Annotated in this window: 44 protein-coding genes and 8 pseudogenes; 20 read left to right on the top strand and 32 right to left on the bottom strand. The window is 33.7% G+C overall.

The annotated features are described in order from the left end of the window. Positions 1-205 precede the first annotated feature (205 nt). Positions 206-1,114 (bottom strand): hypothetical protein, encoded by a 909-nt coding sequence (locus tag EUC40_RS26590; protein WP_062922880.1) that lies wholly within the window; start codon positions 1,112-1,114, stop codon positions 206-208. Positions 1,115-2,766: 1,652 nt separating this feature from the next. Between EUC40_RS26590 and EUC40_RS26595 the strand changes: the two genes are divergently transcribed. From EUC40_RS26595 to EUC40_RS26605, 3 genes are all read left to right on the top strand, one after another. Further along, positions 2,767-3,588 (top strand): ParA family protein, encoded by an 822-nt coding sequence (locus EUC40_RS26595; protein ID WP_062922879.1) that lies wholly within the window; start codon positions 2,767-2,769, stop codon positions 3,586-3,588. A 1-nt stretch (position 3,589) separates the two neighbouring features. Further along, positions 3,590-3,964 carry a DUF5388 domain-containing protein gene (locus EUC40_RS26600; RefSeq protein ID WP_062922878.1) on the top strand — a complete coding sequence of 125 codons (375 nt, stop codon included), beginning with the start codon at positions 3,590-3,592 and terminating at the stop codon, positions 3,962-3,964. Between the two features lie 319 nt (positions 3,965-4,283). Further along, positions 4,284-4,763: a hypothetical protein gene (locus EUC40_RS26605; RefSeq protein ID WP_062922877.1), complete on the top strand. Its 480-nt coding sequence runs from the start codon at positions 4,284-4,286 to the stop codon at positions 4,761-4,763. A gap of 157 nt (positions 4,764-4,920) precedes the next feature. On the opposite strand, the gene EUC40_RS26610 is transcribed toward EUC40_RS26605, so the two are convergent. From EUC40_RS26610 to EUC40_RS26630, 5 genes are all read right to left on the bottom strand, one after another. Next, positions 4,921-6,309, bottom strand: a complete 1,389-nt coding sequence (locus EUC40_RS26610; RefSeq protein ID WP_062922876.1) for a hypothetical protein — start codon at positions 6,307-6,309, stop codon at positions 4,921-4,923. Between the two features lie 713 nt (positions 6,310-7,022). Further along, complete coding sequence (ltrA, locus tag EUC40_RS26615; RefSeq protein ID WP_001097732.1) at positions 7,023-8,669, bottom strand: group II intron reverse transcriptase/maturase; 1,647 nt, start codon at positions 8,667-8,669, stop codon at positions 7,023-7,025. Between the two features lie 807 nt (positions 8,670-9,476). Further along, positions 9,477-9,965 carry a hypothetical protein gene (locus EUC40_RS26620; protein WP_062922875.1) on the bottom strand — a complete coding sequence of 163 codons (489 nt, stop codon included), beginning with the start codon at positions 9,963-9,965 and terminating at the stop codon, positions 9,477-9,479. A 19-nt stretch (positions 9,966-9,984) separates the two neighbouring features. Then, positions 9,985-10,530 (bottom strand): replication-relaxation family protein, encoded by a 546-nt coding sequence (locus EUC40_RS26625; protein WP_326519962.1) that lies wholly within the window; start codon positions 10,528-10,530, stop codon positions 9,985-9,987. After that, positions 10,502-11,797 carry an FtsK/SpoIIIE domain-containing protein gene (locus EUC40_RS26630; RefSeq protein ID WP_062922874.1) on the bottom strand — a complete coding sequence of 432 codons (1,296 nt, stop codon included), beginning with the start codon at positions 11,795-11,797 and terminating at the stop codon, positions 10,502-10,504. The genes EUC40_RS26625 and EUC40_RS26630 overlap by 29 nt, the downstream gene beginning before the upstream one ends. A gap of 281 nt (positions 11,798-12,078) precedes the next feature. Here EUC40_RS26630 and EUC40_RS26635 point away from each other — a divergent pair, with 281 nt between their 5' ends. Beyond that, positions 12,079-12,318: a helix-turn-helix domain-containing protein gene (locus EUC40_RS26635; RefSeq protein WP_062922873.1), complete on the top strand. Its 240-nt coding sequence runs from the start codon at positions 12,079-12,081 to the stop codon at positions 12,316-12,318. Positions 12,319-12,431: 113 nt separating this feature from the next. After that, positions 12,432-12,536 (top strand): annotated as a pseudogene (locus EUC40_RS27095) (hypothetical protein); the annotation flags it as partial. On the opposite strand, the pseudogene EUC40_RS26640 reads toward EUC40_RS27095, so the two are convergent. The 3 genes and pseudogenes from EUC40_RS26640 to EUC40_RS26650 form a co-directional block, all read right to left on the bottom strand. Next, positions 12,531-13,154, bottom strand: a pseudogene (locus EUC40_RS26640) (ABC transporter substrate-binding protein); the annotation flags it as partial. The pseudogenes EUC40_RS27095 and EUC40_RS26640 sit on opposite strands and share 6 nt — an antisense overlap. A 653-nt stretch (positions 13,155-13,807) precedes the next feature. Next, on the bottom strand, positions 13,808-14,554 hold the full coding sequence (locus EUC40_RS26645; RefSeq protein ID WP_156577019.1) for a hypothetical protein: 747 nt from the start codon (positions 14,552-14,554) through the stop codon (positions 13,808-13,810). A gap of 246 nt (positions 14,555-14,800) precedes the next feature. Continuing rightward, a complete protein-coding gene (locus EUC40_RS26650; protein ID WP_062922904.1) occupies positions 14,801-15,436 on the bottom strand; it encodes a DUF3967 domain-containing protein in 636 nt (211 codons plus the stop codon). A 262-nt stretch (positions 15,437-15,698) separates the two neighbouring features. Here EUC40_RS26650 and EUC40_RS26655 point away from each other — a divergent pair, with 262 nt between their 5' ends. The 4 genes from EUC40_RS26655 to EUC40_RS26670 all read left to right on the top strand — a co-directional run bounded on the left by EUC40_RS26655 (position 15,699) and on the right by EUC40_RS26670 (position 19,391). After that, a complete protein-coding gene (locus EUC40_RS26655) occupies positions 15,699-17,192 on the top strand; it encodes a PIN-like domain-containing protein (protein ID WP_156577020.1) in 1,494 nt (497 codons plus the stop codon). Positions 17,193-17,364: 172 nt separating this feature from the next. Then, positions 17,365-18,630, top strand: a complete 1,266-nt coding sequence (locus EUC40_RS26660) for a Y-family DNA polymerase (protein WP_062922902.1) — start codon at positions 17,365-17,367, stop codon at positions 18,628-18,630. Further along, complete coding sequence (locus EUC40_RS26665; RefSeq protein WP_062922901.1) at positions 18,627-18,968, top strand: YolD-like family protein; 342 nt, start codon at positions 18,627-18,629, stop codon at positions 18,966-18,968. Before EUC40_RS26660 ends, EUC40_RS26665 begins: the two co-directional genes overlap by 4 nt. A 48-nt stretch (positions 18,969-19,016) precedes the next feature. Then, complete coding sequence (locus tag EUC40_RS26670; RefSeq protein WP_062922900.1) at positions 19,017-19,391, top strand: hypothetical protein; 375 nt, start codon at positions 19,017-19,019, stop codon at positions 19,389-19,391. A gap of 246 nt (positions 19,392-19,637) precedes the next feature. Here EUC40_RS26670 and EUC40_RS26675 read toward each other — a convergent pair whose 3' ends face one another. The 12 genes from EUC40_RS26675 to EUC40_RS26735 all read right to left on the bottom strand — a co-directional run bounded on the left by EUC40_RS26675 (position 19,638) and on the right by EUC40_RS26735 (position 29,061). Further along, positions 19,638-20,060, bottom strand: coding sequence for a protein-tyrosine phosphatase family protein (locus EUC40_RS26675; RefSeq protein WP_062922899.1), 423 nt, complete (start codon positions 20,058-20,060; stop codon positions 19,638-19,640). A 26-nt stretch (positions 20,061-20,086) separates the two neighbouring features. Next, positions 20,087-20,368, bottom strand: coding sequence for a HesB/IscA family protein (locus EUC40_RS26680; RefSeq protein ID WP_062922898.1), 282 nt, complete (start codon positions 20,366-20,368; stop codon positions 20,087-20,089). Between the two features lie 39 nt (positions 20,369-20,407). Then, the gene (gene arsA, locus EUC40_RS26685; protein WP_062922897.1) at positions 20,408-22,168 is read right to left on the bottom strand and encodes an arsenical pump-driving ATPase; all 1,761 of its coding nucleotides are present in this window, start codon (positions 22,166-22,168) and stop codon (positions 20,408-20,410) included. Positions 22,169-22,186: 18 nt separating this feature from the next. Next, the gene (gene arsD, locus EUC40_RS26690; protein ID WP_062922896.1) at positions 22,187-22,546 is read right to left on the bottom strand and encodes an arsenite efflux transporter metallochaperone ArsD; all 360 of its coding nucleotides are present in this window, start codon (positions 22,544-22,546) and stop codon (positions 22,187-22,189) included. Positions 22,547-22,609: 63 nt separating this feature from the next. After that, a complete protein-coding gene (gene arsC / locus EUC40_RS26695) occupies positions 22,610-23,014 on the bottom strand; it encodes an arsenate reductase (thioredoxin) (RefSeq protein ID WP_062922895.1) in 405 nt (134 codons plus the stop codon). A gap of 25 nt (positions 23,015-23,039) precedes the next feature. Further along, positions 23,040-24,095, bottom strand: coding sequence for an ACR3 family arsenite efflux transporter (gene arsB, locus EUC40_RS26700; RefSeq protein WP_062922894.1), 1,056 nt, complete (start codon positions 24,093-24,095; stop codon positions 23,040-23,042). A 28-nt stretch (positions 24,096-24,123) separates the two neighbouring features. Beyond that, complete coding sequence (locus EUC40_RS26705; RefSeq protein WP_062922893.1) at positions 24,124-24,471, bottom strand: ArsR/SmtB family transcription factor; 348 nt, start codon at positions 24,469-24,471, stop codon at positions 24,124-24,126. A 681-nt stretch (positions 24,472-25,152) separates the two neighbouring features. After that, positions 25,153-25,647, bottom strand: coding sequence for an arsinothricin resistance N-acetyltransferase ArsN1 family A (locus EUC40_RS26715; protein WP_062922891.1), 495 nt, complete (start codon positions 25,645-25,647; stop codon positions 25,153-25,155). A gap of 31 nt (positions 25,648-25,678) precedes the next feature. Next, positions 25,679-26,737 carry a flavin-containing monooxygenase gene (locus EUC40_RS26720; protein ID WP_062922890.1) on the bottom strand — a complete coding sequence of 353 codons (1,059 nt, stop codon included), beginning with the start codon at positions 26,735-26,737 and terminating at the stop codon, positions 25,679-25,681. A 219-nt stretch (positions 26,738-26,956) separates the two neighbouring features. Next, on the bottom strand, positions 26,957-27,160 hold the full coding sequence (locus EUC40_RS26725; RefSeq protein WP_062922889.1) for a hypothetical protein: 204 nt from the start codon (positions 27,158-27,160) through the stop codon (positions 26,957-26,959). Between the two features lie 79 nt (positions 27,161-27,239). Beyond that, a complete protein-coding gene (locus EUC40_RS26730; RefSeq protein WP_062922888.1) occupies positions 27,240-28,625 on the bottom strand; it encodes an NAD(P)-binding domain-containing protein in 1,386 nt (461 codons plus the stop codon). A gap of 115 nt (positions 28,626-28,740) precedes the next feature. Beyond that, the gene (locus tag EUC40_RS26735) at positions 28,741-29,061 is read right to left on the bottom strand and encodes an ArsR/SmtB family transcription factor (protein WP_002202396.1); all 321 of its coding nucleotides are present in this window, start codon (positions 29,059-29,061) and stop codon (positions 28,741-28,743) included. A gap of 159 nt (positions 29,062-29,220) precedes the next feature. Between EUC40_RS26735 and EUC40_RS26740 the strand changes: the two are divergent. Further along, positions 29,221-29,445, top strand: a pseudogene (locus EUC40_RS26740) (recombinase family protein); the annotation flags it as partial. A 36-nt stretch (positions 29,446-29,481) separates the two neighbouring features. Here the strand turns inward: EUC40_RS26740 and EUC40_RS26745 are convergent. Continuing rightward, the gene (locus EUC40_RS26745) at positions 29,482-29,655 is read right to left on the bottom strand and encodes a hypothetical protein (protein ID WP_001025956.1); all 174 of its coding nucleotides are present in this window, start codon (positions 29,653-29,655) and stop codon (positions 29,482-29,484) included. Positions 29,656-30,030: 375 nt separating this feature from the next. Here EUC40_RS26745 and EUC40_RS26750 point away from each other — a divergent pair. Together EUC40_RS26750 and EUC40_RS26755 are read left to right on the top strand one after the other, a co-directional pair. Then, positions 30,031-30,387, top strand: a pseudogene (locus EUC40_RS26750) (carboxymuconolactone decarboxylase family protein). Between the two features lie 508 nt (positions 30,388-30,895). Continuing rightward, positions 30,896-31,222, top strand: a pseudogene (locus EUC40_RS26755) (hypothetical protein); the annotation flags it as partial. 30 nt (positions 31,223-31,252) lie between these two features. Here the strand turns inward: EUC40_RS26755 and EUC40_RS26760 are convergent. Together EUC40_RS26760 and EUC40_RS26765 are read right to left on the bottom strand one after the other, a co-directional pair. Then, positions 31,253-33,157 carry a UvrD-helicase domain-containing protein gene (locus EUC40_RS26760; RefSeq protein WP_062922887.1) on the bottom strand — a complete coding sequence of 635 codons (1,905 nt, stop codon included), beginning with the start codon at positions 33,155-33,157 and terminating at the stop codon, positions 31,253-31,255. Further along, positions 33,150-35,039 carry an ATP-dependent nuclease gene (locus EUC40_RS26765; RefSeq protein WP_062922886.1) on the bottom strand — a complete coding sequence of 630 codons (1,890 nt, stop codon included), beginning with the start codon at positions 35,037-35,039 and terminating at the stop codon, positions 33,150-33,152. The genes EUC40_RS26760 and EUC40_RS26765 overlap by 8 nt, the downstream gene beginning before the upstream one ends. Before the next feature lie 412 nt (positions 35,040-35,451). On the opposite strand from EUC40_RS26765, the gene EUC40_RS26770 reads away from it, so the two are divergent. The 3 genes and pseudogenes from EUC40_RS26770 to hfq all read left to right on the top strand — a co-directional run. After that, positions 35,452-36,060 carry a recombinase family protein gene (locus EUC40_RS26770; RefSeq protein ID WP_062922885.1) on the top strand — a complete coding sequence of 203 codons (609 nt, stop codon included), beginning with the start codon at positions 35,452-35,454 and terminating at the stop codon, positions 36,058-36,060. 8 nt (positions 36,061-36,068) lie between these two features. Further along, positions 36,069-36,337 (top strand): annotated as a pseudogene (locus EUC40_RS27675) (phage integrase N-terminal SAM-like domain-containing protein); the annotation flags it as partial. Between the two features lie 61 nt (positions 36,338-36,398). Next, positions 36,399-36,572: pseudogene (gene hfq / locus EUC40_RS26775) on the top strand (RNA chaperone Hfq); the annotation flags it as partial. Positions 36,573-36,999: 427 nt separating this feature from the next. Here hfq and EUC40_RS26780 read toward each other — a convergent pair. From EUC40_RS26780 to EUC40_RS26790, 3 genes are all read right to left on the bottom strand, one after another. After that, positions 37,000-38,322 carry a relaxase/mobilization nuclease domain-containing protein gene (locus tag EUC40_RS26780; RefSeq protein ID WP_062922884.1) on the bottom strand — a complete coding sequence of 441 codons (1,323 nt, stop codon included), beginning with the start codon at positions 38,320-38,322 and terminating at the stop codon, positions 37,000-37,002. 16 nt (positions 38,323-38,338) lie between these two features. Next, on the bottom strand, positions 38,339-39,049 hold the full coding sequence (locus tag EUC40_RS26785) for a hypothetical protein (RefSeq protein WP_062922883.1): 711 nt from the start codon (positions 39,047-39,049) through the stop codon (positions 38,339-38,341). A gap of 907 nt (positions 39,050-39,956) precedes the next feature. Next, entirely contained in the window at positions 39,957-40,280 is a 324-nt protein-coding gene (locus EUC40_RS26790) for a hypothetical protein (protein WP_062922882.1), read from the bottom strand. Between the two features lie 261 nt (positions 40,281-40,541). On the opposite strand from EUC40_RS26790, the gene EUC40_RS26795 reads away from it, so the two are divergent. Next, positions 40,542-40,886: a helix-turn-helix domain-containing protein gene (locus tag EUC40_RS26795; RefSeq protein WP_034642285.1), complete on the top strand. Its 345-nt coding sequence runs from the start codon at positions 40,542-40,544 to the stop codon at positions 40,884-40,886. 188 nt (positions 40,887-41,074) lie between these two features. Further along, positions 41,075-42,049, top strand: coding sequence for a hypothetical protein (locus tag EUC40_RS26800; protein ID WP_235600561.1), 975 nt, complete (start codon positions 41,075-41,077; stop codon positions 42,047-42,049). A gap of 72 nt (positions 42,050-42,121) precedes the next feature. Here the strand turns inward: EUC40_RS26800 and EUC40_RS26805 are convergent, their stop codons facing one another. From EUC40_RS26805 to EUC40_RS26825, 5 genes are all read right to left on the bottom strand, one after another. Next, entirely contained in the window at positions 42,122-43,276 is a 1,155-nt protein-coding gene (locus tag EUC40_RS26805; protein ID WP_000766213.1) for a Ger(x)C family spore germination protein, read from the bottom strand. Next, a complete protein-coding gene (locus EUC40_RS26810) occupies positions 43,273-44,808 on the bottom strand; it encodes a spore germination protein (protein WP_001255449.1) in 1,536 nt (511 codons plus the stop codon). Before EUC40_RS26810 ends, EUC40_RS26805 begins: the two co-directional genes overlap by 4 nt. 3 nt (positions 44,809-44,811) lie before the next feature. Beyond that, positions 44,812-45,891, bottom strand: coding sequence for a GerAB/ArcD/ProY family transporter (locus EUC40_RS26815; RefSeq protein ID WP_001190587.1), 1,080 nt, complete (start codon positions 45,889-45,891; stop codon positions 44,812-44,814). Between the two features lie 321 nt (positions 45,892-46,212). Next, positions 46,213-47,058, bottom strand: coding sequence for an AraC family transcriptional regulator (locus tag EUC40_RS26820; RefSeq protein ID WP_000383879.1), 846 nt, complete (start codon positions 47,056-47,058; stop codon positions 46,213-46,215). 112 nt (positions 47,059-47,170) lie between these two features. Continuing rightward, on the bottom strand, positions 47,171-47,746 hold the full coding sequence (locus EUC40_RS26825) for a recombinase family protein (protein WP_001226074.1): 576 nt from the start codon (positions 47,744-47,746) through the stop codon (positions 47,171-47,173). Between the two features lie 147 nt (positions 47,747-47,893). Between EUC40_RS26825 and EUC40_RS26830 the strand changes: the two genes are divergently transcribed. The 3 genes and pseudogenes from EUC40_RS26830 to EUC40_RS26840 all read left to right on the top strand — a co-directional run bounded on the left by EUC40_RS26830 (position 47,894) and on the right by EUC40_RS26840 (position 51,940). Then, positions 47,894-50,860 (top strand): Tn3 family transposase, encoded by a 2,967-nt coding sequence (locus EUC40_RS26830; RefSeq protein ID WP_000861527.1) that lies wholly within the window; start codon positions 47,894-47,896, stop codon positions 50,858-50,860. Positions 50,861-51,025: 165 nt separating this feature from the next. Next, positions 51,026-51,145 (top strand): annotated as a pseudogene (locus EUC40_RS26835) (excalibur calcium-binding domain-containing protein); the annotation flags it as partial. A gap of 57 nt (positions 51,146-51,202) precedes the next feature. Continuing rightward, positions 51,203-51,940 (top strand): DUF7018 domain-containing (lipo)protein, encoded by a 738-nt coding sequence (locus EUC40_RS26840; protein WP_425278208.1) that lies wholly within the window; start codon positions 51,203-51,205, stop codon positions 51,938-51,940. Positions 51,941-51,945: the final 5 nt, after the last annotated feature.

The following is a 51,945-nucleotide window of genomic DNA, read 5'->3' on the forward strand; positions in this document are numbered from 1 at the left end:
AGATTTGAACAACATTTCTCAATGTGTGAACTAACTTAACATGGTAAAATAATATTTGGATGGAAGTCCAATACATATTATTAAAATTAAAGTGGTTCAAGTCGGAGGAAGACACCTTAGGGTGTCTTTTCTTTTGTTCATTAAAAAAACCTTAACATTCTATGGAAATGGTAAGGTTTTTTTACATAACTATTAATTGAATAATTTATATAATTTTTAAATCATTATTTTCATACAATACATATTTAATAAAATAAAAATCATGTCTCCGTGCTCCTAAATAAATTTTGTCAGCAAATTTATCGAATTCTAAAACTTTAGCATATGGAACCATGTGCTTATTAATACATATGTCATACAATATAATATTTATAGCCTCAGTCCCAATCTCATCATATAAATAATCTAAATAAAATTCTAATTCCCAATCATCCATGATATTTCTATATTCATAAATAAGTCGCATGCTACGATTAACACTACTGAAAAAAGAAAAACTCCCTTTATTATCAAATAATCCACTATTATCATAGGCATTCGTCAATAAATTTCCATATGTACTAAAATAGTCTTCCTTTTCATTTTCGCTGGGAAGACTTTTAAATGAATCTTCGATATGCTTAGACATTGCATTATCAATATTAGTTCTAATATATTCCATCCATTCATTAAATGTGTAAGTCTCACTAAAATTAGTTTTTAAATATTCTACCGCTTCTACTTTAGATTTTCTTAACTCATTAATTTGAATAAAGAACGAGTTTTCAAATCTTTGCATCCTAGCAGTTTTACTTTGTTCTTGTAATGTTTCCTTTGTACTTTCCATTTCTTTTTGAAGTAAAGACAACTCACTTTGTTGTGTTTTAAGTTGTTCATGTTGAAGTTTGTAAGTTCTATAAATAAAGAACATCGTAAAAATTGTCAAGAATGGAATAGTTGAACCTCCAAGAAAGTCCCCATAAGTACCTAAATCATCAAACTTAAAGGAAAATCCTTTTATTAACAATAATCCCACAAAAGGAGATACTATAGCAAAAATTAAAAATAACCAGCTAACATCAAATCTTTTATTATTATTATTCTGATTTATATTGCCTTTTAAATCGCCAGACATTTCGCACCTCTTTTTATAGTTATAGATTACACCCATAATAACACAGCATTTAAATAACTTATTATGTACAAGCATTAATTTTATAATCTACTTTCCTTAAATTTCACGTACTATATCAGTTATATAAAACCAAATTCTGCAACAAGACCTATTCTACCATCCGTCCCCTTATCCTCTAGCCAAGTAAGTTATAATTCTCTTATTTATTCCTCTATCTTAATAAGTAGTTCTCCCAAGACTTATACAATCTCATATTTTCCATCTTTTATTCGTAATTAAACTTGACTGAAGGTTTTGAAGGTTTTTATCATGTGGGAACGATTAAGGAATACGGCTGGTAGGCAGATTTATCCCCTACTTTGAAAAATTACAAAAAATGTAATCAGTCAAAGTAGATGGATAAGCGTCTTTGTTTTCGCCATGCGGTCACTTATAAGGTATCCGTATGTATAGACCCTGTTCACTCAGCGATCTTCACCGCATACATCCTTTTTCTATGGCTTGTCCTTGTAATATCGTCCCTACACGACAAACTGAATGTACTCCCTAGCACCGTGATGCTAACGATAACCACCCGAACCTTTTAGAGAATCGTCCCTGGGCAAGTTCTCGCCCTCCCTCACCAGAAGAACAGGATTCCGATGAGGGGTACTGTTTTTGTAGGCGTATACTCTGTACCCCCTGCACGACCAACAGCTAGCCACGCCGTAACACGTTCCCGCTAAATGTATGCAGCACGGAATTACGGCTTATCAGTTTTTATTAACGTGGTATCAGGCAATTCCACGCGAACAAAAAACAAAAAGGCATCTCCACTTCCTAAATAGCCTGTACATCACAAGACTTCTAGGATTAGAGATGCCCGTTATATATCTTTTGGACTACAAAATAATCAAAACTAGCATTTACTAGTTGATATTTATCCAAACAATAGATAAAATGGGTATATCAAAGAAGCCTCGTGAAAAGGCATAGTTGTTTAAGGTTAGTGTTGGTGCACTACTTAAACGTTAACACTGTGGGTTAATACAGTTCATTCTAGTAAGTGTTGGTAGCAATTACTAGAGCTGAGTCACTCCGCTAAAGGTTGGTAGCCGATAGGAATTGGAGTGGCTTTTTGTTTTGTGTTCATATTCAATTGTTTATATTTTTTGCTCGTTCGATCTTCATTTATGTAAAGTATCAAAATATGTTTTGTTTTGTAGAATGTTGCTTGTTGTGTACTACGTTACAACAAGCATTACCCTTTGTAAACAACGAATTTGTACACTTTACGAATAATATCCCTATTTCCCTATTTCCCTATTTCCACTTATAGATATAGGGATATTTCTCCTTTTCCCTATATCTATATTTCCCTATTTTTATTATTTTTGCATCTACTAACTCCTCTACGAAATTTCATATTTATTAATTAACTCTCTCTACTTCATATATCAAATGAATCTTTTGATACCAACGTTTTTGTTATTAATTTCTAACTCTATGATTCTATTGCATAACCCAAATATCATTGTTATAATTTCTTTAAAGATATAGAAATATCCCTATTTCTATAGTTAGAAATATCCCTATTTCCCTATTTCTATTTTTCCCTATTTCTATAAAGGGATATAGGGAAATTTCAAAAACTATAACTGGAGTGTTTAAAAATGGCTATTACAATTACGGTAGGTAATTACAAAGGTGGAGTCGGTAAAACCACAAATGCTGTATTGAACTCTTATGAATTTGCTAAAAAAGGCAAGCGCACATTACTTGTTGACCTTGATCCACAAAGTAACGCAACAAAATCTCTGATGCTAACAAAATCCATCCTTAATCCTGATGACATCGTTACAGTAGAAAAAACATTAATGAAGGGAATACAAGAGGGAAGTTTAGACGGCTTAGAAGTAGAGATTATGGAGAACTTATACTTAATTCCTTCTTACGTTGATTTTCAGGACTTCGCAAAATTCCTTTATAAAAATTGCTCTTCTGAAGCTGAAGAAGATCATTACTTTAGAGGATTACTAGAAAAAATTAAAAATAAATATGATTACATATTTATCGATGTTCCTCCAATGTCATTAGAAGTTACAAAGAACGCCGTTGTAGCTTCTGATTATGTTCTAATCGCTCTACAAACACAAGAACGTTCTCTTACTGGTGCAGAAAACTACGTAAATGAACTTATCAAGTTAAAAGAACTATATGACCTTGATATTGAAGTAGTTGGTATTCTTCCTGTCCTATTAAAAAACAACGGTAAGGTTGACGAGTATATCATGGAAAACGCTCGTGAAATTTTCGGTGAAGAAAACCTATTCAAAAACATCGTCCCTCAAATGGAACGTATTAAACGGTTTGATGTGAATGGTATTACTGAAAAAGATAGACATGATATGAATGTAATTGAACTATACGAAACGATTAGTGATGAATTGTTGTCTCGTATTGATATGTTCGAAAAAATGAAGGTTGGTGTGTAACATGGCGAGAACTCCTGGTTTGTTAGGTAGAAAGAAAAGTAACTTTGAACCTACTGAACCCTATGTACCAGAGCAAGGACAAACTGTAGTTGAAAATAATGAAGTACCAGTTGCTCCTTCTCAACCTAAGACAGAAGAAAAACAAGTAACTCGAAAAGAAAAAAGAAACGAAAAAACTGAACCGAAAAAGAAATTTAAAAATCAGCAAGGTAGTATTAAAATTTCTAATCAATCAAAAGAAGAACTTGAAGTATTAATGAAGCTTACGAACACAAAATTCACGTATGAGATCATCGACCTACTTATAGATCGTTATGTAGAAAATGAGCTAACACCTGATCAGAAAAGGAAATTCAAGCTCTTAACAGAGTCTTAAAAATATAGAAATATCCCTATTTAGAAATAGGGATATTTCTATATTTCCACTTTCCCCTCTATATACGATACGCACAGTAGTTTTAACAATTTGAGATACAATACTAAATAGGAGTGGTCAATTTGGATAAAAAATACTTAGTGACTGTGACACCTGTTCAAGATAATCCTGCAACAAAGAAAAAGAATTCCTTATCAACAGCAGAAAGACAAAATATAAAAGTATCGCTAATAAATTAAATGGTCGTGAGCAAAGTACCCTAGATGATATAATTTCTGGCAGTAAATAATTACATATTAAACAGGGGGAATCAAATTAAATGAATAACTCATTTAGAATGATGGCATTTGATACCTTAGTAAAATTAATAAAATCAGATAATAATTTAAATCTGGAGTTTATGGGGAAAATTAATAGGCTAAGATTTGCGCCGAAGGAATTTGATCTAATAGAAAAAGTTGGTGACGGTTCTTGGGATGGTACAAAGTATATAATACTTTTTGAACTGGAAAATAGACCAGATCGGTTAGATGTATTGTTGATTATTGGGCCTGGGAATGAGGATATTAGACAAAGACTATTTAATCATGTATTACAATGTCCTGAAGTGTTTAATTCAGTAAGTAGACGTAACCTTTCTCCAATATTCAAGAGAGTTTTCAGAAAAAAATTAATTGATTATAATGGGGATATCATTAATGAAGAAAAACTAAGGGAAACTATTATATCGGCTTACAATGATTTTAAAGAACACGACTATAAAAAGATAGTAAACTACATCAAATATAATTATAAGTAGGGGTACCGCTACATGCCCATCAAGCTAAAATTTTATAGTACCCCCAGAACGAAATTTTGTACTAACTTGTAACAAAATGCTCATTTTTTCGTTTTGAGGTATTTGCATTTCTTGGCTTGATGGTGATGTGGTACTACCCCTTATAGTTGATTAATAACTATTTCATACTATATACTTGGCTATCTGATTTTACTTGCTTAATATTAAAAGCTTTGTACCCCTTTTTTCCCGGTTTCACTTTAAATATTACATTTCCTCCGAGGTCTTCAAGAATTTCTTTATCCATAATATCATTTTTGTGAAAAAAAACACTTACCCCATAAGATTTCTCTTCATCAAAAAATTTAAGGAATCCATATCCTTTTTCATCAAAGTATTTACTTATCCATCCTATTCCTGCTATCAAATTTTTTTCTTTTAACTTTCCTTCTTCGTATATAGTTTTATAAACGGCAGTTATTCTCCCTCTATATCTTACAAAATAATTATCTTGATATACCATATATTGATATCCTTCACCATGTTTTACATCATTAATAAAGAAACCTTCATAAGTTACTTGACCAGGTTTATATTTGCACAATTTACCAAATCCGTGCTTTTTCCCTTTATTAAATTCTCCTTCAAAGTAATCGTTTTTCCCAAGACCATGGTAAAGGTTCTTATAAAATCCTCCTTCATATTTCACTATTTTTCCACCACCGTTTATTATTTCATCGTATTCTTTTCCTTTTCCGTGACGGAGTTTATTTTTTAATCCTCCCTTATAAACAAGAATCTTACTAAGGTTCATATAAATGTTTTTACCTGGTCTAAGATTTGTAGGATCAGATAGAAGTCCTATAGGTTCAGGAAAATTTATTTTATATATTTCTTCTTTTAAATAGACGTATCCATCATTGAAAATGCCACTAATTTTATTTTCCCCATAATAAGTACCCTCTCCCTCAGGTGTATTTTCATTAAAATTCCCAAGAAAAAGAACTTGTCCTCTACTGTATACCGTTCCTTTACCACTAAATAGATTGTTAGCAAATTCTCCCTCATAAACAATAAGTTCATCGTGATAAATTTTTCCTTTCCCATGTAACGATCCCTTATCAAATGTTCCCTCATAAATTAATTGATTATTACTGAATAATTTCCCAAAACCATGTGCTCTTCCTTCATTAAAATAGCCTATAAATTTATATTCTTTATGTTTAGACTTAAATCCATTTATTATATATACAGGATTTCCAACATATGTTCCAGAACCATGAAATTTACTATCTAACCATTCTCCATCATACGTTCCTTCTATATTTACGCTTTCGGGTACAGAGTATGTTCCAGTACTATATCCATGTTCAATGATATCTTCTGATATAGCAGGAATACGTTTTTTTATGCTAACTTCTTTATTAGCTCTTCCTTTTATAAATTCTCCCTCGAACCACAAATTTTTATTTTCATTCTGGAAAATTTCATCTTCATTAACGGTGGTTTCTATGTTATTTACTTTTTTACTAATCTTAGTAAATGTATTAAAAATAAACTTCAACATACTATCAACTCCATTTACAAATATATAATTAATCAAACTTTATATTAAAATTTTATAATTAAGTGGTTTTAAATGCAAATTATCAAAAGCATATTCAGGAGTAAAATAAGACTCTGCTATTTTCCATAAAATTAATCCTGAAGTAACGCAAGAAAGGGAAGAAATAAAACAAAGATTAGATATCGTTTAAGCAACCTACACAATGTTCTCTTTTTGACTGGTAGCAAAGTTATAGGCCTACTATCAGTTTTTTTATTTGAATACCACATGCAAGTAATAGGATATCTGGTTCTGGTGCAAAAACTTTGAAGTATATGAAAATGTTCTATCAAACTTGGACATACTGATAATACTACTCTATAAAAGGTGTGTGATCAGTATGGAAAAGGAGAATATATTTAAGTGGAAATATTATCAACCAGCTGTTTGGATTAAATGCTTAACAGGTAATTCCGTTAGGAATCCTTGATTCTTTTTTATTTATCATCTTTTTGCACCAGAACCTTTGCTTTTCTAAGCTTGATAGGTATGGAGTGCCGCCAGCATTTCGGAAAAAACCCACGCTAAGCAAAAAATACAATAAGCCGTCCATATGGATGGCTTATTTAGTCGGGTAAGCGGGGGGCATCGCTGCCCCCAACTCCCCTCAGAACCGTACGTGACAGTTTCCCATCATACGGCTCAAGCCTTCTTTTTATCCGATTTCAGTCCCTTTAGTATAGGCAAGGTAAGTGAACTAATTTTAAGTTTAAATTAGACAATATGAGGTGTTGCGGAACAGGCATGTCTTTTACGACTACCTTTTCCCCGTTTTGTAGTGGAGTTTTGCAGATAGCGCAGCGGTAACCTTGTTTTCTAGCCAGCTTCATTCTATCCATCGTGTTTTCCGTATCAAATACCTTACGGTCTCTTTTTTCCCAGTATTCTTTCAATGTTGGGTCATCAGGACTATTTTTGAATTTCACCATGTTGTGTCTCTCAATCTTAATCCATGACATATGTAAGAGTTGGATATTTGTTTTCGGGCAGGTTGGTGTCCAAGCATTTCCACCATGATGTGGATGCCTGTAATATCTTGCATATATCCATTTCCACGACTTCTTTGGATGGAGCTGTCGAAGATGTTTGCCGATTCTCCAATAGATATAGCTATCCATTGTACCAAAGATTTTCTTAGAAACGACATGTTTCCAGTATTGCCCGTATCCTCTGATAATAGGATTAAGCACTCGGATGATTTCTCCGATGGGTTGACCCCTCATGACACGTAAAGTATCTCCAATTTTCTTCTTCGCTTTCTGTCTACTGCCCTTACTTGGTTTGATGAACAGTTTATTCCCCTGTTCAGTTTGGTACTGCCGAATCAAGAATCCTAGGAACTCAAATCCTTCCTCAATATGTGTAACCTTCGTCTTTTCAGGGCTTAATTCCAATCCCCTGTCCTTTAAGTAGGGACGAAGTCTCATATATACAGAGAGTGCTTGTTCTTTTGTCTCCGTTAAGACCACAAAATCATCTGCGTAACGGATAAGGGTAAATTTGCAAGCAGGATTCATAATATAACTATCATTAGCTTTATAGTTTTTCTTGTAAGTAATTCCCAAGGTTTCTTCCATTCCATGAAGGGCAATGTTAGCGAGAAGTGGCGAGATAATTCCTCCTTGCGGAGTACCTTCTTGCGTTTCCGCGAAAAAGCTTTGCTCCATGTATCCCATCTTGAGCCATCGCTTCAATAGTTTTCTTCCTGGGAAGTAAGAAGTTTGTTTGAGTATCCACTCATGGTTGAGATGATCAAAACAGCCCTGAAAATCTCCTTCAAATATCCATTTCTTCTTTGTGCCCCCGTTGATTCTATTGAAAATGCTTCGTATGGCATCATGGGTACTTCGCTTAGGACGAAACCCGTAAGAAATAGCTTCAAATCTGGCTTCCCACTGTGGTTCAAGGGCATTTCGCACTATATTTTGATATACCCTATCCTTTATAGTTGGGATGCCCAACGGTCGCAATTTTCCGTTTTTCTTCACAATGTATATACGTTTTGCTGGTTTTGGTCGGTGTTGTAGCGTATTTAACTTTTTGAGTTGCTCATAGAGAAGATTTCTTTCTCTGCGACTCAAGGCTGTATGTTCATCAACACCTGCTGTTCGCTTTCCTTTATTCTGCTGTGTTACTCGTCTAATTGATAACAGTAAGTTTGCTTCGCTTCTCATGAGTAAGCGTTGAAGTTTTCTTACCTTTCTTTGTTGCTGTAACTGTTCGGCACGGTAAATTCTTTGTCGTAACTTCGTCACATACATCTGAACTGCTTTCCAGTTTGTATACGAGACGTGCGCCGACGCTCGTTCTGAGGTGTTCATAACTGCACGCTCCTATTCGTCAGAAGATAACTTACAAATGTATTTCCATGTTGAAGACCTATAAGAAGTGGGCTCCCTTTCAGGCTTGTCATGGGTTTGTCCGTAAGGACGACAATATCCGCTCAGTTATACATATTTCTATGCTTTCCTGTTTCCTTTCGGCTAGCGGCTTTTGCTTTCTCTTATATCCTTTACCCTCTGCCACATCGTTTGACTTTACAGTCATCCTACTGCTTGCGCAGATGACATAGGGCTTACCAAGTTTCACATTCCACAGATACGACAGGGTTAGGTGGACTCTTTACTCCGGATAAGTTGCGGGATGCAACGCGGCAGTATTATGAGAATGCCTTTCCTCTTATCAAGACCTGGGTAGAGCTGTACATTATCCCAAGCTAACGATTACGAAGCTTACGAGCCTTCACTCTCGTTCACCGTACCTGTCTTCTCCTAGCGGTATTCCGAGTCATGTACAGACTCTCTGTTTCCACATTTCCTCATGCAACCCACGAGCCCGTTACCAAGTCCGCAGTTTCGGATGGAGATAGACTTTGCATCTAATCTAGTAGCAGAAGCTACCCTGTGGGAATGCGACTTCTTGTCGCACCATAATTCTCGTTATCGGTAGCGACAAAAGTGGATCCCTACTCTCACAAGGAGTCCACTCTTTCTTTTTCTACAACTCTATTTATATAAGACGGTACCTCTTCTTGTTCTTACCAGAACTTCCACCACGGCTTCTGCTTCTCTTTCGCAGCAGCAACTTCATCCAGAAATTCTTGCAAAAAAAGCCCTACAAGTGTAGGATTATATAACCTTTGCAATCTCAACAAGTAATCGCATAAACAACGGAATCATTTGAACAACTATATAGCCAATCCCTGCTCGACTTATTAACGAGAATCCCCGTTCCTGGCTACCTACCATAATGAACAGCCCACCGCATAACGCTACAACGGATGCTATTGGATATGAAACTGCTTTAATCAAGAAGATAACCGGTTCAAATGCATTTACAATACGATTGTATAACTGACCATCTATATAATTCTTTACTGCCCCGTCATTGGACTGCACATCTTTAAATACTTCATTCACATCTGGGTTATTCCCATCAGCAAATACATGAGGAATATCTATAATGTTGCTGAATATAATAGCACTACCAATTACTAATGAAACGCGCACTGCGACAGGTGCGTATTTTTTTGCTTTCTTTTTGAACAAGCTCCACTTTTTCTTCGCTCCATAGTTACCATCCATAAAATCCTTGATGCTCATTGTCTCCGTTGCCATGTGGACCATCTCCCTGTTTTTAATGGAAATCAGTAACCGTAAATATATTGCAATCCAATCCCTCGCAAAGCTTCTGGATTTGCTTTCTTCGGTATTCAGTCTTCGTGTACCAAATAAATTTAGGTGGCTTCTCAAATACTTTGCATTCCATTAACTTTCTATACTTCTGCATCTTGATACGGTTTGCACTCATTTTTTGCTCATGATCCACCTCTACAATGTAATAACGGCCATTATCCGTGAATAGTGCATCTGCGATTATGGAAACTATACCTTTCACGTTCATTTTCACTTCTTGTTTCCACGTTTTTGGACATTCATAAGCGATGTAGATGTCATTTCGCATGATGTAGTGACGAAATTGATTCGAACGCTTGAGTATCTTCTTACTTCCGATACGTTCGCGCCCCTCCTTGTTGAGATAATAAACCTTTTCTCCATCCCTAAAGCTAGACACATATTCTTCAATTCCCTTCATTACACGAGAAGCATTCCTGTCACCGCCAAGATCATGAAGTACCTGGATTTGCTTTCTACTAAGAAAGCCGAGTTTCTTCAAGCTCAAGAGTATACTTTCCGTTCGCGCTTCCTTCATTACTAACTTTTGCATTTTCGTGCTCCTTTCTCGCTCTTATGTTGATATGTGGTTTTATGATGTTATCAATCTGCTTATTATCGATAAAAACAGTCTGTAGGACCTTCTTCTCATTTGTTTGGTATATAGCCCTTCCCTTTATGTTTGGAAGATTCTCTGCGCCACCCTCATCAAGTACAGCACGGCTCCCTGCTTCTGTCTGTAACCTGAAGCAAACACGGGCGCCAATGTTTTGTCTTAGTTGTGATGGTAAGGCTTCATTGGTCGGGTACTGTGTCGCGTATACCAATCGGAATCCCGCTGCCCTGCCGCGACGACCTATATCTACAATGATGTCCCTGCATTCCTGATATGGCGCTATATCGGCTGCTTCATCTACTATGACAAAGTACCTAGTTGGATCCCCAGCTTCTTTTATATCTTCGTATCCTTTTTCTAGTAAGTATTCGTTTCTAGCATTCAGTTTATCTTGCAATTCCTTTAGAGTCTCTTGGGCTTCCTCTGGATTCTTCGCAATTGATTCGACTTGCTTTAGGAATTTGTATCGGTTGAAAGAGAGACCACCCTTCAAATCGATAAGGAATAGCTTCATATTTTCTGATTGGTTGCGTACCAGAGATGTAATGATGAGCTTTAATACATTAGATTTCCCCATATCAGTCATACCAGCCGAGATCATATGTGATAGCTGGTCAAAGTCATGTTTTATAAGTCCATCCCTTGTATAACCAATCGGGACCTCCCAACCTCTACATTGCTTCATCATATCTTCTTCAAACTTCACAAAATCAGGAATTCCTTTCTCATAAACTCGTATTTTAAGCAAACCATCGTAAGACAGCTCAATTTCCTTTCTAACGAGTTTTTTCTTGTTTATGATGTTTTGTATTTGTCTTAAGATATCTTTTCGCAGTCGAAGAGATTTGAAGTCTTGTAGTTTGAAATCATAAACTTTGCTCTTATGATTTAATCCATCTTCTAAATATTGCATCTTTTGTTCGAAATCGGAGAAGCTAAGTCCAAGAGGGATCCTATACGCATATTCAACTACCCAATCATTTTTCGTTTTGCGAAGCAGCTGTATTGTCCTGGTCTCTTTTCCTTCTTTTACTTTTAATCCGCAGTTCGCGCAGATTCTTTGAATTTTTGAGGCATCATTCGTAGCTCCTTTTTGATGCATTTTTGATAGAAAGACTACACCACCAACTGCAGCTGAACTTACTAACTCAAATATCACAAACTCACACCACCCTTCTTTATGTATTCTGCAAGAATAGTCCCTGGAGATTAGAAGAGATAAAAACTGTTATGAATCATTGAAAGTACTAATCTTTTAATGTCTAAAGCAGTATTCTGTGAACGAATTCTATTTGGAATAGGTGAAACGAAGTTTTAAATGACTATCAAATTGGAAGTGATAATCGTAATTTGTTTGGTATGGTAAAAGGTATTTTGTACTGTTTGGTCTTTATGTCAGTTTTTTTCTCGCGTTTAAAAAAATGACGAAAAGGGCAAGCTATGTTTGAGGTGATAGGGGTGTTTGGATTAGGTAAAAAACGTAGTAAATTTGGTAAATGGCTAGACAAACAAGGGATCACACAAGGAGAATTAGAAAAGGCAGCTAAGTTAAGCAGAGGTACGATTTCAAAAGTATGTAATGATAAAGAGTACACACCTAAATTTTCGACTATATCCCAAATCGCAAGGGGATTAAAGAAGTTAGGTAAAAACATAAATGAAGATGAATTTTGGATGTAGCCTTCACTTGTATGAGTGGGGCTATTTTTATTTTTTTGAAAAAACCTCTTCATAAAAGAACATACATTCGTTCGCAATGAGAACTAACGTTCTGTTATTTAGGGGAAATAACGGTGTATGACTATTCAATGTGTCCAAATCGAATCATTCTGTGCGTGGATTTACGAAGCTTTTATGCCAGTGTATCTTGTGTTAAACGTGGATTAGATTATATCCACCTCTAGACCATATTGATTCCCTTTTGATTTAAAGTACTTCTCGTTTATTGGTAAAAACGTTGGAAACATTGTCAAATTTATAAAGTAAGGAACGGGTTGTTCTAATTGTACTTCTAATGTTTTATTATCTACTGCTTTTACCCCCAACTGATCTACAGGTAACTCTTTGTTATATATTTTCTTTGCATTCTTTATATCAAAGAAAAAAAACGAGTATTCTGCCGCTGTATCAGGATTCACAGCCCTTTCCCAAGCAAACACGAAGTCTTCAGCTGTAACAGGCGTTCCATTTGACCATTTCGATTCTCTCAAGTGAAATGTGTACGTTTTTTTATCTTCACTCACATCATAAGATTTTGCCATACCGGGAATTAATTTGTTATCTTCCCCTAGTGTATACAGACCTTCAAACACATTATGCATTACATTCATTGATTCACTATCAGTTGCCTTTGTTACATCCATTGTTGGGATCTCCGCTATATAGGGCAAATGAATAGATTGTTTCGCTTCGCTCTTCCCTTTTGCCGTCACTGGGTTATCTGGGCTACTACATGCAGTCAACAGAAGACTAACCCCTATAACAGAAGAAATCACCGGTGTTACTTTTTTAAACATCTTACTTTCTTCCTCTCTAAATGTGAGGTTTAAATAATTAATTTATCTATATATTGAATTTTATTGTACAACAAAACATAACTCTATCTCTCTTGCTATGCATTCCGACATTTCTTACCCTTATAGATATTTAACCTAAACAATAAACCTCTTTTTCTTTACCACTAAAAACGTAGCATTCTAAAGATTATTGTGTCAATCACTAAAATGTTAATTCAGTTTGGTATGTGAAATTATTATAACTAAATGAAAAAACTTTTATCCAAAACACACATAGTCCCGTATCTATTCATGGAAAATTCGCCACATATAGATTTGAAATAATATTAAATCTGATTTAATATTTTAATGACCTCTTAGAATCCTTCAAAAACTTTACTTTGTCTACCCTCTCTATAAAGTAAATCCTCCCCTTTGTAGAAAGTTTTTTTACAATATGCAGCTTTGAAATAAAATTCGATTGAAAATATTACTCTTCCCTGTTTAAAGATAAATAAGAGAATCCATTTTAAAAATATTATTCAAAATGGATTCTCTTATGAGTAACGTGAAATTAATTTTTATGAAAGGATTATTCTAAAATTCCTGAAACTTGTTAAATCAATATTTAATTGTAAATTAGCAAGAAATTTTAATTAAACTTTATTTTAAACTTACATTTTTTTTTCGTTTTTTTCTTTCTTTTCTTTCTCTTCTTTCTCTTCTTTCTCTTCGTTTTTTTCTTTCTTTTCTTTCTCTTCTTTCTCTTCTTTTTTCACCTTTGCTTTTTCTTCCAATTCATCATAAGCATTTTGATATTGAAGCATTCTAAATTGCAAGAACTTATAACGATCCCATGTTTTAAAAATCTTTGCCATATATACGATAAAAAGAACCATTATTGCAATTAAATAAGCTGTTTTATAATAGGATATACTGCTCAAATCATCAAATAGAAAAGTGAAATTTTTTAAATCCGTATTCAACAATAACCCCGAAAGAAATACAATTATTGGAATTGGTGAAAATGACTTTAGTAAGTCGAGCAATAATTTCGCTCTTTCTATATTTATATTATAATTATTAATAAATACCTTAATTTCTCCACGAGCATTAGGAGAATCTTTTAAATCTCTGATATGGCTAACAATATTCAAAAGTGACTCTAATTCTTCATAATATTTTCGTGTATCAAAAAAATAGATAAAAAGAGCAGAAATCACCACCACAGCTCCCCATATATATCCAAATTTAAGTTCAAGTAAATAAGCAAGTATACATTCTATAAATATGATAGCTAAAAAATATTTCAAAAAATGTTTAATTGACTTATTCCTTGCAAATTTTGTATTACGATCTAATTCATCTAATAAATCAACCCCATAACCAGTTCCTTTAAAGCTTTTTTGTTTATCAGTCACAATTCTATCCCTCACTAATTATCTTATAAGTATTTTTGTCTCTGGGTAATATTATAGAAGTTACAAATCGTCCATCTCCATTTCCCTATCATCTAATATAAAAAGATATTTAATTATTTGTATTATATAATAAAATAAAGGAAAAGGGGGCTATATCTACATTTGCATCTCAACGAGTATGACTATACACATAAATTTCTGTTCAAAACAATTATATACCAAGAGTACACCCATTAATGAATGTACTCATTCCCAAAGCTTCCACCAGGATTTCTTTTTTGCTGCCGCTATTTCTTCCTGGGCTGATACAATAGTACGTTTTGCTTCTTGAATCTCTCTGACCATCTTCATAAGATTATCATCCCTTAGCTCCAACCTCTTTTCTATCCTTTCTTCACGTTCCTTCCGATCCTTCATATCTTCCATTATTAATTTATTTCTCTCTTTAATATCCTCTTCGATTAATTTATTTTTTTGATCTATACGATCCCCTAGTCTCTTTTCCATTTCTAATAGATTTGCTTGCTGCACCTTATTGATTTCTTCTATCATAGCGCTATATTGTTGCTGGAATTGATATTGCATTTGATAAGGAACGGGATCTGTATCCTGGGACACCGCTTTCCTATCAGCGATTCCAAACTGCTTTGCAATCATTTTCGCTGCTTTTTCTAAAGTCATACCATCCTGCTTACTCAACTCTACTAACTGTTCAATAAGTACAACATCAAACTCTGTATATTCTCTTCTCCCTCTACTATTCTTTCTTACATCATAACCTTCACGCTCAAGAACATCCGAATACTTTCTAAGTGTGCTGCCGCTTACTCCTAAACGACTATAAACCTCATTGCTGGTATATACTATCTCCGCTTCTGACATAGCGCTACGCCACCTCCTATAAGGAAAATTCCATATCAAAGGTCTAATACCTCTTAAAATCCATCGACGAAGCTCGCACGGTCTTTGCTATGTTTTGTCGGTTTTTAGACTATCCATAGCGCTATAACTAATGGCAAAATTTTATTAACTTTACCATACTTAAAACGGTTAAACTTTTTCATGAGAACATAACCAAACATAGAATTAAATTGATACAATAAGATCTATAAGAAATCTTTTGATTTGAGGAAGAAGGAGAAACATGACCTACATATATCCGAATAACGAGTTTCAAAAAATATGGGAATCAAATCCATTAATTGTTATGGACACGAATGTAATTTTAAATTTATACCGGTACTCCCCAGACACGACTGAACATATTTTGAACGTTTTAAATTCATTTCCAAAGCATCAACTTTGGCTTCCTTCACAAGTTATTGAGGAATATACACAAAATCGAGAAGTTGTGATTACAGAAGCATTTAATAAATATAAAGCAGTAACTACAGAGATTAAACGAATTATAACTGACACTGAGAATAGTCTTTATAAACAATTTACAAGATTTAATAAGTTTAGTTTTCCAAAAGTCAAAGAGTTAAGTGCAGATACATATAAAGCAATAGAAAATATGAAAATGGCATCCGAAAAATACGCAAACGAAATTAAACATGAAGTAGAAAAAAATAGACAGATGCTTATAGATGATAACGTGAAAACATTTGTAGATGAGCTAATTTCTTTTGATTGTGTTGGTAGACCTTTTGGTATGTCTAAGTTACTAAATGTATTTAGTGAAGGGGAATTGCGGTATAAGTACAAAATACCCCCAGGATATATGGATGATCAAAAAGATAGTCAAAAAAAATTTGGTGATTTAATTCTATGGAAACAAATATTAGAACAAGCGAATTTATTTCAACAACCAATAATTTTCCTCACTCTTGACACTAAAAAAGACTGGTGGGTTTTAGATAAAAATAAGATTCCTGTACGACCTAGAGATGAGTTATTCGTAGAGTTTAAAGAGCATTGTAAGAAACCACTTGCCATTATGCACTTTAATGATTTTATTGACAAAGCTTCTAAGCTTATTAATATGGTTGATTACAAAACAAATTTAGAGATGAATGCTACAGCATATGGGATGCAATTCATTGATCATGTAGATTGGGAACGTTTATTAGATAGAGATGGATTAATGGATTATCTAGTACAAAATGATATAATTCTAAATTACTTTAACAATGTACCATTTTATATTGAATTATATGAAGTATATCAACCCGATTTAAAGGTTAATTCAGTTAGCATTTCACAGAATGTAGTTGTGATGGAAGGTTCTTTTGAATCCCAAGTTGTCATTTCAATTACTGAAGAGTATTCTAAAAATTATTCATGTGAATCTTATGCCGATATTACCTTTTCAGGTTCTATTACCTTTGAATTTGAAACTAATTCTAAAGCAGAGGAAGATATTTTAGATTGGGACACACTGACTACTGAAATTGGAGGGTTCGAAATCTTAGACTATGCATTTGATCTTAATGAAGAAAGAGATGTACCGGAAGAAGAACGATGCAAGGATTGCGGAAACCCAAATGCTTCATATCATACAAAAATGTACAATGAACCAATATGTGAACGTTGCAGTGGTAATTATGATGTATGCCCTGATTGTGGATTTTTATTAAAGCATGGTACACTTTCAGGGAGCTATTGCAAGAGTTGTGAAATAAATCACTCCCGATAATACTTAAAAATAACAACTAAATTATACGGGTGAAAATCCCAATAAATCATTAAAAGATCTCATTAAAATTAAAGGGATCTTTTTTTATTATATTTTAAATCCTCCTTCATAAAAGAACGTAAGTTCGTGTACAATAAGAACGAACGTTCTTTTGTTTTAGGGAGGGATCACGATGTATGACTATTCAATCCTACCGAATAGAATCATCTTATGTGTAGATCTACGAAGTTTCTACGCTTCAGTTAGTTGCATCAAAATGGGATTAGACCCAATGCATACAAAATTAGCTGTAGTCGGTGATGTGAATAGAAATGGTTCAATTGTTCTAGCTGCAACCCCACCATTAAAAGCATTGGGTGTAAAGAAGATGGCAAGATTATACGAGATTCCTCGTAGAAAGGACATTCTTGTTGTAAATCCAATTATGAGTACTTACATTAAATGCTCCAATTACATTACAAAGTTAGCTTTACAGTACGTACCCATCGAGGATTTCCACCAATATTCCATTGATGAATTTTTCATGGATATTACCGATAGTATTCATTTATTTGCCCAAGATCCATATGAATTCGCCATGAAATTTAAGCGTGAAATATACGAACATACACGAATTGAATGTACCATCAGAATTTCTTGTAACCCCTTGATGAGTAAGGTTGCTCTAGACATTGAAGCAAAAAAGAACAAAAACGGAATTGCTTTTTGGAATTACGAGGATGTACCTACCAAACTATGGAGCATACGACCCCTTAATAAATTTTGGGGTATATCATATAAAACAGAAGAAAAGTTAAATAGAAAGGGAATACACTCTATTGGAGATTTAGCCAACTATCCCCTTAAATACTTAAAACAGAGTTTCGGCAAGATTGGAGAAGAATTACACTTACATAGCAACGGCATTGATTTCAGCCGTATATCGGAGAAATACGTCCCTGCTACAACTTCAATCGGAAAAAGCCAAATTCTAATGCGTGACTATACGATAGAAGAATTTCCGATTGTTCTACTGGAACACATTGAAGAAGTCTGTTATCGCCTTAGAAGGCAAAATAAACTTGCTCAAACCGTTCAATTCTCTGTTGGTTATAGCAAGAGTTATAACGGTGGTATTAGAAAAACACATACTTTAAGCCGTCCAACTAACTTAACAATGGATATTTATAAGATTTGTACATACTTTTTACATCAACAATATACTGGAGAACCCATCCGCAGCATAAACATTTCTCTAACGAATCTAATTCGAGAAGGCGATGAACAAATTTCTCTTTTCGATAATGTCACACAACGAGAACAAGAAGTAAAACTAACAAAAGTAATGGATGAAATACGCACAAGGTTTGGGAAGAACAGTATTTTGCGGGGGATTTCCTACACGCATAGCGCCACAGCTAGATACAGAAACACACTAATAGGGGGACATAAATCGTGAACAACGCTAATATGCCAAAAGGCAGAAAAATGGTCAAATGGACTCCATTCGCAGCAATGCCTGAACAGTTTGCTGGCATTCGTGAAATCATCAAGGCGAAAAACAAAGTAACTCGGCCGATCTTAACAGATGAAGAAAAAGAACTAATTGAGAACATGTTGCTATGTTCCTTATTATCTGAAGAAGAAATACTAATTACATATTATGAAGATGGTTATTTACTCTCTAGCTATATGACTGTTGTTGGTATTGACCAGCAAAATAGTGCTGTCATATGTACCGATGCTTTTTATAATAAGATGACACTGCGATTTTCTAATATAATAGACGTAAAATAGAATCGATTTAAGTGATTAGGATTGAATAGTTATAAAGGAGTGTATAAAATGCAAGGGAATCAGATAAGAAAGAATACAGTAAGAACGGTTATTGATAATAATATAAATAACTATCCCTATTTAAATATACCTATGATTATCAACGAAAAAGATGGAATGATTTACGAGGTTTTAAACGCTGGTTTCCATAATAATGATGCAGCAGCAATGATAACAACAGACGGTTTCGCTACAACTAGGGTAAATACACCAATCGTATCAATAAAAAACAATGATCGTAGCATTCAATTATACCGCTTACCTTTAGAACTTGAATATTGGGTACTTTCTTGTATGCGTGCTGCTTCAACAGGGAAAAATCCATTCCCATGTAAAGTTACTTTTGGAATCATTGACACTAAATTTCATGTGGAATTTAGATGAAATTTAACCGGTTCACTATACGTAAGGAACCGGTCGCTCAATTTATTACTTTTTCATTGAATCCCTATCTAGATTAGTAAGGTTTGTTTTTTCTTTAAGTTCCATACATAATCCCCTGTTAATGTGATATTCCACTTTGTGATGTAGTCAGTAATTTTCTTGTTTTCAAACTCCCATTCCCTTATATATATCCTAACTATATAAAAAGCCTCAAAAAACTTTGTTTTTTGAGGCTCGGATAATTGTTTAGTATAGACGTTTCAATACTTGTTTCATTTCTGGTTTGATGTTAATACTTGAACGGATTTCTTTTGCTTTTTGTTCCGCTTCTTCCACGTTAGATGCATGCCCTAATTCTACTAGTAATCCGGTTGCAACTGTACCTGTACGATTACGTCCACCGGAACAATGGAAAAATACTTTCTTATCTTGTTCAACAGCTTCTTTGACCGCTGCAATTGCAGTTTTTACTGACTCATCTTGTCCCTCTACACCTTCTACAATCGGATAAGCATGACGTGTAGTTTCTGTTGGAAATCCTTCTGGTTCTTCTCCTCCGGCACGTAAATCAAACACCTCAGTGATCCCATGCTTTTTTACTGCTTCTTTTATCGCATCCACTCCACCAATATATACTTTTCCTTTTACGAGTTCGTGATAGTTAGTCATGTTTGTTAGTCTCCTTCAATTATTATTTAGCAGCAGTTAGATCCGCCACTGATAACAAGGCCTGCACCCTGTTGATCTTCTACATAGTCTAGTGTCAATGTATTTACTAATTCAACAACCTTTGGATCCATAGCAACTTGAATACCGTTTACTGTTTCTGTGACATCATTTTCTTGTGCTTCGCCTAAATTAATACCGTAGCTAGGACCACAGCATCCAGCACCATCAAATGTAAAACGTAATGTTGTAACACCATTTTCTTTCATAGCATTTTCAATAAATTCTTTTGCTTTATCTGTAATATTCATTTTCATTTCTCCCCTTTATAGTAACTGATTAAAAATGTTTTATTTCACTAAAGCTTTAAGCTTCTCATATCCCACAATATCATCCGATTGCCAAGGAATGATAACACAGTTATTTTGTGATTCCTTTTGAACCGCTTGAATCCATTGTACTTCAGACTGCGCTCTTCCTCTTAACACAGAATCACTTGTATGTGTTGCATAAAAACTTTGATTGATAACCCACCATTTCGGATTAATATCTGCACGTTTTAAGTCTTCTTGTAGACGGCTTGCTTCATGTACTGGCGTAGCCTCCGCTAATGTTACGATGACAACACTTGTTTCCTCTGGATTACGAAGACGCGGTAATAAGTTCTTCACAGACTGTGGTACTTCACCAGAAGAGCGTGCAATCTCCTTATGATACGTTTGTGCCGCATCCAACAACAATAACGTATGACCCGTTGGCGCTGTATCAATAACTACAATTTCATCATTTGCTCTTTCAACAATATCCGCTAAAGCACGGAAAACTGCGATTTCTTCTGTACAAGGAGAACGTAAATCTTCTTCTAAATACGCTAAACCTTCTTCATCAACCGTATCTTTTGCTTGCTCTATGACTTCCTTACGATAGTTTTCAACTTCTACTTTTGGGTCAATTCGGCTTATCGTAATATTCCCTTGTTCTCCATGCATGACATAATCAATATGTGCTGCAGGATCAGTTGTAGTTAAGTATACATGGTGTCCTTTTTCAGCCAGACCAACTGCAATTGCAGAAGCTACCGTAGTCTTTCCGACACCACCTTTTCCCATTGTAAAAATTACTCGTTTTCCTGATTCTGAAAGATTAGTAATCAATGTCTGAAGTGAAGGAATAGAGACAGTATCTGCTTCTTCATTCGAAATCGAGAGATTTTCCATTGGTTGAACCAGTTTTCTCATATTCTCTATCCCAGTAACATTAAACGGTACTAATGGAATTTCATAAGTAGGAAGATTTTTTAATTCTTCTGCCATGTTTTCTAATGCGCGTGATTGTCTCTTATACAATGCATTTGAGACATCATCATTTTGCACATAGTCTTTCAAGATACCATTTACAAGTAGAAATTGATTACTAACACCAATTTCTTTTAATTCATGAGCTGCTCGTTCCGCTTCTTGCAATGGAGAACTATCTGGTCGTGTGACAAGCAATAACATTGTTTGGCTCGGATTAGATAGTGCCTGAACCGTTTGACTATATAACTCTTTTTTATCACCAAGTCCTGCTAATGGTCCTAAACAAGAAGCTCCATGAGTACTTTCTTCTAGGAAACCACTCCAAGCCGTAGGAAGTTGAAGAAGGCGTAACGTATGACCTGTTGGCGCTGTATCAAATATAATGTGATCGAATTTCGATGTTAATTCTTTATTTGTAAGTAACGTAGAGAATTCATCAAATGCAGCCATTTCTACAGTGCAAGCTCCGGATAATTGCTCTTCCATCGTTGCAATAACAGTATTAGGGAGCTTGCCACGGTATGGACCAACAACACGTTCTTTATATTCATGGGCTGCTGTTTCAGGATCCAAGTTAGCTACTTGTAGATTCGGAACACTTGGAATTTCTTTCGGTTTATTCGTAAGTTCTATTTCAAACACATCTTGTAAATTAGAAGCTGGGTCAGTACTTATTAATAAAACTTGTTTCCCCATATCAGCTAACGTAATAGCTGTAGCACATGCAGTAGATGTTTTTCCAACTCCGCCTTTACCAGTAAAGAATAAAAATGGTGTGAATGCTATTGTTTTTGGATTATATAAGTTTGTCATTGCCTTTCACTTCTTTCTCTATTTTTTCACGTTTAACTTTAAACGTACGACTGGCTTTTGACTCAACTCTTCTTTTGTTACATCTGTTAATTGTTCAAGTTCTTCATTTGTAAGATGACCTTTTTCTTTTACTACTTTTCCATCTACCAAAGTTACAGGTAACACGTCTGGTCCTTTGTCCGTTAATAGTTGACTGATAACAATATTATTAGCAAATGCATCTGGTTCACTTGCAAGGTTATAACGAGTAACATCCATACCTTTATTCTTTAAATTGTTCACAGCAACTGAAATACGAATTAATTCCGGATCAACACTTGGTCCACAAACTCCAGTAGAACAACACATTGCAGGATCAAAAATTTCAATCTTTTTCATCTTTGATTTCTCCCCTTCTTTATAAAATAAGCCGAGAAGATTCTCGGCTTATTTTGTTTTCAATTATTCTCCTGTTTCAGCAAACTTTTTAATACGTCCACCAATCTCATCGCGAACTTTTTGGAATACAGACCACTCTTGACCAGCTGGATCATCAAATCCCCAGTGTACTCGTTTTACATGTGGTGGTGTTGTCGGACATACATCATTTGCGTGACCACAAAGTGTTACAACTAAATCTGATTTGTCTAAAATGTCACGGTCAATGATATCAGATGTTTGGTCCGTAATATCAATGTCTACTTCTTTCATTGCTTTAATTGCATTCGGATTTACTCCGTGTGCCTCAATACCTGCAGAAAGTACATTCCATTTGTCACCTAAATATTTTTTGCCCCAAGCTTCTGCCATTTGGCTACGACAAGAGTTTCCTGTGCATAAGAAGTAAATTATTTTTTTGTTTTCCATGATAATTCCACCTTTTTATGAATAGTTATTTTGATTGTGTTTGAAAGTATTTACGTTGGAACCAAAGCGCAACATTGACAAGTGCAATCATAACTGGCACCTCAACTAAAGGTCCGATAACTGCTGCAAACGCTGCACCTGACTGAATTCCAAATACACCTACAGCTACTGCAATCGCTAATTCAAAGTTGTTACTTCCAGCTGTAAATGCTAATGTTGTTGATACCCCATAACTTGCACCGATTTTTTTCCCCATAAAGAAAGAAATAAAGAACATCACTACAAAATAAATGAGTAATGGGATCGCAATACGCACAACATCAAATGGTACGCTAATAATAGCTTCACCTTGTAATGAGAACATCACAATAATTGTAAATAATAATGCGATTAATGTAATTGGGCTGATTTTGGGAATGAATACTTTTTCGTACCACTCTCGCCCTTTTGTTTTTACAAAAATAAAACGTGTTAACATTCCTGCGATGAACGGAATTCCTAAATAAATAAAGACTGATTTTGCAACCTCTGCCATTGTAATATCTACAACAGCTCCTTCAATTCCTAACCATTCTGGAATGACTGTTACAAACACATAAGCGTATACTGAGAAAAATAACATTTGGAATACAGAGTTAAAAGCAACTAATCCTGCCGCATACTCCGTATCACCTTTCGCTAAGTCATTCCATACGATAACCATCGCAATACAACGAGCTAAACCAATCATGATTAAGCCCACCATGTATTCTGGCTTATCCTGTAAAAATATAATTGCCAAGGCAAACATAAGAATAGGACCAATAATCCAGTTTTGTACCAGTGATAATACCAATACTTTTACATCTTTAAAAACGCGCCCCATCTCTTCATAACGAACTTTTGCTAATGGAGGATACATCATTAAAATTAACCCAATCGCAAGTGGTATAGAGGTTGTTCCTACTTGTAAGCTATTCATTCCCTCAACAAATCCAGGGGATATATAGCCAACTCCAATTCCTACTGCCATTGCAAGAAAAATCCAAAGGGTTAGATATCGATCTAGGAAAGACAGACGTTTTTTCCCCGTGTTGCTCATCCTTCTCACTTCCCTTTCTAACTATTTATTAACAACCACACCGGAGTGTAGGATTGCTCTTCTCAATTTGTTTAATTTTCTCTGTTTGGTCTGGTACATGTGCTAAAATATCTTCTAAAAGCGTGTATAAATCACTTGCTTGATTTAAAGAATAATAAATCCACTGACCTCTACGCTCTTCCTGCACTAAACCTAAATCCTTTAACTTTCGAAGATGCTGACTGATAGAAGGTTGACTCATATCAAATACTTCGAGAAGTTCACAGACACAGCATTCACGTTGTTTAAGGATTGATACAATTGTTAATCTTGTTTTATCTCCTAATAGTTTCAGTAATTGGGATGCTCTTGTTACCTCTACAGCTGTTTTTTCCATATCTACACCTACCTTGTTATAATTACATAAGCATATGCTTATGTATTGTGTAAAAATAAAGTGAATTATTCTTTTAAGTTACTTTATTCTCTCTTTCAAAATAAGTATATAACTATTTACTTATATGTTCAACTGAAAACTCTCACCTTTACAGAATCTTTACATTGGATTTCCTTATTTAAAATTTGCACTCTTTTTCTTATCCCAAAAGATATAAATGATAAATCCTATAGGTCCTGTTAAAAAAATAAAAATTAACCATATCAGAAAGTGCTGCTTACTAATTTTATTTTTCCGATATTCGAGCGTGACATATGAACACATGTAAATTATTAACAGATACATACCTACAATTAACAATTGATCCAACAAACCTATTCCTCCATTCTTTTTAATAAATAATCATTTGCCCCTTTTTAAAATCATAACATAAGTAAATAATTATATGTCTATACAATTGGCGTTATATCTTATAAATCCCCTGCCAAATCCACTAAGAGTTTATATTACCATTACCTACGAGAGTTATTCTCCCTATAAAACTAAGGGATATGAAGTATATTATTTAGTTGAAGTTCTAACATACGAAATTGTAAACAATTGCATTATAAAGGTATTTACATACTCATCGCATCTAATGTGTAAATACCTTTACCATTTAAAATTCAGATACAACTTTATTTATTCTACAGATAATAATTTTTCCATGATCATCACATCTACATGCTCGCCGTCCATTATTCCCTGCTTTTCAAACACTCCTACTTCACGATAACCCACTTTACGATATAGCCCTTGCCCTAGATTATTAAAAGAAAAAGTAAATAAAACAAATTTATAGAATTCATTTTTCTGTCCGGTCTTTTCTAAAGCCAAAAGTAATTTTTGCCCCAAACCTTTTCCACGATATTCTCTCTTTATGTATATAGATAGCTCCCCTACACCTCGATAAGCACATCGATGACTATATGGATTAATGGAAGCCCAACCGACAATATGAGAATTCTCTTCCATGACAATTACCGAATATCTTTTTTCTCGTTGAAATAGCCATTCCATCACATATTTAGCTGTTTTTATTTCTGTCTCTAAAGTCGCAATACGATCTTCGATACCCTCATTATAAATAGTCATAATTTCTTGTGCATCTTGTTCGGTTGCTTTTCTAATCTCCATACTTATCTCTCCCTTATATCCCTTATTTACCTCATATTTTTAAGTAGCTTATTAGCTTTCTCACAACAAATTTAGCATCTGATCCAACTCCCCTTAATGTCGCAGAAGAAAACGAACGCTGACCTTCCAAGCCAACATAATACACCCCTTGGACTTCTGTACTTACACCACCTATTTGTAAAGGGTTTCCTTCTGAGTCCAGTGCTCCAATAGCATTGAAGTAAGAGAGATTAGGATGATAGCCCGTTGCGAAAATGACCGTATCGATTGGCTCCTTCTTCCCATCCGGCCAAACTACACCATCGGCGTAAAAAGATGTAAACATAGGCTTTTGATCTGGATTCCCCCTAGCTAATCGTTCCTTGTAATCACCTAAATCGATGACTCCACCTGAACTCGGTGCGGTTTTTCCAAATCTCCAAAACGGAAAGGTATCTATGCCTAATACCTTAAGCCAAAAATGTAAATCCTTCCCCCACACTTTTTGTTTCATGAGTTGAACAGGCTTTCGTACAGCTAAAGATACTCTACTTACATTGGCCAGTTCAAGCGCAATTTGGACAGCTGAATTTCTCCGCCCCACCACCACTACTCTTTGATTGATATAATGATTCGGACTCCGATACATAGCGGAATGTATAATATTCCCCTTGAATTTCTCTTGATCCTTTATTATCGGATTAAACGGACTGTGGAAAGAGCCAGTTGCATTTATAATAGTTCTAGTCAGAAATGTCTTTCCAGAGACTGTTTGAACTTTAAATATTTCATCTTCTCTTTCTACAGATACAACTCGCTGATTTGTCATTACTGGCAGTTGGAATTTTTCCGCGTAATTTTGCAAGTAATCAATTACTTCATTCCTCGTAGGATAATCATCGGGACGTGCTGGGAATTTCATTCCAGGTAACGATGAAAAACGTGCCGGAGAAAACAATTTCAGGCTATCATAATAGCAAGGCCAAGACCCTGCCGCCTGCTCACTCGCTTCTAATATTAAAAATTGTAATCCTATTTTTTGAAGGTGATAACCGGATGCAAGACCAGCTTGCCCTCCTCCGATTACAATGGAATCTAATATTTCTTTCATCTTTATCCCACCTTTTGATTTTATTTGCATTTTGCAACTAATAAAGAAAAGGAATTATTTCTCTGAGAACTTACAGCATAAATTGAATTCGATATCGATGCGCTCAACGATAAAACGATGACAGTCTCTAAATTCATTCATATATGAGAAGATTCCATGTGAATATTCATTTACTTGTCAATCAATTGTCCGTGCTGCATAATCCTCTTTAAAATGTATTTAATTAAGTTGTTTCAATTCCTGATAAGCTTCAAGGAAGTTCTGATAAGTTTCCTCTCCTAAACTATTAACTTGGAGTCCAAACATACTTTGAAAAAGATAATCTTTTGCTTTTTCAACGTTACATTGGTGGGCATTCATTATTAATCGCATATAGGATAAAAAATAACTCTTTTTCAACTTACCTGCATGATTAATAATCATTTCATTGTGTTCTCCTTTCAAACTTAATTATTCTGTAAGGAGACGTAATATAAATTACTACTCCTTACAGGTACTTTCCTTAAGAACACGAATCTGTTCCACAGCATGAATCATTTACTTTGTTAGAACTTAAATTTAAGCTACAAACACCAGTCTCCGGCAAATCAAGTTCAACTTTTTCTGCTGATTCATAGTCTCCAGTAAGATACGCGACGATAGATCTAACTTGTTCATAACCTGTTGCCATTAGAAATGTCGGTGCCCTACCATAACTCTTTGAACCTACAATGTAGAAGTCTTTTTCCGGTTGGCGAAGTTCTTTTTCACCGTGAGGTCGAACTGTACCACAGCTATGCAAATTAGGATCAATAAGTGGTGCTAAGGTTGCTACGCTTTCAGTAGCAGAATCAATAGAAGTACGTATTTCACTTATTATAGATAAGTTAGGACGATTACCTGTATTTACAATCATCTCATGAACATCAGTAATTTTTATTTCTTGTTCATCTTGATGACCTACAATGTCCATTCCATCCTTTGTTCTAACTACGTGTTGAATTTTATATGGTGTGATTACTTCCACACTTCCTTCATCAACTAATTGATGAATACGGCTACCTAAGGTACCACGTGCTTCCAGAGCATCTTTTTCCTCTCCACCATAGGCTTCCTCCGCACGTTGTTTCCTCATGATCCAAACAATATTAGTTTTTGGATTGGATTCTTTTAATTTTGCTAACTCCAATAAAGCATTGATTGCGGAATGACCACTTCCAACAACGGCTACTCGCTTATTTGCATATCGTTTTTGCTCTTTCCCTAAAATATCTGGAATCCCATAAAAAATATGTTTTTTGAGAGATTGTTCTTCTTTCAACCAAATACCATTAGAATTTGCAGGATTCGGATTTCCCCACGTACCTGAAGCATCTAACACCGCTCTAGCTTCATAAATTTGAAGTACACCTTCTTTTTCTGTATAGATCATGAATGGCATTTTTTCACGATTCGCTGTTTTCATTTTATCTGTATCTTTCCTACCTATAGATAGTACTTTAGTATTCAAGTGGATAAATGGTTTAATTTCTGGAAGGTTCGCAAGCGGCTGTAAGTATTGTTCTACAATTTCTTTTCCTGTTGGTAATGCTTTTATGTCTGGTGATTCCCAACCATGCTGCTCAAGGAGATCCAAAGCCGCTTTATCTATGTTATATTGCCAAGATGAGAATAGTCGCACATGACCCCATGTAAGAATGTTTGATCCTATATTTTCTCCAGTTTCTAATAAGATAAATGATTCACCATGTTTTGCTAAGTGTGCTGCCGCTGCCAACCCTACGGGTCCGCCCCCAATAATGGCTATTGGTAACTGTTTTATCCTCTGCATATCAGTATTGTTTTGTAATGTTTGATTTTCTGTTCCGCAACACTCTTGTACTTTGAATGAAAGTTGAATAGGTTTCATAAAAAAATCCTCCTTATTTTATCTAAAATTGTAAGTGTAGTTCGTTAATCAGATTCCTTAAATCAAGAAAAATTGATTTAATATATATTAAAATGCTATTTCGTCCCAATCAAAGTTATGACATAGGACGAAAAATACAGCATAATTGCTCAGATAATAGTGCATCTACTTCTTTTTTATTAATGTTATAGTAACTCCATGTTCCTTTTGTTTCTTTCGTAATAAGGTTCGCATCAAGTAAAAGTTTTAAATGGTACGAAAGTTTTGATTGTGGTAATTCAAGAACACCAGTTAAATCACATACACAAGTTTCTCCACGCTGACACAATTCGTACAAAATGTGTAACCTTTTTTGATCTGCCAATGCTTTAAACTTCTTTTCATACGTTTCAAAGGTTTGGGTAGTTGATTGAGTGTACAATTTAATTTCTTTCATGGTAATTTCCCTTCATCAATTTTTTTTGATATTTATAATATATACGCCTTTCATTACTTTTACAACTAATAAATCAAAAAAAATCGATTTATTAGTCGCAAAAATTATTTAGTTTGTAAAGCTCTTATAAATGATTTTATAAACGTTTATTTTTAATAAATCCCTTTAATTGAGGTAACAAATGCAAGGAGATTACCAAACGTGGCGAATATTTATGTATATATACGTGTAAGTACAAAAGATCAAAATGAACAAAGTCAATTACACAAGATGATGGAACGAGGGATAGAAGCTCGACGTATTTTTATCGATAATGCAAGTGGACGACATTTCGATCGGCCCCAGTATCAATTATTACAAAAAATATTAAGTACAGTTGATATTAAAAAGACAAGCATCAAAATGTGCTTGCCTTTTCTTCTAACGACGATGTTCCACAAGATCAATTACACCTAAAACAACGTGAGCTAAACCAAATCCAAATACTGTATTTGCAATCATCTTATTAGATCCACGAGTCTGCTTCAAGGCATAACCCGCAGCTGTAACTGCTGTACCTAATGTAGTTGGAATTAATCCTTCACGAATATTCATAGTAACGTCCTCCTAGTATCGCAGTTAGTAATCCTGCTTTAATACTTTAGAATTAAAGTACTAAAACAAGTATTAGTATTTTCCTGTCTTGTGAAAATATGTGGAGTTATTTTATATATCTTCATTTAATTATGATACAGAGTAACTAAAAATGTTAATGCGTAAGTTGTTTTAATACATTTACATGTTCCCTATCTTTATCTAATCCATATCGTGTGTGCAATACCATCAGTTAATTTCTTGTTATATCATGTCTCTAAATCCTTTCTCCTCTTACACTCACCTTTATATAAATATCATTTTTGTTTAATCAATTCCCATTAGGTTCATACTAACTTTTGTTTAAAAAATATAAGAAATGGAGTTGGATTAAATATGCCATTTGAAGGTAGAAATTCTACAGAATCTGCACTTCTTCATTATAAGTATGGTTTGGGTTTATTTACTGAGAAGATGCCTAAACTAGCCGAACAATTTAATTCCTTTACAGAGGAATGCTTTAAAGAAGGCACCTTATCAAAAAAGCAAAAACAGTTAATTGCTTTAGGTATTAGCCTTTATTCTCAGGATGAATATTGTATCATTTATCACATTAAAGGATGTCTAGATTAAGGAGCTTCAGAACAGGAGATCTTTGAGGCGGTGGGAGTGACAGCTGCATTTGGTGGTGGTACTACTATGAGTCAGGCAGTAACTCTTGTACAAGAGTGTATGCAAGAGTTAAAGCTGTAATAGGAATATCATCATGGATTGAGGAATATATTTCTCCAGTTCCTGTGTTACTATCCTTAATTCATACTGGGGTACCGCCAGTATGAATTAAGGATAAAAAACAAGTTAAGTTTTTTTCCGAAATGCTAGCGGTACCCCAAGATATTTAACAAATATCTGTTTTATAGTTTATTGGTGAACACAACCATACTTTCATTTTATATATGTAAATTCCTATCGAATATAAGTATACGCATTTATGTAAGAATGCTACATTCTTCTCTATTTACCTATACTTATATTTTAACTAATTAATTATGATGTAGATATTAATTTAAAGTTATTTATACGAAATAACTAAATGGATTTTTTAGGAAGAGAAAATGATAAACCATTCCGTTTTCTTAATTCACATAATTTTCAAAATTAAAATCTATGGATGTTAATATTTGTTATATAATAAACTTGTCAAAGCATTACCCCTGTAGTTACTATGATGAATCTGTAAGATAGTTTATTTGTCCCGTATATTCACCGTAAAACAAATTTAACGATGAATATTTGTCATATCTGTACATACTTTTCACATCAACAATATACTGGCGAACGCATTCATAACATAAACATTTCTCTAACGATTCTAATCCTGGAAGGAGAGGAACAAATTTCTCTTTTGGATAACATACCGCAGCGAGAAAAAGAAATGAAGTTAACGAAAATAATGGATGAACTACGTGAAATTTTTGAGAAGAACAGTATTTTACGTGGAATTTTCTACACGCATAGCGCTACAGCTAGATACAGAAACACGCCATTATGTTCCTTATTATCTGAAGAAGAAATATTAAAACAATAGAAATGTCTATTTATATTCAGTCCTTCAACTTTATATATATCGTATTTGCCAACCAGCTTTTTTAAAATCCTCTTCATGTCCATCAATAGTTTTTTGCCTCATGGCCAAACAAAGAAGGTGGGTAGGTCGAGTTAGCCCAACATAGGCTACACTTAAAGCCGCTGGTAATTCCTTACCTTTTGGGGAAGTATGTTTTTTCTTTAAATACTCCTGTATTCTCATCAAATCATACTGTTTAAAATATGTCTCTAAATACAGTGTTGCTGTATGGGTTTCGCCCTTTACATTATGAACTGTATCTAAGCTAACTATTATTTCATTATTTGTATCTTGATAGATAAATATATTTCTCTGATTTGCTTCAGCTAAATCTTCACAAGTTTCATTTTCTTTTTTATTACAAAATTCTTTCAAGGAAGTACTTATATGCTTATTTTCTTTTAAAAAAGGTAGAAACTTCTTCATAATAAATGTAGCCATTTCATCATTAATATCTTCACCATTCTGAACCTTTAAAATCCATTTTGCTATATAGGTATTTAAGTTGACTACCAGATTCTTATTTCGTTCTTCTAACTTCTTTAGCAGTTTTTTTTCTGAGTACCATTTACCATCAATTCTAATATTCTCAATTCTCATTGCGTGCAACAAGCAATTAATTATTAGTTTGCGACAATCACTCACATTAAGATCTTCAAACTGCGAAATTGCCTGTAAATAACCACCTAAAGATTTATAACTTTTTTTTATTTTATCATTTCCACTTTTAATATAAGAGGGAAAATAGCTCGGAATCGTTATGTGCCCTTCATTGTGAACTTTAGCAACCCTACCAACTGCCTTGAAAATCTTTCTATCCTCGTTATGTAGGTTATTATCAATAATTATCTTAGAGAATGTCGGTAACACTTTTCCAATATTTGAATCATTAAATACAAGTATTATAGGGGAGATATTGTTTATATTTGAGTTTCCTTTTATATTTTGTGGTTTAACACATACTTTATCTATACACTCTGCAATTGATGTTGAAAATCGTTTACTTTCATCCAAAGAAAGGGCATTCTTTGGTTTCCAACATATTTTATCACTTGGGTTTTCGAATATTGCTTGGTTTTCATCTCCAATACATTGAATACTTACTTGTTCTTTATCGAAGATACTGTTTAATAATTCCATCTGAAGACTTGAGGTATCTTGCATTTCATCCATAAATAAAAATCTAAATCGAGCAGAAAATAAATTCTTTATTTCAGGAAATTCTCTTAAAAATTTAAAAGCCAATACATATGCATCATAATATGAAAGGATTCCTTTAGCAAAGAGCTCCTTCTTAAGCCCATTTATATAGTTATAAGTATCTGTTGTCACATTATAAACATCACTTAATTTCTTATTCCCTATATAAACACATTCATCGTCTTCTAAGCCAAAATTCAACTTATTACAAAGATCATCAGTTTTATATTTTTGGTTAATGCTTGTTCTATATCCTCTTGGAATTTTAAAAAAGACTTGATTAAAGTTGTCCCTATATGTCTCTTGATCAATGCTATAAACATTGTCGTTATAAAAGTGTTGGTAAGACGGAATTGCTAAGTATTTATTAACAAATACCTGTATTGTTGATACATGATTGGGATATTGAAAAAGCTTACGCCCCTCTTGATTACTACTTCTTTCTTTAATCTCATTTACTCCAACATTCGTATGCGTTAAAACACATATACCTTGATTATTTTTAAACGGAAGTTTCTTTTCAAGAATTAAAAGCTTGGCAATTAGAGTTGTTGTTTTTCCACTTCCAGGACACGCTTTTATATCAATCGTTTCTAGATTCTTAATAACTTTTCTATGATTATCATCAAATTCACTTCCATAAGGCAGCAATGCTGTTTCGATTGAATCTATATCTTCATTTGTAATTTCAATCATTTTTAGTACCCCCTTCAGAAGTCACATGTGTGATAGCTTCCACTAAATACCTTAATTTCTCATCTTTTAATATATTCTGTTTTAATTCTTCCTTATCTGCATATTCCTCGATTATATTTGCGAAACACTGCGCTATAATTGCTTTTGATATTTTATTGTTTTTTGGGGTAATTAGATTTTTATAAATATCATGAGCTATTTGAAAATTATTATAGTTCTTTTTCTCCCAAGAAGCATTTATGATTTTAATTTCTTCTTCGATTCCTGCATTTTTTTCATCGGTTAATCCATACTTATCACTATTTTGGATTTTTTTCGCTTGTAAAATTGCCTTCAATAATAGTGGCCGAAGTTCACTTAAAGCAATATCATGTTCTAGCGTCCAATAAGGCGAAACAAAAGTTCTGACAAGTTGCCCATCATATCTTTTAACAATACTAGCTTGTTTCTCTTGTCGTTTCTCTTTGTAAGCATCACTTAATCCTTCATCATTTATATATTCATTAGTATCTATATCTAAGTCTGTCACGCAAGCCACAGGGATGTTAAATAAACCATTTTCACTATTCTTCCGTTTAAAAATACTCGAGTACCTTAGAAATGCCGTACTCCCCACATTCAGTACTGTTACACCATATTGTGAAAATGGTTTCCCAATCACTTTACTTAAGGACGGTAAGATTAAATTTTCAGCATCACCCTCTACCATAATTACTCCTTGTGCAAAAAACATATCCGCCTTTGTAGCATCTAAAAATCGTTCTAAAAATAAGTAATCTCCTTTTAATAACTCAGTCTCGTCAGATCTCATTGAAAAAATATTGTTATTATTACAGATAAATAAATTTTCCAATTTTATTTTTGAAGATAAAGCAGTACTGTGAGTACTTAATATAAGTTGAATATTTGAGCTCTCAGCTTCCTCCTGTAAATACTCAATTAGTCTGATTTGAGCTTGGGTATGTAAATGAGCCTCGATTTCTTCAATTAAAGCTAATTTTAAGCCATCAAATTCTTCTCTTTTTAACAATAAAAGTTCGGCCGCAATAAATAAAATATTATGCGATCCTAATCCTGGCTTTGAGCTTTCAAACTCCAATGTAAGCCGTTCAAGTATGTTTCTTAGTTTTAAGTCTGAAATTCGAAAACTTGATTCTAAAACCTTATTTTTGTTTGAAAATTTATTAAGGTATGTATTAATTTCTTCTAAAAGATTTTTCCCAAGCTGATCTGGTAAATCTCCTTCATTTATATCTTTTCCCTTAAAATAAGAGTCTATTTTTTTGTTCGCTTCTTTAAATGTTTCAAGTAAAAAATGACTATCTTCATTTTCAAAAGCCGCATGACTGTTTAGAATATTTGAAAGCCTTGAATTTTTTCGAGGTGCTAATTCAGTATTAGCATCTCTTAAAGGTTTTAAATAAGTAGCCCTTATCCTATTTCTTGCCTCACTGTTTAGTAATCTTCCCCCATCTCCAATACCAGCTTTTACGTCATAAAAAACTTTCTTACCTTCTCTTTTAGCAAAATAAGAGATATGAAGTACGTACACTGTTTTGCCGTCTACCTTTTCAAATGATAACCATTCTAATAGATGTTTTGCTTCATCTAATGAAATATCTCGTATAATACAAGAAATTTCTAGAGTTTTAGCCCTTTCGTTTTCAGGGGAATTTTCACTTGCAATATGAAAATCATCAATCTCAATTCTACTAAAATCATTACTTTGAGTGCCAAGAACCAGTTTAATAGCATCAATTATTGTGGTCTTCCCAGAGTCATTTTCTCCTACAAACAAATTAAACCCCTTATTTAGGGTTAAATGGAGCCCTTGGTTTCCGAATTTACGAAAATTTTTTATATAAACTTCTGAAAGGTACATTTTTTATACTCCTTTTTGTGTTCTTTTCTTATCGAATAATATTTTTTCATCAGTATTCTTTCTTTATTTACATTATATTGCAAATTCCCCTTACGTTCTGCTTTTAATCCCTAAAAATAGTAAAAATCTGAAAAATCCCAACTGACTTTTCTTAATAAGCTTTAGCGTAAATATTGTTTAAATACATTATCAAAACTTCTGCCAAAAAAATGAAGATTAACTACTCTTTATAACTAGAATTATTTTATGTATCAAAAGGTACACCTTTTGATGTACCTTAAACTCTACTGAATTCAGTACTTCAAAAGGTTTAAAAACACAATTTCGAAGTACTAAATAATCCATAGTACCTTTTGAAGTGTTTTTTGTTATAATTTTATTAGAAATATTTCCGGAAGGATGTCTATTTATTTTGAATACAAGAAAATTCGGATATGTAAGGGTTAGTAGCAAAGATCAAAATGAAGATCGGCAGCTTGAAGCAATGAAACAGCTCATCACTGACGAAAGAGATATTTTTATCGACAAACAAAGCGGAAAAGATTTCGATCGTAATCAATACCAACTCGTAAAACGCATGTTAAGAAAAGATGATATTTTATATATTCATTCCCTAGATCGTTTCGGCAGAAATAAAGAGGCTATCCTTCAGGAGTGGAAAGATATTACCCAAAATATTCAGGCTCATATTGTCGTATTAGACATGCCACTTCTAGATACAACTCAGTATAAAGATAGTTTAGGAAATCTTATTACTGATTTGGTACTCCAAATCTTGTCCTGGCTTGCTGAAGAAGAACGGACAAAAATAAAAACTCGCCAACGTGAAGGCATTGAAGCTGCAAAGAAAAAAGGAAAGCATTTAGGGAGACCAAAAACCGAGATAACCCAAGAATTCATTGATTCTTATAATCAATGGAAAGAAGGTAAGGTCACAGCGCTATACGCCATGAAAAGATGTAATATGACTAGCCCTACATTTTACAGAGTGGTAAAAAGATATGAAAATAGGGAGGGGTAAAAATCAGTATCATTACAAGAGAAATCCAAAATACAAAACAAGGCTTTTCTTCTTATTTATTAAACAAAGGAAGAAAGCCCTCTACGATTAAGCGCTATATATACGATGTAGAAAGTTTTATTCAATGGCTGCACCAATCAAAAAGGGTCACTGAAAATAATCTTTTGGAATCACTCCATAAAAAAGATTTCGAAGCTTTTTTAATTATTTAAAAGAAGATCTCTCGTCAATACTCTACAAGGACTCACAAACGAAAAACTATTACTTAATATATAATTTTTACACACCTACAGAAATACGATTATAAAAAAGGAGGGAGTTACATGCAGAATTTATAGAAAGATTTATACGAAAAGTTGAAATCGGAAAAGGGAGAAATCGCTATATTTTTAAAGAGTGGTGTTCCAATATGTGGACAAGTCCTTGCAATGGATAAATATACTGTTCTAATGATGGTTAATGGGCAACAACAATTAGTCTATAAACAAGCCATTTCAACAATTGTTAAATAATACATATTAATAGACAAAAGAGCAGCATAACGTTATGCTGCTCTTCTTCATCAATTAGAACCGGTATGACGCTATGCTGTTGCTTTGAAATAAAGTTGTCTTATTAAAAAATGTTTTAGAATATAGAAAAAAGAGTCCTGGTGCAAAAACTCTAAAGCTCTTGCAAGTAATTTCCTAAACTTGGCCATACTGATACTAGTATTCTAAAAAAGGATGTGATTGGTTTAGAAAAGTAGAATCTGAGAAAAGAGGCCTTAAGGCTTATAACCGTAGGGACTACGGGGATTGCCTACGCATAAAGCTGAGTGATATCTTGGTGTTCGTAGGAATCCCCCACTTCAAACTGTTCGTTAGACTGTTAAGTGGGGGTAGTTCAATCCATTCACAAGGTACTATACAATATCCTTTTTTGATGTCATATAATTTTTTATCTTTCATTTTCTATTCTACGCTGTTGTTGCTGTTTTTGTTGCTCTTGTCTATTTACTTCCACTTCTTTTTCTTTTCCCAAACTTCCATAAAGTAAATTTCGTTCTTTTGTCATTAATGACAACTTATAATGTAATTCAGATTCATCAGTTATATCATAATTCTTTTTTAGATAGTTCATATCACGCTTGGCAACATCATACTGTTTAAATTCATGATAATGTTCTTGTTTAAACGCCATTTTACTTTCAGCTTTTTTATACGCCACGATTAGAGGATAGCTCTTTTTATAAGTTTGGAAGCAACCCTTCATTTTCTTTAATTTGAAAATTTCATTATCAATACCTAAAAGTTGCTTTTCAAAGCTGTTAATTAACATTTCCTTATTTTCTTCAATTTCATTAAGTTCCGAAAGTGAAATATTCTGTTTATATAGCTTAGAGGTTAATTCATTTAGGTAATTAATATTTTGTTTAGTAGCCCATCTTTGTAGCCCTTTATTATTTTTTAATTTCTCTTGTGACTTATCTATCCATTGTCTGTTAATTATATTTGTTTTGATCGGTGAATATCCTTTGTTTCCTATTCTGTATTTTATAGAGGATTCAAGGTAATTAAACCCCATTGTTTTAGTTCGCATAAGCTTCCCTGACTTCGGATTCATAAACGATAGATATTTCCCTTGTTTATGCTCATATCCTTCTTTCCGCATCAAGCTTAAAAATTCATCAAACGAACTTGATTTTGATATGTTTTTATCAATTGTTTCTTCTAATTTTCCTTTGAAGGATTTCTTCTTTGATCTAGCTACATATTCGGTAAAAGCTAAATATTTTTTTCTTCCTTTTCTTCCTTCTTCGATTATCGACAAACCATATTTTTCAGAGATTTTATCATTTTCTTCACGTAATCGATCCAAAGTATTTACCCGCTTTGAATCAAACATTTTTAATTTATTAAAATCAATATCATTGAAAATAATATGATTGTGTAAATTATCTGTTTCTGTATGTGTAATGACTGTATATTGGTGATTGCCTTTTAGATAATTATCAGCAAATTCAACGCCGTATTGATGAACTTGTTCCGGCGTTAAATTATCATTACTATCAAACGATTGAATTATCATTCTTGCGCTCATGTTTTTATCACTATTATTCTTTTCGTTGTAATCAACTAAAACACTTTTAAAATCCCTATCTATTGTTTCTATAGAACACTCATAAGATGTAACTAATTCCTCATTCGTTTTATGAGGTTGCATACTGTAATTAATGACAGCTTTCAAGTCTTTGACTTTTTGTATTTTCACAATAGACATTGTAATCAATCCCTACTTAATAAATTTCATATTCATCTAATATATCTTTCAGCTCAAACCAATCATCATCTGAAAAAATATTATCGAGTTTGGATAACTTAAATTTTAATTTCTGCGCAAAAATAAAAATGCTATCGGCCAATTTTATTAATTGATTATCATCTAACTTATATAGCGTATCTCCATATAAATATTGCCAAACATATTCTGTTACTTCTTTATTCTGTTCAGGCGAGTTTTCTATACATTCTATGATATAAACAAAATCTTCTTTTATCTTTTCATACACTTCTTCTAGCACTAATTTTTTTGGTATCTGTATTTGGTTTTCGGCTAACGATTGTATTAATTTTTCCTTTTGTTTTTTACTCAAGCTATCGCTATTAAACTTGGTTTTCAAATCAATTAGTCGGTCATATTCGGTATTGATTAAATTTACAATTTTTTTCTGATTAACTCTTAGAAAATCAATATCACTATCAGTGTAAATTCCGTCTGTATTGATCCTTCTAATTAAGCTATTTATATTCTTACCAATATAGTTAATTTCTTTAGTTAAATCTCTATAAACTTTCATATCAACATTAAGTTTAAAATGTGTTTTTGCTGAATCAATAATAAACGCTGAAGTTGACTTATATCCTAACTCTACAGCTTTATTTTTAATCATTTCTTTATCTTTTTCATCTAACGTTATTTGTAAATATGTTTTATGAATAAATCCCATAATTTCACCACCAATTTTTTAATTAATCGAGCGAAGCGACAACAAATATATAAGTGATTTTGTAAAAAATCGCTTATATATATTTGTAAAGGTCGTAGGAATCTCCTACCAAGTCAAAAACAACGTTTTTGGAGATTACCATGGTAATCCCGTAGCTTGCCCTATTTACTAATACCCAAAAATTGTACCACCTTTTCCAGTTATATGTCATAATACGTTAAACATTTCATAAGGAAATTGGTATGGAAATGGTGAATATAGATGGTACACAAAGATTGCAATGGAAGTTGTAGCACAAATCTTTAAATTATCGGAACAAGCCTTATTACATGTTTGAAAATCATTAACAAATTTACAAGAAAATAAAGAACAACCTACAGAAGATAATATTCTTGATGAAAACCCTAGAATTAGTAAACAAAAAATCAAAGAACTTATTAAAAAGAAGAATAAAAATGATGGTGTAATTGCTTTAAACATAATGTCACAAATTATGTTTAAAGCAACACTGGAATCAATACGAAATATCCTAGAAAATATGACAGTTAGTTTAATAGCCACTGACATTTTCAGCAGGCAACGATTATTTTATCTACTTTGAGTAGTTAATTTATTCTAAACAAGAAGGGACTTCTTTCTCTTTATCCATTATGCTGATCAAACTTATTAAGAAAGGGGGAAAACGAATCTATTTTCAGTTATAAATTTGTAAACTAAATAAAAACAGTGACATAGTGCTATGTTGCCGTTTTTATTTAGACACCAACCAGGAAACAACTCTACTAAGTATGAAAGCTTATTAATTAATAGAATACTACTTATTACAAACCACCCACTTTTCATAAAGCTTCCCTTTTACGAAAGCATTGAATTTCTTTACTTATTCAGCCATTAAAATCCTTTTATTTTAATGTTGGTCTAGCCAATAAGCAAATAATTCGCTAACACTTATGTTATGGCTTTTTGCAATTCTACGAGCTTTTTCCTTATGAGATGGTGTGAACATAAGTGACATTTGTTCCTTTTTTTCTTTTCCTTGTGGAATATTAATTTCAGGATTTTTAGGAAGTTTTAACCATCTCATATTCCACACCTCGACTCCAATTTCTACAAAGGAATCTGTTAGCTCCCACTTAATACCTTCACTTCTATGCTCTATAATCACTCCTTTTTCATTAATCCACTTCTCTCCAACCTCAGTAATTGCTAACATTTGTTGAGTATTTCTCATTTCCACTCTCTCCTTCTCTAATCAGATAACTATTTTTCATCTACAATATTGACTTACAAATCCTTTAAACTTAATCTCCTTCGAGATAAGGAAAATAGTCAAATGTTTGAAAAAGAAATAATCCATATGCATATATTATCACCAAACGAACACTAGCTCTATAAGAACTTAAAATACATTAAATTTCTAACTTTTTTACTTATTTAGTTAGTATATCTAACTTTTATGGTATGTAGATGACTGAATAACTATACTCGCACTATGAGAACATTAGGACAAACTATTAAATATTTTAGAAAAAAGACAGGGTTAATCCAAGAAGATTTTGCTGAAAAATATGGATTTAGTCATGGACAAATGAAGCATTGGGAAACAGATCGACACCAGCCGGATGTTGAGAGCATCAAAACTTTAGCATCGATTTTCCGCATTTCTACAGACACACTTCTCAACTTCGAGAACGAGCAAGATGATGCATTATTATCATTGCTACAAAAAGACGTCAAAAGAGCTTATGAGGAGCTTGACGGTCGTCAGAAAGGACGTTTCGCAAAACAAGTTTCGTTGTATGTAAAAATGTTGCAAGAAAACAAAGATGTACTATAATTTGATTTCATCATAAAAGAAATCATTTCCAAAATAAAGAGGTGAAATTTTACATAATTTTACCATTATTACCATCGAGAGCGAACGCTCTCTTTTTTTATTTGTATTCGACATAATATGACAATATACGAATAACTTGTTTGCTACCATGAGATGATAAATCTTACATTTTGAAAGGGAGTAAAGTAATGGCGAAAAAGAAAAAAGAGAAACAACCAAGTGAACTAGAACTTGCCAAACAAGCTATAGCAGCTAAATATCAAAAAGAATATGGAATCACTCCTATTATCGTAACCGTTGCCCTTGGTGGAATTAAAACGGGCTACGCTGCGGTTTCAAAAGAACACATCCAAACATTTACTTATGATAGAGGCGCTAAAGATGTAGTCAGTATCTCTACACATCATTTCAGTGAATATACAAATGTATTTATTGATCATTATGCAGTGAAATCAGCCTTTGAATTCAAAGGTATGAAAGATAATTTCATCTTCACACCAAACGGATCTGGAAAAGAAATAGAAAGCTTGATTAAGAGCTATACAGATATTGAAATACATAAAACTGAACGCAAATGGTATCAGAAGATACTTGGTTTCCGATCTGGGAATAAAGTAAAAATGGTTATTGCTTCTTTAATTTACTTAGGAATCGTTGTTTCTATCTTCAATACGATTACAGGGAAAGAAGAACCTAAACAAGAAGTAAAACCTGCTGCCACTACAAATACCGCTCCTGCAAAAGAAGCAAAGAAGGTTGAACCGAAACCAGTGGAACAACCTATTGATAAGAAAAAAGAAAAAATTAATAAATTTAAAGATGATACACAAAAACGATTAACTGAGACTTATAAGAAAATTGATGGTGTTAATCCTACGGTAACTATTAGCGAGGATGGAAAGTTAATTACTTTCGCTTTCGATCTAGATGCATATGCGAAATACGATAAAGTGGATAAATCTCTGTCCGTTTCAACTTTCCATGCTGCCGCCGGCCCATACGAACAGTATAAAGGAGAAGCTTTTAGATCATATGGAAAAGATGCGAACATAGCGAGCAAAACTGATATTGCAGTGAAAATCGTCGATTCCTCAAACAGTGAAGTTATTATAGGGGTAGCGTCAGGAAAATGCGGATTTACAACGTTAAGGAATTCAATATAAAAAAGCCTAATTTCTCGGTGTTGCAAGAGCTTAGGCCTTTTTAAAAAACTATAAATACCGTTTGAATTAATATTAGGATCCATCTTGGTACTTCAACTTTCCGGAGTTAACTAAATTAACTTTAACTTTTAAATTCTTTATACTGTGTTCATTTAAGTAAAACGAGTCTGTTTTTACTTCTTCTTTCCATTTTCTTGGATTCTGACGGTATAATGATTCACCTAATTTGTAGATATCTGCATTTATTTCTATTCCTTTTTCAAAGGATTTTAGAATTTCTAATTTGATAATATCTTCAGTTTTTGTAATCAACTCGTTATCACTAATTTCCTTGATCTTCTCATTTATTCCAGCTTGAACTTCAACTCGAATATTAAAAAGTATGGGCTTACTACTCATAATAGGGGAAATTGTAATCTTAGGTTTCTCTATCACTACGGAAACAACAGCGCTATCATTCTCAATAATCCACACAGGAGATCGAACGTTTTTTTCATCCATCCATCTTAGACCGTTTAAATCAGTCTCAGAAAGCCATCCTTCTAAGCGATTATTCCTTACAAAGAACGCTCCATCATTTCTTAATAATGGTGCTTTTTTGGATTCTTCTTTCCAATTTTCTGTTGAAATTTTAAGTGATGGGATATAAGCAGTTTGCCCCATCGGATCACTATCTCTAATAAATTGATAAAATTGTTTAGGTTGTATGTAAGACCGTTGTTTATACCTTTCCTTTGGTTCATGGAGAATGGTAGACAACCCCGATAATGTAAAAAAGGCTTTTGTTTTAAGTATATCATCAATGGGTTCCTTTGTAGCGTATAAGAGAATATTATAGCGTATTTCTCGGTACCGATTAATAAAATCAATAGAGTCTTTAATATCTTGTCTGAGCAGTCTTTCGCTTAATATTATTGTAGATACATGTCCCCAAAAAAGGCTTTGTTGAGCATCCTTATATAATTGATTTAATGCTTCCGTAATGGTAAAACCTTCACCTCTTCCTATCCACACTGGTGGTTGTTTATCAGGTCTAGCCCCCTCTAACTTAGCAACGTTAGAAAAGTCAAGTAACTGAGCATAAGCTATATATTTTCCTTCTTTAAAATCTATACCAAGAGCTGCAACATAATAAATATCTTGAACTTCTTTAATATTCCAACATCCAGATAACATTGCACTAGTGATAAGCATCATAATTATTAGTTTTATTTTGTGCAGCTTCACTGTTTTCCTTCTCCTTCGTCCGTTTTAGAACTATCATTGGTTCGGAGATAATCAACTCTATGTCTATAACTTCTCCACGGTAAACGAAACAATCCTTTGAAAAAATCTGAACTAGATTTTGGGAAAACTAAAGCTAAGTAAGGGATTCCAAAGGAACGTAATCTTGAGATATAAAGAACGATTACGAATCCGGCAAGCATAAATCCATATAACCCCATCAAAATTGAACATAATAGTACAAACCCTCTGAGTATGGATACTGCTCCTGCTAATATTTGGTTTACTAAGGTATATCCCGCAATAGCAGATAAAGCAGTAATAACAATGACAGAAGGGGAGATAAAACCCGAACGGATTGCAGCATCCCCAATGATTAGTCCGCCTACCACTGAAAGGGTTTGACCAAGGGGGGAGGGTAATCTTTGACCGGCTTCACGGAACATCTCAAAAAGGAACAAAACAATTATAAGCTCAAGTGGTGCTGGAAATGGTAGACCTGATCTTGCAACAGTCACAGTCGCAAGAAGAGGGAAAGGAATTTGATCTTGGTGATAAGCAAGTAATGCCATCCAAAATCCGGGTAGGAAGACAGCTAAAAGAAATCCTATCCACCGATAAAAGCGTGCAAATGATACAGTTAGAAAATTAAAGTGGGAATCTTCTGCAGCTTTTATTAAAAAAGTTATAGTAACAGGAGCGATAATAACAATTGGGGAGCCATCAATTATAATCACTACTCTACCTTGCAATAAGCATTCCACTGCAAAATCTGGTCTAGCTGTATCACCACAAAGAGGAAAAATAGATAAAGATTGTTTCGATACCATCTCTTGAATTTGAGTTGAACTAATTACGCCATCGATATCAATTAAAGTTAGACATTCTCGAATGTTATCTAAAATCTCTAAATTAACTACATCTTTTAAATATAATATCCCTATTTGAGTTTGGGTCCGTTTACCTAACGTCAACGTTTGATAAGACAAGGTGGGATGTCTTAATCTTTTACGAATAAGTGCCACGTTTGTTGAAATATCTTCAATAAAATTGTCTCTTGGCCCACGTACGGATATTTCGTAATTAGACTGTTCAGTAGAACGGTTTGGTTTATTTGAAGCATTGACAGAAAAAAAGGTAAGCGACTTAGGAAAATACAGAACTAAATTTCCGTTAAATATTTCCAAAGAGATAGACTCTAACCCTTCTCCCACTTTTAAAGGTGTCCACTCTAGCTCTTGTTGATACTTATGGATTTCTTCCTTTAAGAAAAGATATTGATGTTTTTGAGCTATTTTTTCTAATTGAGGAATAACAATCTGATTTATTTGTTTTTTGTCCACTAAACTTTCGCAATAAATGAAAAAGGTCTCAACAGCTTTTTCTTCACTCCCAATTTTATGGAGAACAACTTTGACATCCTCACTATTTTGATATGTTGAACGTATTTTTTCCTCATTTAATATTGGATTTGGTTTATAGATAGAAAATTTTCCATTACCCTCTTTTTTTGTATTCTGATTCCATCTTCGCAAGGATTATCTCTCCTTTCCTCTTTTTAGAAAAACTAAAAGTCCTAATACTATTGAAAAGGAAAGTAAAAATAAAAAAGTTAAATGAAAATAAACATTTTGTAAAAAACGAACAAATTCGATATCACTTATAGGAAGAAGAACAGCCACAAATGTAATTAGTGAACTGATTCCTATTAATACATTCCTTTTTTTCTCGTTTTTAAATGAAAATAATTGTCCAATAATATATAAACCAAAACTAATCCTAATAAATCCACCTGATAACCATTGGTAAATTGAAAAGAAATCTACATGTTCGATATACTTTCCTATCTTCAATAATCTCCATTCTTCGTAAGCAGGATACCTCTGATTAGAAGCCTCTTCAGGTCCAAAAATAGCAATAGAACCCAATAAAGGTCCAAGCGTTAAGCCTATCAATACTAAGCCGAGCATAATAAAACTCCGTGACTTGATATTCATTTTTAATTTATGTTGAATAAAAAATATTAAAGTCACTTCTAGCAGAGAACCTAAACTATAGACGGTTCCTTTGATAACGGGTGTCAATCCATTCTCAAGGATAGGGAATAATTGAGAATAATCCTTATGAGGAAAATTAAGACTCATAACGAAAAAGCCTAATGCAACAACAAATACTAATAAAAAACCTGAGAGAATAGATAAGGTTGTAAAGGTAGAAGTTGCAGCAAAAAAGCAGATAACTAAAAATAGCATTGCTAATATAGGCGCAGGACTTTGTGGGAAATAGGATGTAACGGTCCATACAATCATATCCTTTAAGGTAACTCCAATAAATAAGAGGATAAATATATATATTAAAAAACATAATCCCCTTGCAATAATTTTGCCAAAATGGTTATTTAACCATGAATACAGATGTGTATGGTCTAATTTTTTCATAATAAATTGAATAAAAAGTAACCAACCGAGAATGAATCCTCCAGATAAGAGGACAGAAATCCACGAATCCCTCTTTGAGATCGCTAATAACATAGGAATTACCATTACGTGATTCATTAAGCCAATACTCATCATAAACAAAACAAATACTTGTGAAAAATTTGCTTTATGTGATTGCATTGTTAAACCTACTATCTGATTAGGATTTAATAATTAATGAGCAAATAAAATAAAATTTATTTCTAGGTTACTCAAAGGTATTCTTTCCATTTATTAATTAATTATCCATAAAACACCTCATATTATACTCATTAGCATCAAACCATCCCCACACGGTTTGGAATATTTTTGCGATAATCTCCTAAAGGAAGCGCTTCAGGTAAATGGTGATTACAACAATAAGGAAATTTCAATATAAAAAGCCTTATTTCTCGCCAACTTAATCGAGAAATAAGGCTTTTTTGTTCACTATAAACAGAGTTCTATTATTGAATATGTAAATTACTTAGGGATGACAGGAACCCAGAGTTCATGTCTTGGTTTATGATTCGGCCCGTAATAACATTCTATACATGGTAAATTTGCAAGTTCGTACTCAGAGGTAGGGACCCACTCGGAATATAATCGTTTCCATGCATCTACTATGTTCGGAAAAACTGCCCATGTACTTGCGGGAAGAATAAGCGTCTCCATATTTGAGGGGGGGTCACCATCGTATCTTACGCCCATGAAATAGGAAAACTTTTCATCTGTGATGGCTGCTTCTTTTCCGCAAACCCCCAGAAGGCTTTCAAGCGTGCATTTTGGGTTTTCCCATGACATATCTACTAGTTCTTGCATAAATCCATCTTTTTTCGCAGTGTTCCAAAGCGTAGGGATTGTTTTAAATGCTCTGCTTGTTTTTACTGGCTTGCTTTTTCCGACAATTCTTAATTCAAAATCAAGGTTTTCAATTCTGTAGTCCATCTCGGTATCTCCTTTAATAGAAATTTGAAAGGAAATTTTGGGAAAGGCTTTTAACTGTACCCCTCTATTACGAGCATTGGAAGGGGTTACCCCATGCATTTTTTGAAAAGCACGTGAGAAAGTATCAGAAGAAATATAACCATATTTAATTGCCACATCGATGATCCGAATATCACTTTTTTGAATTTCAAATGCTGCAAGTGTTAACCGTCTTCGTCTAATATATTCTGATAGCGATACACCTGAGATTGAAGAGAACATTCTTGAAAAATGAAACTCAGAACAGTTAGCTGCTTTTGCAATCTCTTTGTAGTCTATTTCTTCATCCAGGCTATTTTCAATGTAGTTTAACGCATTGTTCATTCTTTCTAGCCAATCCATAAGTTTACTCCCTTTCAATATTTACTTTAAAACAAAATAGATAATAATTACCGACATTTCATGCCTAAAAATGTTGGTGAAAAAATACACCTTTTGATAGAATCAGGAAAAACTATTTGTTTCTTTCCGATAGATTTCTATATAATGAAGCCCTAGATACATTAGTAATTTCACAAATTTGATTTACAGTCATGCCGCCTTCTTTATATAGTTTTACTGCATAATTCATCCCTGCGTGATTTTTATGATACTTCTTTAAACGCCCCTTAAACTTTCCTTCTTTCTTTGCTAACTCAATCCCTTCACGTTGACGCATACGGATAAGGTCGCGCTCTAATTGGTTCACACCAGCCATTACTGTAATTAAGAATTGGCTGTATGGATTATCCTCTGATAAATTTAGCCATGTATCCTTGAGTGATTTTAAGCTTGCCTTTTTCCTTCGTATTAAATCAATCAATTCAAATAAATCCTGCGTACTCCGAGTGATCCGAGTTAAGTCTGTAACATAAATAATGTCGCCTTCCTGTAAATCCTGCAACATTTTTTGAAGTTGCTCGCGATTCTTTGTTGCACCAGAAACTTTTTCTTCAAAAATAATATCCATCCCGATTTCGTTTAATTGCTGAAATTGCCTTGAAGGATTTTGGTTAGTCGAACTGACACGTATATAACCAATTTTCCGCAAAATATCACCTCATTTTTGAGATAAGTCTTATGAGACACTCTTAACTATGATTTTATCAGTCTACTATAATTGTATCAATAGAGTACACTCTATTGATTTATAATTGAACTAATTAACTGAACAATTACAGAAATGAGATGATACTGTATGAAAGTTGCGAGAGGTAGAGAATTGCTTACATCGGAACAGCGACAGGTCCTTATGCAAATTCCTGAAGACGAGTGGGTGCTAGGAACCTACTACACTTTTTCCAAACGGGATTTAGAAATTATCAATAAGCGAAGGAGAGAAGAAAACCGTTTAGGGTTCGCCGTTCAATTAGCTGTTCTTCGATATCCCGGTTGGCCATACACTCATATCAAAAACATCCCGGATTCAGTCATACATTATATATCAAAACAAATCGGTGCTAGTCCATCCTCGCTAAAGCTTTATCCTCAAAGAGACAATACACTTTGGGATCATTTGAAAGAAATTCGAATTGAATATAAACTAGTAACTTTTACTCTGAAAGAATATAGAATGACATTTAAGCACCTACATCAATTGGCTTTGGAAAATGGTGATGCCATTCATCTACTACATGAATGCATAGATTTTCTAAGAAAAAACAAAATCATACTGCCTGCTATCACTACACTTGAAAGAATAGTGTGGGAAGCAAGGGCAATGGCTGAAAAGAAGCTATTTAACACGGTTAGTCAATCCCTAACAAATGAACAAAAAGAAAAACTTGAAGATATTATTACCTTGCAGCATTCGTCAGAATCCAATAAAACGATATTGGGTTGGTTAAAAGAACCACCGGGACATCCTTCACCCGAAACCTTTTTAAAAGTAATAGAACGACTCGAATACATACGAGGAATGGAATTAGAAACGGTGCAAATTAATCATTTGCACCGCAATCGCCTGTTACAGCTGTCTCGCTTGGGTTCAAGATATGAACCTTATGCATTCCGTGATTTTCAGGAAAATAAACGATATTCAATACTAACCGTCTATTTATTACATCTTAATCAAGATTTGACGGATAAAGCTTTTGAAATTCATGACAGACAAATACTTAGTCTCTTATCAAAAGGTCGTAAGGCTCAAGAGGAAATTCAGAAACTGAACGGTAAAAAGCTGAATGAGAAAGTTATACACTTTACGAACATCGGACAAGCTTTGATCAAAGCAAAACAGGAAAAATTAGACGTTTTTGAGGTTTTAGAATCCGTTATTGAATGGAATTCTTTTGTCTCTTCGGTCGAAGAAGCCCAGGAGCTTGCACGTCCTGCTGACTATGATTATTTAGACTTACTGCAAAAACGATTTTATTCACTAAGAAAATATACGCCAACGCTATTAAGGGTGTTGGAATTTCATTCTACAAAGGCAAATGAGCCACTTTTACAAGCTGTAGAGATTATCCGAGGAATGAACGAATCCGGAAAACGAAAAGTACCTGATGACTCACCTGTGGATTTTATTTCAAAACGTTGGAAAAAGCATTTATACGAGAATGATGGTACAACAATCAATCGTCATTACTATGAAATGGCTGTTTTAACAGAACTTCGGGAGCATGTTCGGGCAGGAGATGTTTCCATTGTTGGCAGCAGACAATATAGAGATTTTGAGGAATATTTGTTTTCCGAATTTACATGGAATCAAACGAAAGAGAATACGAGATTATCAGTTAGTTTATCATTCGAAGATTATATAACGGAGAGAACCAGCAGCCTTAATGAAAGGTTAAAGTGGTTAACTGCCAATTCCAACAAGTTAGATGGAGTTTCTCTTGATAAAGGAAAGCTGTCACTTGCACGCTTAGAAAAAGATGTACCAGAAGAAGCAAAAAAGTTTAGTGCAAGCCTTTATCAGATGCTACCAAGAATAAAATTAACCGATTTACTGATGGATATTGCTTATATAACAGGATTTCATGAGCAATTTACTCATGCTTCCAATAATCGAAAACCGGATAAAGAAGAAACGATTATTATTATGGCTGCCCTTTTAGGAATGGGAATGAATATAGGTGTAAGCAAGATGGCTGAAGCAACACCCGGACTTACATATAAGCAATTAGCCAATGTATCTCAATGGCGCATGTATGAAGATGCAATGAATAAAGCCCAAGCCGTATTAGTAAATTTTCATCACAAATTACAATTGTCTTCCTATTGGGGAGACGGTACAACATCCTCATCAGACGGTATGAGAATGCAGTTAGGTGTTTCATCACTACATGCAGATGCAAACCCACATTATGGAACTGGAAAAGGAGCCACCATCTACCGTTTTACTAGTGATCAATTCTCTTCTTACTACACAAAGATTATTCATACTAATTCAAGGGATGCGATTCATGTTTTAGATGGTTTGTTGCACCATGAAACGGATTTAAACATAGAAGAGCATTATACAGACACAGCTGGTTACACAGATCAAATATTCGGACTGACTCATTTATTAGGATTTAAATTTGCCCCAAGAATAAGAGATTTAGCAGACTCAAAATTATTTACAATAGATAAAGCAAGTGAGTATCCAAAATTAGAAGCCATTTTACGTGGACAAATAAATACAAAGGTCATTAAAGAAAATTATGAGGATGTTTTGCGATTAGCTCACTCAATAAGAGAAGGAACAGTTTCAGCATCCCTTATTATGGGGAAACTAGGATCTTATTCAAGACAAAACAGCTTGGCTATAGCCTTACGTGAGATGGGTCGAATAGAAAAAACAATTTTTATTTTGAATTATATATCGGATGAATCATTAAGAAGAAAAATACAAAGGGGATTAAATAAAGGAGAAGCCATGAACGGATTAGCAAGAGCTATTTTCTTCGGAAAACAAGGTGAGCTTAGGGAACGGACTATACAACATCAATTGCAAAGAGCCAGTGCTTTAAACATAATCATCAATGCTATTAGTATTTGGAATACCTTACATCTAACTAAAGCAGTTGAATATCAAAAACAGTCTGGTAGTTTTAATGAAGAATTATTACACCATATGTCGCCTCTAGGTTGGGAACATATTAATCTACTAGGAGAATATCATTTTAATTCGGAGAAAGTGGTCTCGTTAGATTCTTTAAGACCATTAAAACTTTCTTAACGTTGTAAAAATGGGGGAATCGTCAGGAAAATAGGCTTAGCGTTGTAAATCCGCATTTTCCTGACGGGACCCCTTATAGAAAATATCGGGGTTTCCAAAGAACCGTTAAGAATGCCAAAAAACACTCAACAAAATGAAGTCACTGACCAAAGCGTAGACACAACCGTCTCATATGCCAATTGCACAGAAGTAAGAAAAGCTGGTAAAGCACCAATAAAACAAGGTGAACCTGGATACAGTACTAAATTAGATCGAGACGGTGATGGTATCGCATGTGATAAGTAAAAGACACTCGAGAGAGTGCTTTTATTTATCACTTAGACATAAATAAAATTAGGGGTGATGTATGTGAAGAAACTATTACTTACTATTTCTGTTCTTGGAATACTTACGGTTGGTTGCGAAAATAAAACTGTTGAAAAAGAAGAAAAACCAAGTTCAAGTGAAACAACCTCTAGTAATACAAACGATAAAAAAGAAATCTTAACCGATTCTGAATATAGAGCCAAACTCGATAAGTCGTTTAATGATATTGATCCATATACAACAGCATACTTAAAAACTGTAAACTCAGGATCTATACAGATGGATAATGAAGACTGGAGAAAAGAAGTAATTACTACTTTAAGGGGATTCGAAATAGTATCAAATGATATGCTATCAATTAGCGCACCTAATAAGTACAGCAACCTACATAGTACGATGGTAGAAGCAATGCAAGGATTCTCAGATGCATCTTTTATTATGAAAGACGCATTAGCAGCTAAAGATTTAAATAAATTTCAAAAAGGGCATGATTTGATGCAAAAATCCGCTAGAAAATATACAGAAATTTTCCCTTTATTACGCGAAATCGATGGAAAACAAATTACTACACCAAATATTCCTAATCCAACACCAGCACCTAAAACAGAAGAGCCTGTTGTTCCTAAAGAACAAGTTCCACCATCTACGTATGATCCTAAGAAAGATTCGGCCAACTATGATAAATACGGAAATTATAAACCAGTCGACCAAATGACTCCAGAAGAAATTAAAAAAGAAGCTGAAGAGTTCATGACAGATTATTTAAATCGATAAAATAT

The organism is Bacillus luti (assembly GCF_009739945.1).
In the GTDB taxonomy this organism is placed as follows: Bacteria; Bacillota; Bacilli; order Bacillales; family Bacillaceae_G; genus Bacillus_A; species Bacillus_A luti.

Excerpts from the sequence above, each read along its gene's own strand:
- EUC40_RS26790 (WP_062922882.1), bottom strand. The coding sequence starts at position 40,280 with ATGAGAAATACTCAACAAATGTTAGCAATTACTGAGGTTGGAGAGAAG.
- EUC40_RS26655 (WP_156577020.1), top strand. The coding sequence starts at position 15,699 with ATGACCTACATATATCCGAATAACGAGTTTCAAAAAATATGGGAATCA.
- EUC40_RS26785 (WP_062922883.1), bottom strand. The coding sequence starts at position 39,049 with ATGGGATTTATTCATAAAACATATTTACAAATAACGTTAGATGAAAAA.
- arsA (WP_062922897.1), bottom strand. The coding sequence starts at position 22,168 with ATGACAAACTTATATAATCCAAAAACAATAGCATTCACACCATTTTTA.
- EUC40_RS26635 (WP_062922873.1), top strand. The coding sequence starts at position 12,079 with ATGTTTGAGGTGATAGGGGTGTTTGGATTAGGTAAAAAACGTAGTAAA.
- EUC40_RS26725 (WP_062922889.1), bottom strand. The coding sequence starts at position 27,160 with ATGATTATTAATCATGCAGGTAAGTTGAAAAAGAGTTATTTTTTATCC.
- EUC40_RS26730 (WP_062922888.1), bottom strand. The coding sequence starts at position 28,625 with ATGAAACCTATTCAACTTTCATTCAAAGTACAAGAGTGTTGCGGAACA.
- EUC40_RS26715 (WP_062922891.1), bottom strand. The coding sequence starts at position 25,647 with ATGGAGATTAGAAAAGCAACCGAACAAGATGCACAAGAAATTATGACT.
- EUC40_RS26620 (WP_062922875.1), bottom strand. The coding sequence starts at position 9,965 with ATGGCAACGGAGACAATGAGCATCAAGGATTTTATGGATGGTAACTAT.
- arsB (WP_062922894.1), bottom strand. The coding sequence starts at position 24,095 with ATGAGCAACACGGGGAAAAAACGTCTGTCTTTCCTAGATCGATATCTA.
- EUC40_RS26600 (WP_062922878.1), top strand. The coding sequence starts at position 3,590 with ATGGCGAGAACTCCTGGTTTGTTAGGTAGAAAGAAAAGTAACTTTGAA.
- EUC40_RS26840 (WP_425278208.1), top strand. The coding sequence starts at position 51,203 with ATGTATGTGAAGAAACTATTACTTACTATTTCTGTTCTTGGAATACTT.
- arsC (WP_062922895.1), bottom strand. The coding sequence starts at position 23,014 with ATGGAAAACAAAAAAATAATTTACTTCTTATGCACAGGAAACTCTTGT.
- EUC40_RS26795 (WP_034642285.1), top strand. The coding sequence starts at position 40,542 with ATGAGAACATTAGGACAAACTATTAAATATTTTAGAAAAAAGACAGGG.
- EUC40_RS26650 (WP_062922904.1), bottom strand. The coding sequence starts at position 15,436 with ATGTCAGAAGCGGAGATAGTATATACCAGCAATGAGGTTTATAGTCGT.
- EUC40_RS26680 (WP_062922898.1), bottom strand. The coding sequence starts at position 20,368 with ATGAATATTACAGATAAAGCAAAAGAATTTATTGAAAATGCTATGAAA.
- EUC40_RS26590 (WP_062922880.1), bottom strand. The coding sequence starts at position 1,114 with ATGTCTGGCGATTTAAAAGGCAATATAAATCAGAATAATAATAATAAA.
- EUC40_RS26780 (WP_062922884.1), bottom strand. The coding sequence starts at position 38,322 with ATGTCTATTGTGAAAATACAAAAAGTCAAAGACTTGAAAGCTGTCATT.
- EUC40_RS26595 (WP_062922879.1), top strand. The coding sequence starts at position 2,767 with ATGGCTATTACAATTACGGTAGGTAATTACAAAGGTGGAGTCGGTAAA.
- EUC40_RS26800 (WP_235600561.1), top strand. The coding sequence starts at position 41,075 with ATGGCGAAAAAGAAAAAAGAGAAACAACCAAGTGAACTAGAACTTGCC.
- EUC40_RS26660 (WP_062922902.1), top strand. The coding sequence starts at position 17,365 with ATGTATGACTATTCAATCCTACCGAATAGAATCATCTTATGTGTAGAT.
- EUC40_RS26820 (WP_000383879.1), bottom strand. The coding sequence starts at position 47,058 with ATGGATTGGCTAGAAAGAATGAACAATGCGTTAAACTACATTGAAAAT.
- ltrA (WP_001097732.1), bottom strand. The coding sequence starts at position 8,669 with ATGAACACCTCAGAACGAGCGTCGGCGCACGTCTCGTATACAAACTGG.
- EUC40_RS26815 (WP_001190587.1), bottom strand. The coding sequence starts at position 45,891 with ATGCAATCACATAAAGCAAATTTTTCACAAGTATTTGTTTTGTTTATG.
- EUC40_RS26670 (WP_062922900.1), top strand. The coding sequence starts at position 19,017 with ATGCAAGGGAATCAGATAAGAAAGAATACAGTAAGAACGGTTATTGAT.
- EUC40_RS26705 (WP_062922893.1), bottom strand. The coding sequence starts at position 24,471 with ATGGAAAAAACAGCTGTAGAGGTAACAAGAGCATCCCAATTACTGAAA.
- EUC40_RS26760 (WP_062922887.1), bottom strand. The coding sequence starts at position 33,157 with ATGATTGAAATTACAAATGAAGATATAGATTCAATCGAAACAGCATTG.
- EUC40_RS26765 (WP_062922886.1), bottom strand. The coding sequence starts at position 35,039 with ATGTACCTTTCAGAAGTTTATATAAAAAATTTTCGTAAATTCGGAAAC.
- EUC40_RS26605 (WP_062922877.1), top strand. The coding sequence starts at position 4,284 with ATGAATAACTCATTTAGAATGATGGCATTTGATACCTTAGTAAAATTA.
- EUC40_RS26610 (WP_062922876.1), bottom strand. The coding sequence starts at position 6,309 with ATGTTGAAGTTTATTTTTAATACATTTACTAAGATTAGTAAAAAAGTA.
- EUC40_RS26735 (WP_002202396.1), bottom strand. The coding sequence starts at position 29,061 with ATGAAAGAAATTAAATTGTACACTCAATCAACTACCCAAACCTTTGAA.
- EUC40_RS26830 (WP_000861527.1), top strand. The coding sequence starts at position 47,894 with ATGAAAGTTGCGAGAGGTAGAGAATTGCTTACATCGGAACAGCGACAG.
- arsD (WP_062922896.1), bottom strand. The coding sequence starts at position 22,546 with ATGAAAAAGATTGAAATTTTTGATCCTGCAATGTGTTGTTCTACTGGA.
- EUC40_RS26745 (WP_001025956.1), bottom strand. The coding sequence starts at position 29,655 with ATGAATATTCGTGAAGGATTAATTCCAACTACATTAGGTACAGCAGTT.
- EUC40_RS26675 (WP_062922899.1), bottom strand. The coding sequence starts at position 20,060 with ATGACTAACTATCACGAACTCGTAAAAGGAAAAGTATATATTGGTGGA.
- EUC40_RS26720 (WP_062922890.1), bottom strand. The coding sequence starts at position 26,737 with ATGAAAGAAATATTAGATTCCATTGTAATCGGAGGAGGGCAAGCTGGT.